The sequence below is a fragment of the Amycolatopsis alba DSM 44262 genome, assembly GCF_000384215.1.
GTDB lineage: Bacteria > Actinomycetota > Actinomycetes > Mycobacteriales > Pseudonocardiaceae > Amycolatopsis > Amycolatopsis alba.
The window spans coordinates 5,407,308-5,463,805 of record NZ_KB913032.1 but is presented as its reverse complement, the minus strand read 5'-3'; the positions used below and the strand labels follow the sequence as shown (position 1 = coordinate 5,463,805).

The 56,498-nt window shown below is 69.7% G+C and carries 54 protein-coding genes (2 of these 54 cut by a window edge); 31 read left to right on the top strand and 23 right to left on the bottom strand.

All coding sequences use genetic code 11. The features are described from left to right. The 5 genes in view from AMYAL_RS0125935 to AMYAL_RS46155 are tightly spaced (at most 11 nt apart) and all read left to right on the top strand, a layout consistent with a single transcriptional unit that may run on beyond the window. Window positions 1–650: the 3' end of a hypothetical protein gene (locus AMYAL_RS0125935; protein ID WP_157358215.1), read on the top strand. Its footprint begins 721 nt before the window's first position; the window shows 650 of its 1,371 coding nt (coding positions 722–1,371); its start codon lies beyond the left edge, outside the window; its stop codon occupies window positions 648–650. 11 nt (window positions 651–661) lie between these two features. Then, window positions 662–889 (top strand): actinodefensin-associated protein B, encoded by a 228-nt coding sequence (gene adfB, locus AMYAL_RS0125930; protein WP_157358214.1) that lies wholly within the window; start codon window positions 662–664, stop codon window positions 887–889. After that, complete coding sequence (locus AMYAL_RS0125925; protein WP_020634181.1) at window positions 876–1,661, top strand: hypothetical protein; 786 nt, start codon at window positions 876–878, stop codon at window positions 1,659–1,661. The genes adfB and AMYAL_RS0125925 overlap by 14 nt, the downstream gene beginning before the upstream one ends. Continuing rightward, window positions 1,648–3,090, top strand: coding sequence for an alpha/beta hydrolase family protein (locus AMYAL_RS0125920; protein ID WP_020634180.1), 1,443 nt, complete (start codon window positions 1,648–1,650; stop codon window positions 3,088–3,090). The genes AMYAL_RS0125925 and AMYAL_RS0125920 overlap by 14 nt, the downstream gene beginning before the upstream one ends. Next, window positions 3,075–4,868, top strand: a complete 1,794-nt coding sequence (locus tag AMYAL_RS46155; RefSeq protein ID WP_020634179.1) for an ABC transporter ATP-binding protein — start codon at window positions 3,075–3,077, stop codon at window positions 4,866–4,868. Before AMYAL_RS0125920 ends, AMYAL_RS46155 begins: the two co-directional genes overlap by 16 nt. Window positions 4,869–5,363: 495 nt before the next feature. On the opposite strand, the gene AMYAL_RS0125910 is transcribed toward AMYAL_RS46155, so the two are convergent. From AMYAL_RS0125910 to AMYAL_RS0125890, 5 genes are all read right to left on the bottom strand, one after another. Continuing rightward, window positions 5,364–6,641, bottom strand: a complete 1,278-nt coding sequence (locus tag AMYAL_RS0125910; protein WP_026467446.1) for a beta-ketoacyl-[acyl-carrier-protein] synthase family protein — start codon at window positions 6,639–6,641, stop codon at window positions 5,364–5,366. Continuing rightward, a complete protein-coding gene (locus tag AMYAL_RS0125905) occupies window positions 6,638–7,057 on the bottom strand; it encodes a cupin domain-containing protein (protein ID WP_020634177.1) in 420 nt (139 codons plus the stop codon). Before AMYAL_RS0125905 ends, AMYAL_RS0125910 begins: the two co-directional genes overlap by 4 nt. After that, on the bottom strand, window positions 7,054–7,389 hold the full coding sequence (locus AMYAL_RS0125900) for a TcmI family type II polyketide cyclase (protein ID WP_020634176.1): 336 nt from the start codon (window positions 7,387–7,389) through the stop codon (window positions 7,054–7,056). The genes AMYAL_RS0125905 and AMYAL_RS0125900 overlap by 4 nt, the downstream gene beginning before the upstream one ends. A gap of 79 nt (window positions 7,390–7,468) precedes the next feature. Next, on the bottom strand, window positions 7,469–8,185 hold the full coding sequence (locus AMYAL_RS0125895; RefSeq protein WP_020634175.1) for an SDR family NAD(P)-dependent oxidoreductase: 717 nt from the start codon (window positions 8,183–8,185) through the stop codon (window positions 7,469–7,471). A gap of 89 nt (window positions 8,186–8,274) precedes the next feature. Next, the gene (locus AMYAL_RS0125890; RefSeq protein WP_245193047.1) at window positions 8,275–8,895 is read right to left on the bottom strand and encodes a PadR family transcriptional regulator; all 621 of its coding nucleotides are present in this window, start codon (window positions 8,893–8,895) and stop codon (window positions 8,275–8,277) included. 147 nt (window positions 8,896–9,042) lie between these two features. Between AMYAL_RS0125890 and AMYAL_RS0125885 the strand changes: the two genes are divergently transcribed. The 17 genes from AMYAL_RS0125885 to AMYAL_RS0125805 all read left to right on the top strand — a co-directional run bounded on the left by AMYAL_RS0125885 (window position 9,043) and on the right by AMYAL_RS0125805 (window position 24,213). Beyond that, on the top strand, window positions 9,043–9,426 hold the full coding sequence (locus AMYAL_RS0125885) for a SchA/CurD-like domain-containing protein (protein WP_020634173.1): 384 nt from the start codon (window positions 9,043–9,045) through the stop codon (window positions 9,424–9,426). A 46-nt stretch (window positions 9,427–9,472) separates the two neighbouring features. Continuing rightward, window positions 9,473–11,077 carry an FAD-dependent monooxygenase gene (locus AMYAL_RS0125880; protein ID WP_039794117.1) on the top strand — a complete coding sequence of 535 codons (1,605 nt, stop codon included), beginning with the start codon at window positions 9,473–9,475 and terminating at the stop codon, window positions 11,075–11,077. After that, the gene (locus AMYAL_RS0125875) at window positions 11,077–12,603 is read left to right on the top strand and encodes a peptide MFS transporter (protein WP_020634171.1); all 1,527 of its coding nucleotides are present in this window, start codon (window positions 11,077–11,079) and stop codon (window positions 12,601–12,603) included. Before AMYAL_RS0125880 ends, AMYAL_RS0125875 begins: the two co-directional genes overlap by 1 nt. Before the next feature lie 34 nt (window positions 12,604–12,637). After that, a complete protein-coding gene (locus AMYAL_RS0125870) occupies window positions 12,638–13,375 on the top strand; it encodes an SDR family NAD(P)-dependent oxidoreductase (protein ID WP_020634170.1) in 738 nt (245 codons plus the stop codon). Next, window positions 13,375–13,755 carry a SchA/CurD-like domain-containing protein gene (locus AMYAL_RS0125865; protein ID WP_020634169.1) on the top strand — a complete coding sequence of 127 codons (381 nt, stop codon included), beginning with the start codon at window positions 13,375–13,377 and terminating at the stop codon, window positions 13,753–13,755. Before AMYAL_RS0125870 ends, AMYAL_RS0125865 begins: the two co-directional genes overlap by 1 nt. A gap of 5 nt (window positions 13,756–13,760) precedes the next feature. Further along, window positions 13,761–14,642 carry an NAD(P)-dependent oxidoreductase gene (locus tag AMYAL_RS0125860; RefSeq protein WP_039795742.1) on the top strand — a complete coding sequence of 294 codons (882 nt, stop codon included), beginning with the start codon at window positions 13,761–13,763 and terminating at the stop codon, window positions 14,640–14,642. 5 nt (window positions 14,643–14,647) lie between these two features. Then, window positions 14,648–15,097, top strand: coding sequence for an anthrone oxygenase family protein (locus AMYAL_RS0125855; protein ID WP_245193045.1), 450 nt, complete (start codon window positions 14,648–14,650; stop codon window positions 15,095–15,097). 83 nt (window positions 15,098–15,180) lie between these two features. Then, entirely contained in the window at window positions 15,181–16,443 is a 1,263-nt protein-coding gene (locus AMYAL_RS0125850; RefSeq protein WP_039795738.1) for a ketosynthase chain-length factor, read from the top strand. After that, window positions 16,440–16,700: an acyl carrier protein gene (locus AMYAL_RS0125845; protein ID WP_020634165.1), complete on the top strand. Its 261-nt coding sequence runs from the start codon at window positions 16,440–16,442 to the stop codon at window positions 16,698–16,700. The genes AMYAL_RS0125850 and AMYAL_RS0125845 overlap by 4 nt, the downstream gene beginning before the upstream one ends. A gap of 1 nt (window position 16,701) precedes the next feature. Next, entirely contained in the window at window positions 16,702–17,157 is a 456-nt protein-coding gene (locus tag AMYAL_RS0125840) for an SRPBCC family protein (protein ID WP_020634164.1), read from the top strand. 15 nt (window positions 17,158–17,172) lie between these two features. Then, the gene (locus tag AMYAL_RS0125835) at window positions 17,173–17,643 is read left to right on the top strand and encodes an anthrone oxygenase family protein (protein ID WP_020634163.1); all 471 of its coding nucleotides are present in this window, start codon (window positions 17,173–17,175) and stop codon (window positions 17,641–17,643) included. A gap of 28 nt (window positions 17,644–17,671) precedes the next feature. Beyond that, window positions 17,672–18,424 (top strand): SDR family NAD(P)-dependent oxidoreductase, encoded by a 753-nt coding sequence (locus AMYAL_RS0125830; protein ID WP_020634162.1) that lies wholly within the window; start codon window positions 17,672–17,674, stop codon window positions 18,422–18,424. Next, window positions 18,424–18,756: an antibiotic biosynthesis monooxygenase family protein gene (locus AMYAL_RS0125825; RefSeq protein WP_020634161.1), complete on the top strand. Its 333-nt coding sequence runs from the start codon at window positions 18,424–18,426 to the stop codon at window positions 18,754–18,756. Before AMYAL_RS0125830 ends, AMYAL_RS0125825 begins: the two co-directional genes overlap by 1 nt. After that, window positions 18,756–19,070, top strand: a complete 315-nt coding sequence (locus AMYAL_RS0125820; protein ID WP_020634160.1) for an antibiotic biosynthesis monooxygenase family protein — start codon at window positions 18,756–18,758, stop codon at window positions 19,068–19,070. The genes AMYAL_RS0125825 and AMYAL_RS0125820 overlap by 1 nt, the downstream gene beginning before the upstream one ends. A gap of 121 nt (window positions 19,071–19,191) precedes the next feature. Continuing rightward, window positions 19,192–20,448 (top strand): FAD-dependent oxidoreductase, encoded by a 1,257-nt coding sequence (locus tag AMYAL_RS0125815; protein ID WP_039794116.1) that lies wholly within the window; start codon window positions 19,192–19,194, stop codon window positions 20,446–20,448. Between the two features lie 694 nt (window positions 20,449–21,142). Continuing rightward, window positions 21,143–23,047: an AfsR/SARP family transcriptional regulator gene (locus AMYAL_RS46150; protein WP_167336155.1), complete on the top strand. Its 1,905-nt coding sequence runs from the start codon at window positions 21,143–21,145 to the stop codon at window positions 23,045–23,047. Next, window positions 23,047–24,213, top strand: coding sequence for a nucleotide disphospho-sugar-binding domain-containing protein (locus AMYAL_RS0125805; protein WP_020634157.1), 1,167 nt, complete (start codon window positions 23,047–23,049; stop codon window positions 24,211–24,213). The genes AMYAL_RS46150 and AMYAL_RS0125805 overlap by 1 nt, the downstream gene beginning before the upstream one ends. Window positions 24,214–24,639: 426 nt before the next feature. Here the strand turns inward: AMYAL_RS0125805 and AMYAL_RS0125800 are convergent, their stop codons facing one another. Genes AMYAL_RS0125800 through AMYAL_RS0125790 form a run of 3 tightly spaced genes read right to left on the bottom strand, consistent with a single transcriptional unit; the run spans window position 24,640 to window position 27,511 of the window. After that, window positions 24,640–26,028, bottom strand: a complete 1,389-nt coding sequence (locus AMYAL_RS0125800; protein ID WP_020634156.1) for an MFS transporter — start codon at window positions 26,026–26,028, stop codon at window positions 24,640–24,642. Continuing rightward, on the bottom strand, window positions 26,025–26,255 hold the full coding sequence (locus AMYAL_RS0125795; protein WP_209447249.1) for a ferredoxin: 231 nt from the start codon (window positions 26,253–26,255) through the stop codon (window positions 26,025–26,027). Before AMYAL_RS0125795 ends, AMYAL_RS0125800 begins: the two co-directional genes overlap by 4 nt. After that, on the bottom strand, window positions 26,252–27,511 hold the full coding sequence (locus AMYAL_RS0125790) for a cytochrome P450 (protein WP_020634154.1): 1,260 nt from the start codon (window positions 27,509–27,511) through the stop codon (window positions 26,252–26,254). The genes AMYAL_RS0125795 and AMYAL_RS0125790 overlap by 4 nt, the downstream gene beginning before the upstream one ends. A 137-nt stretch (window positions 27,512–27,648) precedes the next feature. On the opposite strand from AMYAL_RS0125790, the gene AMYAL_RS0125785 reads away from it, so the two are divergent. The 4 genes from AMYAL_RS0125785 to AMYAL_RS0125770 all read left to right on the top strand — a co-directional run bounded on the left by AMYAL_RS0125785 (window position 27,649) and on the right by AMYAL_RS0125770 (window position 31,350). Beyond that, on the top strand, window positions 27,649–28,692 hold the full coding sequence (locus AMYAL_RS0125785; RefSeq protein ID WP_020634153.1) for a methyltransferase: 1,044 nt from the start codon (window positions 27,649–27,651) through the stop codon (window positions 28,690–28,692). Further along, window positions 28,689–29,738: an aminotransferase class I/II-fold pyridoxal phosphate-dependent enzyme gene (locus AMYAL_RS0125780; protein WP_020634152.1), complete on the top strand. Its 1,050-nt coding sequence runs from the start codon at window positions 28,689–28,691 to the stop codon at window positions 29,736–29,738. Before AMYAL_RS0125785 ends, AMYAL_RS0125780 begins: the two co-directional genes overlap by 4 nt. Before the next feature lie 108 nt (window positions 29,739–29,846). Further along, complete coding sequence (locus tag AMYAL_RS0125775; RefSeq protein WP_020634151.1) at window positions 29,847–30,596, top strand: SDR family NAD(P)-dependent oxidoreductase; 750 nt, start codon at window positions 29,847–29,849, stop codon at window positions 30,594–30,596. A 4-nt stretch (window positions 30,597–30,600) separates the two neighbouring features. Then, window positions 30,601–31,350 carry an SDR family NAD(P)-dependent oxidoreductase gene (locus AMYAL_RS0125770; protein WP_020634150.1) on the top strand — a complete coding sequence of 250 codons (750 nt, stop codon included), beginning with the start codon at window positions 30,601–30,603 and terminating at the stop codon, window positions 31,348–31,350. Window positions 31,351–31,359: 9 nt separating this feature from the next. Here AMYAL_RS0125770 and AMYAL_RS0125765 read toward each other — a convergent pair whose 3' ends face one another. Further along, entirely contained in the window at window positions 31,360–32,544 is a 1,185-nt protein-coding gene (locus AMYAL_RS0125765) for a cytochrome P450 (protein ID WP_020634149.1), read from the bottom strand. After that, complete coding sequence (locus AMYAL_RS0125760; RefSeq protein WP_084702153.1) at window positions 32,541–33,959, bottom strand: right-handed parallel beta-helix repeat-containing protein; 1,419 nt, start codon at window positions 33,957–33,959, stop codon at window positions 32,541–32,543. The genes AMYAL_RS0125765 and AMYAL_RS0125760 overlap by 4 nt, the downstream gene beginning before the upstream one ends. A gap of 163 nt (window positions 33,960–34,122) precedes the next feature. Between AMYAL_RS0125760 and asnB the strand changes: the two genes are divergently transcribed. The 4 genes from asnB to AMYAL_RS0125740 all read left to right on the top strand — a co-directional run bounded on the left by asnB (window position 34,123) and on the right by AMYAL_RS0125740 (window position 39,718). Further along, a complete protein-coding gene (gene asnB / locus AMYAL_RS0125755; protein WP_020634147.1) occupies window positions 34,123–35,979 on the top strand; it encodes an asparagine synthase (glutamine-hydrolyzing) in 1,857 nt (618 codons plus the stop codon). Between the two features lie 168 nt (window positions 35,980–36,147). Next, window positions 36,148–37,716, top strand: a complete 1,569-nt coding sequence (locus tag AMYAL_RS46145) for an MFS transporter (RefSeq protein WP_020634146.1) — start codon at window positions 36,148–36,150, stop codon at window positions 37,714–37,716. A gap of 81 nt (window positions 37,717–37,797) precedes the next feature. Further along, window positions 37,798–38,655, top strand: a complete 858-nt coding sequence (locus AMYAL_RS0125745; protein WP_026467441.1) for an LLM class flavin-dependent oxidoreductase — start codon at window positions 37,798–37,800, stop codon at window positions 38,653–38,655. Between the two features lie 40 nt (window positions 38,656–38,695). Further along, window positions 38,696–39,718, top strand: a complete 1,023-nt coding sequence (locus AMYAL_RS0125740; RefSeq protein ID WP_020634144.1) for a methyltransferase — start codon at window positions 38,696–38,698, stop codon at window positions 39,716–39,718. A 45-nt stretch (window positions 39,719–39,763) separates the two neighbouring features. Here the strand turns inward: AMYAL_RS0125740 and AMYAL_RS0125735 are convergent, their stop codons facing one another. Next, complete coding sequence (locus AMYAL_RS0125735; RefSeq protein ID WP_020634143.1) at window positions 39,764–41,014, bottom strand: FAD-dependent monooxygenase; 1,251 nt, start codon at window positions 41,012–41,014, stop codon at window positions 39,764–39,766. A 489-nt stretch (window positions 41,015–41,503) separates the two neighbouring features. Here AMYAL_RS0125735 and AMYAL_RS0125730 point away from each other — a divergent pair, with 489 nt between their 5' ends. After that, window positions 41,504–43,030 (top strand): right-handed parallel beta-helix repeat-containing protein, encoded by a 1,527-nt coding sequence (locus AMYAL_RS0125730; protein ID WP_020634142.1) that lies wholly within the window; start codon window positions 41,504–41,506, stop codon window positions 43,028–43,030. A gap of 507 nt (window positions 43,031–43,537) precedes the next feature. Here AMYAL_RS0125730 and AMYAL_RS0125725 read toward each other — a convergent pair. From AMYAL_RS0125725 to accD, 12 genes are all read right to left on the bottom strand, one after another. Beyond that, window positions 43,538–44,326 carry an FkbM family methyltransferase gene (locus AMYAL_RS0125725; protein WP_020634141.1) on the bottom strand — a complete coding sequence of 263 codons (789 nt, stop codon included), beginning with the start codon at window positions 44,324–44,326 and terminating at the stop codon, window positions 43,538–43,540. 2 nt (window positions 44,327–44,328) lie between these two features. Further along, window positions 44,329–45,636, bottom strand: a complete 1,308-nt coding sequence (locus AMYAL_RS46140) for a nucleotide disphospho-sugar-binding domain-containing protein (RefSeq protein ID WP_020634140.1) — start codon at window positions 45,634–45,636, stop codon at window positions 44,329–44,331. Between the two features lie 13 nt (window positions 45,637–45,649). Continuing rightward, complete coding sequence (locus AMYAL_RS0125715) at window positions 45,650–46,390, bottom strand: NAD-dependent epimerase/dehydratase family protein (protein WP_020634139.1); 741 nt, start codon at window positions 46,388–46,390, stop codon at window positions 45,650–45,652. After that, a complete protein-coding gene (locus AMYAL_RS0125710) occupies window positions 46,390–47,430 on the bottom strand; it encodes a Gfo/Idh/MocA family protein (protein WP_020634138.1) in 1,041 nt (346 codons plus the stop codon). Before AMYAL_RS0125710 ends, AMYAL_RS0125715 begins: the two co-directional genes overlap by 1 nt. Continuing rightward, window positions 47,427–48,899 (bottom strand): NDP-hexose 2,3-dehydratase family protein, encoded by a 1,473-nt coding sequence (locus tag AMYAL_RS0125705; RefSeq protein WP_020634137.1) that lies wholly within the window; start codon window positions 48,897–48,899, stop codon window positions 47,427–47,429. The genes AMYAL_RS0125710 and AMYAL_RS0125705 overlap by 4 nt, the downstream gene beginning before the upstream one ends. 209 nt (window positions 48,900–49,108) lie before the next feature. Beyond that, window positions 49,109–50,683 (bottom strand): FAD-dependent oxidoreductase, encoded by a 1,575-nt coding sequence (locus tag AMYAL_RS0125700; protein ID WP_020634136.1) that lies wholly within the window; start codon window positions 50,681–50,683, stop codon window positions 49,109–49,111. 137 nt (window positions 50,684–50,820) lie between these two features. Then, entirely contained in the window at window positions 50,821–52,038 is a 1,218-nt protein-coding gene (locus tag AMYAL_RS46135; protein WP_020634135.1) for a nucleotide disphospho-sugar-binding domain-containing protein, read from the bottom strand. A gap of 6 nt (window positions 52,039–52,044) precedes the next feature. After that, entirely contained in the window at window positions 52,045–53,355 is a 1,311-nt protein-coding gene (gene rfbH, locus AMYAL_RS0125690; RefSeq protein WP_020634134.1) for a lipopolysaccharide biosynthesis protein RfbH, read from the bottom strand. Beyond that, entirely contained in the window at window positions 53,352–54,311 is a 960-nt protein-coding gene (locus AMYAL_RS46130; protein WP_020634133.1) for an NAD-dependent epimerase/dehydratase family protein, read from the bottom strand. The genes rfbH and AMYAL_RS46130 overlap by 4 nt, the downstream gene beginning before the upstream one ends. A gap of 56 nt (window positions 54,312–54,367) precedes the next feature. Continuing rightward, window positions 54,368–55,717 (bottom strand): acetyl-CoA carboxylase biotin carboxylase subunit, encoded by a 1,350-nt coding sequence (locus AMYAL_RS0125680; protein WP_020634132.1) that lies wholly within the window; start codon window positions 55,715–55,717, stop codon window positions 54,368–54,370. Then, window positions 55,714–56,274: an acetyl-CoA carboxylase biotin carboxyl carrier protein gene (locus AMYAL_RS0125675; RefSeq protein ID WP_020634131.1), complete on the bottom strand. Its 561-nt coding sequence runs from the start codon at window positions 56,272–56,274 to the stop codon at window positions 55,714–55,716. The genes AMYAL_RS0125680 and AMYAL_RS0125675 overlap by 4 nt, the downstream gene beginning before the upstream one ends. A 31-nt stretch (window positions 56,275–56,305) precedes the next feature. After that, a protein-coding gene (accD, locus tag AMYAL_RS46125; RefSeq protein WP_020634130.1) for an acetyl-CoA carboxylase, carboxyltransferase subunit beta crosses the window boundary here: on the bottom strand, window positions 56,306–56,498 show its 3' portion. The gene runs 1,481 nt beyond the window's last position; 193 of the gene's 1,674 nt are visible here — the last part of the coding sequence; the start codon falls outside the window, past its right edge; the stop codon is at window positions 56,306–56,308.

Sequence of the window (56,498 nt, the reverse complement as noted above, 5' to 3'; positions counted from 1 at the left end):
TCCACATCGCCGGAACCCTGCCGGACAAGGCCGCGGCGGAAGAGCTGCTCGCACTGGGTTCCGTTCATGAGCCGGAAGACACGGACGTCTCCGGCACGCCGCCGTCGCCCATGCCGGTGGGATCGAGCCGCCTGCCCGGCCTGACCGTGCCGGCCGAAGAGCAGTATCAACTCGTACTGCAGGGAAACCTGGCACTTTGGCAGGCACGTCTGGAGTCGCTCGATCCGGTGCTCGGCCGCGCGGCGACCGGGCTGGCCGAACGCGGGGACGGCGGGGCCATGCTCCCGGCACTGGACGTCCGCGTACTCGCCGCCGCGAACGCGGTGCCCAAGAGCAGCCTCGGCGAGATCCGGCACGGAATGTTCCGGACCCATGTACCACTTCGGAAGGCACTGGACCGAAGTGGCGTCCGCAACCCGCGCCGCGTTTCGCCGGGCTATTGGCTACGGCTCGCGGCCGCCGGTTATCTCCACGCGAATCGGGCCAAGCTCATCACGCGGCTCGATCGCGACTCCCCGCTCGCCGATCTCGGCTTGATCGACGCCCGCCGGGTGGCCGAGGTCCTCGGCGACGGGCTCGAACTGACCGAACACGCACTTCGGTTGCTGCGTTTGACGTGGGTCGACCACTGGTTGAGAGGTAGCGCATGAAGGCGATGCGGTTGCGATTGGCACCGGAGGTCACGCGGACGCGCCTGCCGTTCGGCGGCACCGTGCTGGTCAATGGGGTGACGATGGACCTGGCCGAATGCCAGGAACCACAAAGCGCGATCCTCGACCGCCTGCTGGACCGCTCCGCGTCGGACGCCCCGGCGACGCGTGCTTTCGCCGCCGCCCTGCTCGAAGGCGGATGGCTGATCTGGGAGGACTGTCCCGATGGTGTGGCCTGACGTACTGGTGGCGCTGCTCGCCGGGCCACTGCTGGTGGCCGGAGCGGCGAAGGCGACGGCGCCTGCCGTCGCGCTCTACTGGCCCGTTCATCGCGGCCTGCTGGCCGCGCCGCGGGGGCCGAAGTTGGTGGCCGCGGCCGAACTCGTCACCGCCCTGCTCATGATCTGCGTGCCGGGACGGCAGGCGGCGGTTCTCGCGGCCGTCGCGTTCGGCACGCTCGCCGTCGTGGCGTGGGTACTGCGCGAGCGTGGCTGCGCGTGTTTTGGCGTGGCCAGGCTGGCCGAGGTCGGCCGCGGTCACATCGCCGTCAACGTACTGGCGGCGATCGTCGCCGCCGCCGCGGTCGTGGGTGCTCCGGGAGACCAGGCAAGCCTTCGCAGCGTGGTGGCTGTCGCCTCGGCGGTGACCACCGCCGGTACGGTCCTGATGCTCTCCCGGCGTGCCCGCGGGAAAGAGAACGCGGCGGTCCTGCTCGTGTCCGAACGTACCGAGCCGGTGCACGGCGTGCGCCTCTACACCTCGGAAGACTGCCCATCCTGCGGGGCATTGAAAGCCCTGCTGTCCACAATGGATCAAAGTCGCCGCGACGCGGTCGCCGAGACCAGGCTCGGCGCGGGTGAAACCGCTCCCGGCGCGTTGGCCGGGCTGGGGGTTCCCTGCGCACAGGGCACGAATCGGGCAGGCGAGTTCGTCGGGGAACCGGTCATCGGCATCGGCCCGGTGAAGGCGCTGGTCAACTCGATCACGGTGTCCCGTCATGTCGGCCGGTGAGGTTCGCTGGCGTGAGCGATCGCCGGCAGCGGGCGTCTTCGCCGAGTTCGTCTCCCCTGCCGAACCTTCTCTCGCCGAGACCCATCCGGCAGCCGTGCGCTGGCGAAACCTGCGGCTGGATCCCGACCTCGTAGGGGTGTGCCCGGCCGAGGCGCGGCCGACCCGGATCGAGATCCACGGCGAGGCAGGCACGTCGTGGCGACTGCCGGTGGCCGATCCACTCCCCGCTCCTCTCGCGTGGCATCCGGTCCGCCCGCTGGTCGCCGGTCTCGCCCTGAACGGGCGTCGCGCGTATCCGTGGGTGGCGAACCACGAACTCCGCACCTTCCGGGCTTTCGACCACGTGCGGGCCGCGCTCTCCTGTGTCGAGAACTCTTCGCCGCTGGCCTGGTTCAGTGATCTCCTGACGCTGCTCACGCCCGGCCGGACAAGCCCACCGGAGGAGCCGGCGCACGGGCGTCCGATCGCGGTGGAGGCCAGCGGACCCGGCTTCGTCGACTTCCAGCCGGGAATCGGGGAACTCGCGGCCATCGCATCGGTGCGGGTGACGACGCTGAACATCGACACTGCTGTGCTGACGCCGTTGACGGGCCCGCTACTGCTGAACCGCTTCACGCCGCTCCAGGATTGCCTGTACATCGAGTACGCCGACGCGACATCGGCTTCCGAAGAGCTGTCGTGGCGGGAAGCCACCGTATGGCCGGATGCGCCCGGCACGCTGCGTCCGGCACAGCTGCGGCAACGACCGGAGTTCCGCGCAGGAGTACAAGAGTTTCTCCCCACCGGTCCTGCCGAGATCGGCACCGACGTCTTTCCGGGGCAGCACGCCACCGTGCTGTGGCTGAACGACGTACAGCCCGGTGCTCACTTCAGCGCACCGGGCATGACCGGGCACAAGGTGGTGAACCTCGACCTGTCCCTGCGGTGGCCGTCCGACGCCACCGCCGAGTCATTGCGTGCCCAGATCACCGCGGTGGTCGGCGCCGCACTCGAGAGCCTGGACGGGCCGGTGATCGTCGCGGGCCACAGTTTCGGCGCTACTTTGGCGCTCTACGTCCTGGCGCGTTTCCCGGAATTCCGTGCCGCCATCGCCCACAGCGGGTGCTACAACCGCACGCTGACCCCGGCGGGCTTCCAGCACGAAAAGCGGTCCTACTGGGCCGCGCCCGAGGTATACCGAGAGTTCAGCGCCATCGACTTCGCCGACCGGCTGGACCGGCCGGTGCTTCTGGTACACGGAACCGAGGACGCGAATCCGGCCACGCCCGTCGATCAGGCGGTGCAGTTCTACCGGGCACTCGTGGCCGCCGGCGGGCACGCGCGGTTGGTGCTGCTGCCGCACGAAGACCACACTTTCGTCCGTCGCGAGAACCGCGAGTTCCTCGCCGGTGAGCATCGCTCCTGGATCGAACGGTGGAGCCGGTGTTGAGCCGGGCCGACCTGGTCAGATCCGCGTGCTATGCCGTGCGGCTGGCCTGGCAGGCTGACCGCGGCGGCGTCCTCGTCGTACTCGGCGCGCAGCTGGCAACCTCGGCCGGGCTCGGGGCCGCGCTCCTGCTGCTGGGCGAACTCCTCACCGGACTGACCAAGCTCGGCCTCCCCGATTCCGGCACCGACCTCGGCCAGGTGGTCCCGGCGATACTGGTGCTCGTCGTACTCGGGACAGCCGGAGCCTCGCTGGGGACCTGGAGCGGAGCGCGCCAGCAGATTCTCATGGACCGGGTCGACCGGCACGTCATCGGCCAGGTCCTGCACACCGCGGGCCACGCCGAACTACCGCACTTCGAGGATCCGGAATTCCACGATCGCCTGACGCGCGCCATCTACGCCGCGCGGAACGAACCGGCGACGGTGGTCGTCACGCTCGCGGCCGTCCTGCAGGCGATCCTGGCCACGCTGGCCGTCGCCGGGGCGCTCTGGACGATGGCGTGGTGGCTGCTCCCGCTGATGCTGCTGAGCGTGCTCCCGGTGATCAAGACGGCCGCGGACAAACGCAAGGAACTGTACGGCCTCCACCACGACCTCTCAGAGGACCGCAGACGCCGTGAATACCTCGAAATGCTGCTCACCAGCCGGGACGAGGCCAAGGAGATCCGGGCGCTGGACCTGGCAGGCCACCTTCGGGAGCGCTGGGCAAGCGCGTACGAAGCGGAACTGGGCTCGACCGTCCGCCTGATCCGCACTCACCTGCGGCGGCAACTGCTGGCCAAGCTCGTCAGCAGCCTGCTGGTCTGCGGTGTCGTCAGCCTCGTCTGGTGGTTCGTGACCATCGGTTTGCTTCAGCTCGCGACGGCCGCGGCCGGGATCGCCGGTGTGTGGCTGCTCGCCGGTCGGCTGGAGCAGGCAGGGATCATGCTGAACCACGCCGGCGAAGCGCTCGTCTTCCTGAAGGATCTCAGCACTTTCGGCGCACAGATCGCGGTCCGCGAGGCGGACCTGCCCGGCACGAAGGCCGCAGTCCGCACCCTGACGGCCGAGGACCTGCACTTCACCTACCCCGGTGCCGGAAAGCCGGCTCTCCGCGGCGTCGACATCACCTTGCGGCAAGGCGAAGTGGTCGCACTGGTCGGGCCGAACGGCTCGGGAAAGACCACTCTCGCCAAGCTTCTGGCAGGCTTGTACGAGCCCAGCTCGGGCAAGGTGTGCGGCGACGGCCGCCCCGTACGCGATCTCGCCGAACTACGCCGAAACTGCGCGGTGGTGTTCCAAGACTTCGTTCGCTACAAGCTTTCCGTCGCCGACAACATACGCTTCGGCCGAGTCGGCGACCCCGGCGAAGCTCACCTGGTCGCCGAAGCCGCGCACGCCGCCGGTGCGGCGGAGTTCGTCAGCGAGCTGCCCCAGGACTACGAAACCCTTCTCGGACGGGAGTTCACTGGCGGCACCGATCTGTCCGGCGGCCAATGGCAGAAGCTGGCCATCGCCCGCTCGTTCTACCGGAACGCGCCCATCGTGATCCTGGACGAACCGACGGCCGCTCTCGACCCGCAAGCCGAACGGGAGCTTTCCGAACGTATCCGGGAGCTTTTCGCCGGGCGCGCCGTCCTGCTGGTGTCCCACCGTTTCTCGAACGTCCGCTCCGCCGACCGGATCTATGTCATGGACCGCGGTCGCGTTCGCGAACACGGGTCACACGAAACCTTGATGAACGCGGAAGGCATGTACGCCAGCCTGTTCCTCGCCCAAGCGGGCGGATACCGAGAATAGGATTCCTTCGGCTTGGCGCGCTTGGCCGCGTGGGTCGCAAGTCCGTGAAGGCCTCCTTGAGGGACTCTGAGTCTCTCAAGGAGGCCTTCACGGACTTGTTTGCCTACACCCGACCTGCGCAAGGATGGTGGTTGCGCGGGTACATCCGTTGATCAAGGTCGTGCCGGTCATGCCCTGTGGCGGACAACCTGACGGGGGAAGATTCCGGACGTTGGACGACCGGAATCTTCCCCCGTCGACCACACCGCCATCCCGCACAAGCTCCACTCAGCGGCAAGGCGAAACAAGGCCCGTCTGTGGAGGATTCGGGACGTTCAACGTCCCGAATCCTCCACACTCGACCGCCAGCCGCAGTGGATAAGCAAATACTGGTCCCTCAAGGAGGCCTTCACGGACTTGCGAACACACCTGCGGGAGGGTGGCAGGTGCGTTGGACGAGCAACCCTCGCTCGCCCACACGGCATCGCTACTGTGTTCCCGGAGCCGAGTGAACGCCTAAGCCATTTCTGTCCGTCGGCTGTTCGGCCCGCTCAAGACGACGGCCGTCTGGAAACCGCCGAAGCCGCTCCCCACGCTGAGCACGACGTCGGTGCGCTGCTCGCGGGCCACGAGCGGGACGTAGTCCAGATCGAGGTCCGGGTCCGGTTCCTTCAGGTTGGCGGTCGGCGGCACCACCTGGTTGTCGATCGCCAGCAGGCAGGCGACGACCTCGAGGGCGCCGATCGCGCCCAGCGAGTGCCCGATCATCGATTTGATCGAGCTGACCGGGACGTCGAACGCGTGCGACCCCAGGCTCCGTTTGAACGCCGACGTCTCGTGCCGGTCGTTCTGTTTGGTCGCCGAGCCGTGCGCGTTCACGTAGTCGATCTCGCCGGGGTCTCGTTTCGCGTACCGGAGCGCGGCGTTGATCGCCTCCGACATCTCGCGGCCGTCCGGTTTGAGCCCGGTCATGTGGAAAGCGTTGGTGCGATTGGCGAATCCGTCGATGACGCCGTAGATCTTCGCCCCGCGGCCGCGTGCCGCCTCTTCGCTTTCGAGCGTGACGATCGCCGCGCCCTCGCCGAGCACGAAGCCGTCACGCCGGGCGTCGAACGGCCGGGAGGCGTGCTCGGGGTCGTCCAGATTCGGGGTGGTGGCCCGGATCGCGTCGAACGAGGCCACCGTGATCGGGGAGATCGGCGCTTCGGTGGCGCCGGCGAAGACCACGTCGGCTTCTCCCCGCTGCACCAGCATGGCGCCGTTCCACACCGCGTCCAGCCCCGACGTGCATCCGGTCGAGATCACCGAGGAGGGGCCTTCCGCGCCGACCGCCCAGGCCACCTCGACCCCGAGTGTGCTCGGCACCATGTACCCGTACAACTGGGGTACCGCGTACTCGTGGTCGAGCAGCCACTGCTTGCCGTCGTCGGACAGCACCCGGTACTCGTTCTCGAGCCCCACGGTGCAGCCGACCGCGCTGCCGACGGTGACGCCGACACGTTCGGGCGGGATCGCGCCGGAGTCGAATCCGCTGTCCCGCATGGCTTCCTCCGCGCAGACCACGGCGAACTGGGCGGCCCGGTCCATCCGGCGCACTTCGCGCGGGGTCAGCCCGTTCGCCAGCGGGTCGAAGTCGACCTCGGCGGCGACCTGGGACCGGAACGGCGACGGGTCGAAGTGGGAGATCCGCCTGGTCGCCGTCCGGCCCTCGCTGAGCAGGTCCCAGTACGCCTTCCGGCCGATCGCCCCCGGCGCCACCACGCCGATCCCGGTCACCACCGCCCTCCGGTTCATCGAGCCCCGCCGACCACGGGCTGCGACTCGTGCGGGGCGGGCGGCTCTTCGGTGTCCACGTGGCCCAGTTCCGGTCTCGGCGCGAGCGGGGAGAGGTGGAAGACGTAGTGGGCCTGCTCGGCGCCGTCGTTCACCAGCCGGTGACGCGCGCCGATCGGCACCAGGAGGGAGTCGCCCGCGGCCAGCTCGATCGGCTCGCCGTCCAGGTAGAGCGTGCCCGTGCCGCGGACGAGGTGCAGGAACTCCTCGGAATGCGGGTGGTAGTGCTCGGACACGTACTCACCGGGCTCGAGCCACAGCACCCCGCCGAAGCCGGACGTGCTGGCCACCGTCCGCGGGCTCAGCGTGACCCGCATTTCCCCGCCTCGCCGCCGGTTCGCGGCGACCTCGGTGAAGTGTACTTTGTGGACGGTCACAGTTCCCTCCCGTTCTCGGCCGACCAGACGTAGAACTGCCGGGCCATCGCGTCTTTCGGTTCTTTCCAGTTCGGGTCGTACGGCGACACCAGCGGCAGCAGCTTGGTGTGGATGTCCTGGTACTCGGTGCCGGGCCGGGCGCGGTACAGCCGCGGGGCGATGTCTTCGTCGGCTTCGACGAGGTGGAAGTACAGGTCGTGGAAGCTGAACAGCGTCCGGCGGGAGACGCCGACCTGATGCGGCAGCCCGGTGGCGTCCGACTCCTCGAACACCTCCGCGATCCGGCCGGGGTCCGGTGTCTCGAGTCGCGCCACGATCAGGGTCCGGTGCACGGCGTCCTCCTAGAAGCGGCCTGGGAACTGACGTGATCCGATCTGACACACGGGAGCTGGAATCCGGCTCGAACCTGGCTCACCAGCCGATCAGCCGGTCACCTCGGCGGAAGGTGCCGGTGGGCCCGTCGTCGGGCAGCGTCACCGCGTCGGCGATGGCCACGGCGGACTCCTCGGCCGTCCTGGTCGCCGACGGCATCATCCTGGTCTTGGTCTGACCGGGGTTGACGGCGTTCACCAGCACGCCGGTGCCTTCGGTGTGCGCGGCGAGCATCTGGGTGAGGCCGTTGAGCGCGGCTTTCGACACCGAGTACGCCGGGCAGCCGATGAACAGGCCCGCGGTGAAGGAACCGGTCGCGCTGGAGACGAACACCAGGCGGCCCCAGCCCCGGTCGATCATGACGGGCAGGAAGGCCTGGGCGACCCGCCAGGAGCCGATGAGGTTCACCGACAGGGTGCGCTCGACCAGTTCCGGCGTGACGGTCAGCGGGTCGGCGCCGGTGTCGAGCATCACGCCCGCGTTGGAGACCAGGACGTCCACCTCGGGCAGGGCACGCGCGGCGGCGGCCACGGACACCGGGTCGGTGACGTCCAGCTGGAGGTACCGGACGTCCTCGCCCAGCGCGGCCGCGGTTTCCCGCGCCTGCGCTTCGTCACGGGCGCTTACGACGACCTCGAAACCCCGCCGGTGCAGTTCGGCGGCCACCGCCGCGCCGAGGCCCCGGTTGGCGCCGGTGACCAGGGCGGTGCGGACCTTCGGGCGGCGTTCGTTCAGGGCGGTGCTCGTGCCGTTCATGGGGGCTCCGGATCGCGTCGGCGAAGCTGACGCGTCCGATGCTGGACAGAGCGGCTGGATCGCGGGTCGGCCCCTGGTCGAAGCCGGGGTCAGGCGCCGCCGTCGACCCCGACCTGCTGGGCGGCTTCCAGCTTTTCGATCATCCCGCGCAGCCAGGAGATCTCGGCGCTCGCCATGGTCCGCTGGTAGTCCGTGTCGACGAGGTGGATCGGGTCCAGTGAGCCGCCGAAGTCGGCGAGCCGGGCGTTGACCTCGGCCTCGAACTCGGCGAGGTTCCGCTCGCAGGTCTCGAGCCGCTCGTTCAGCGCGGCCATCGCGTCGGATCGCGAGATCGACGCGATGAACGCCAGCGCGGCCGGGAACTCCGGGTACTCCACGGCGGGGATGCGCAGCATGTCACGCACCCATTCCTTGGACAGCTGGACGCCGCGCTCGGTGGTGCGGAAGACGGTGCGTTCCGGCCGGTTCTCGTGCTTGGTCGTCTCGTGCACGGTGATCAGCCCGTGCCGCTCCAGCCTGCGCATCGTCTGGTAGATGGCGTTCCGCTGGCTGACGTTGATGACGCGGTCCTTCTCCCATTCGAGAATCCGCTGACGCAGCCCGTACGGATGCTTGGGCTCGACGGCGAGCAGAAGCAGGACGGCCATGGCCAGCGGGGAGCGGCGGACCGTCGCCGTGTCTGTTTCCTCGTCCTTCGAGTGTTCGATCACCACCTGATTATAATCATAACAGAAACATTACATCGGACACCGATCCTCCTGGCCGCTCCGGAAATGCCGAGACAGCCGCTTGAGTCTCTCTCCAGCCTCCTGTCACACGGTTTGGGCTCCGCCCCGGACAGCTCACGAGGAGTCCCGATGCCCTTCGCCGCGATCAGCTACGACGTCAAGAACGGGTTCGAGGACGAGCTCGTCGAGGTGTTCGCCGACTTCCGCAGGCCGGACACCTCGAAGGTGCCGTCCGCGGCCCCGGACGGCACACCGAGCCGCATCCTGAGCACCGCCGTGTTCATCCGCGACGGACTGCTGGTGCGCTTCATCGAGTACGAAGGCGACCTCACCGCGATCGCGAAGTTCATGGCCGCCCAGCCCGGTGTCCGCGAGGTCGAACGCAAGCTCAAGCCGTACCTGCGGACGCCCCGTGACACGGACACCGAAGAGGGTTTCGTGCGCACCTTCACGGCCAGCCTGCTCCGCAGTGTCACCCAGCTTTCCCTGCCGAAGGCCGCCGCTTCTTCCTGAACCCACGGCGACACTCCCCGTCCAAGGTCGAACGAAGGAACCAACCATGCAGGAAATCGCTGTACCAGTGCTGATCGTCGGCGCCGGGCCGGTCGGCCTCTCCGCCGCGGCGTTCCTCGGGCGGCACGGGGTGAAAGCGCTCGTCGTCGAGCGGCGAGACGGCACCTCGACCCTGCCGAGGGCGCCCGGCCTCCAGGCCCGCACGATGGAACTGTTCCGCGCGGCGGGCTTCGTCTCGAAGATCCGCGCGCTGGAGATGGGTGACTCGCATCCCTACTTCGAGGGCGGCATCATCCAGACCAGGACGTTCGCCGAAATCGACGACGCGGTGACCCTCGAAGCGCCCTCGCTGGACGGGGAGCACATCAGCCCGGAACGGGTGATGGGCTGCGGGCAGGACCGGTACGAGCGGGTGCTCGCGGGGCTGGTCACCGGCACCGGCGGCACCCTGAAGCACAGCACCAGCCTGGTCTCGTTCAGCCAGGACGCGACCGGGGTGACCGCGGAGCTCGAAGAGAACGGGCAGCCGCTGCGGGTCCGGGCGCGGTATCTGATCGGCGCGGACGGCGCGAACAGCACCACCCGCGGCCTGCTCGGTGTCGAGCGGACCGGGATGGGCACCGTATTCGACGCGATGTCGATCTACTTCCGGGCCCCGGAGCTGGAAACCATGCTGGCCCACCGGAAGTTCATCCTCTGCTACGCGACCGCGGCCCCCGGCACCCTGATGGGACTGTCCCGGCTGCACGGTTGCGACCCCTGGCTGGCGGCGCCGCTGTACTTCCCGGACAAGGGCGAGACGCGCGCGGACTTCACCGACGACCGCTGCCGCGAAATCATCCGCACCGCGTCGGGCAGGCCCGAGATGGACGTCGAGATCATGGCCAAGGTGCCGTGGCGGGGCGCGCAGCTGGTCGCCGAGACCTTCCGCGCCGACCGGATCTTCCTCGCGGGCGACGCCGCGCACGTGCACCCGCCCGCCGGCGGTTTCGGTGCCAACACCGGGATCCACGACGCGCACAACCTCGCGTGGAAGCTGGCGGCGGTGCTGGCCGGGACGGCGGAAGAGCCGCTGCTCGACTCCTACGACGCCGAGCGGCGGCTGGTCGGTGACGCGATGGCGAGCCAGGCCATGGTCCGCAACCGGATCCGCCACGGGCACGCCGACGAAGAGACCGCCGCGAAGATGGTCGACGACGTCATCGTCACCCTCGGCTACCGGTACCGCTCGGCCGCGATCACCGGTGTGCCCGAAGACGCGCCGGTGCTCGCGCCCGAACTCGAACTGACCGGCAGCCCCGGCACCCGTGCGCCGCATTGCTGGCTCGACCGCGACGGCGAACGACTGTCCACGATCGACCTCTACTTCGACGATTTCGTGCTGCTGACGGGTTCCCGTGACAGCGGCTGGCTGGAAGCGGCGGACCGGGCGGGCAAACTGCTCGGCGTGCCGGTGCGCGGCCACGTCCTCGCCGAGGGCGGCGACCTTCGCCCGGAGCAGGGCACTTTCGGTGCCGCGCATGGGGTTCCGGAGCACGGGGCCGTCCTGGTCCGCCCCGACGCCTTCGTGGCGTGGCGCACCGCTGACAGCCCCGCCACCGCCGAAGACGCGTTGCGCGCGGCGCTCGCCGCCGCGACGGGGAGGCCGTGATGGTGTCCCCGGCCGAACCGGAACCCGGTGACCGGCCGGTCACCTTGTTCCGGATGCCGGCCTGGTACTCCAGGTTGTTCTCCGCGGATCTGCTGGAGCGCTTCGGTTTCTACGGTCTGCAAGCGGTTCTGGTGTTGTACGCGGCCGCACCGGTGAGCACGGGCGGGCTGGCCCTCGGCGTCGACGCGGCCGCGCTGTTCGGCGCTTGGATCGCGTTCACCTACATGCTGTCGCTGGCGGGCGGCTGGCTCGGCGACCGGGTGCTCGGCGCCCGGCGGGCGATGCTCACCGGATGCGCGCTGAGCGCCGCGGGGTTCGTCGCGCTGGGCGCGGGACTGCCGGCCGCGGCCGGGCTCGGGCTGCTGGCGGTCGGCAACGCCGTGTTCAAACCGAACCACCAGGCCATGGTCAACCTGATGTTCGGAGACGGCCGGGGCCGGGAGTCCGGTATCTCGCTGATGTTCGTCGCGACCCAGGTCTCCTCCCTGCTCGCCCCGCTGGTCTGTGGCTGGCTCGGCGAACGGGTCTCCTGGTCGGCCGCGTTCCTGCTGTGCGCCGCGGCGATGGCGCTGACCGGCGCGAGGATCGCCACCGCGGCGAACCGGTTCGGGAGCGTCGGCCTCGCCCCGCGCGCCGGGCTCACCCCGGCCGAACGGGGACGGGTGCTCCGCCGGACCGGGCTGGTACTCGGCCTCGCGGCCGTCGCCACGGTGTGCGCCGCGATCGCGGACGTGCTGAGCGTCCGCACCCTCGTCGGCGCGGCGGCGGTACTGCTGCTGGTCGCGACCGTCACGGGTTTCCGTTCGCTGCACCGGAATCCGGCACTCACCGGCGCGGACCGGCGACGGCTCACCGCGTTCCTCACGGTGTTCTGCGGGGCCGCCCTGTTCTGGATGATCTTCGCCTACTCCGGCTCGCTGCTCACCCTGTTCGCCCGCGATCACGTGCGCCGCGACTTCGCCGGTTTCCTCGTCCCGGCGAGCTGGCTGCAGTCGGTGATCCCGCTGTTCACACTGGTGTTCGCCCCCGTGATCGCGCGGCTGCTGCCCCGGCTCGGACGGCGGCACAACGTCGCGGTGAAGTTCGCGATCGGGCTCTGCCTGATCGGCGCCGGTTTCCTGACCATGGCGATCGCCGCGGGCCAGACCGCGGGCGGCGCCAAGGTCTCCCCGCTCTGGCTGGTCGGCGCGTACCTGGTCTCGGCGCTGGGCGAGCTGGTGATCGCGGCGGTCAGCATCGCGGCGACCGCGGATGTCCTGCCGCGTTCGTTCACCGCCAGGATGCTCGGCCTCTACTGGCTTTTCGCCGGTCTCGGCAGTGCGATCGGCGCCGCCCTGCTCCGCCTCCTGCAACTGATCCCGGAGCAGTACTACTACCTCGGCCTCGGCACGGCCGGTGTCCTCACCGGACTGTTGTTCCTGCGAAGCCGCCGCCGCCTGACCACGGCGCTGCGCCACGACCCCGGCGAGTACGAGGTCCCGCGGCCGATCGAGTCTCCCGCTGCTTCGCGCACATTGCAGGACTGACCCCCGCTACCGAACCTCGCGAAAGGACCGACGGATGCACCAAGGACTGGACGGCAAGAAGGTACTGGCGACCGGCGGCACGAAGGGCATCGGCCGCGCGACCGTGCTCGCGTTCGCGGCGGCTGGCGCCTCCGTGGTCACCTGCTACCGCGAAGACGAGGAGGCCGCCGCCTCGCTGGAAAAGGAACTGGAGCGGCTCGGCGGGACGCACCGCGTGGTGCGGGCCGACGTCACGAACGAGACCGGCGCGGCGGCCCTCGCGGCCGCGGCGGCCGAGACGCTGGGCACGGTCGACGTGCTGGTGAACAACGTCGGCGTGGACGGCGTTGTGTCCTTCGCCGAGCTCACCCCCTCCGAATGGCAGCGGGTGATGGATCACAACGTGAACAGCGTCTACCACGTGACCCACGCTGTCACGGGCGCGCTGGCCGACGGCGCTTCGGTGATCACCGTCGGCTCCTCGGTGGCGCTGCGCGGACGGGCGAACGGTGTCCACTACACCACCTCGAAGGCCGCGCTGATCGGTTTCACCCGTGCGCTGTGCAAGGAACTGGGCCCGCGCGGGATCCGCGTCAACGCCGTCGCACCGGGGCTCACCGAGACCGAGCCCGGCGCCGGGCTGCCGCCGGAGGCCGTCGGCCGCATCGTCGGGATGACCGCGCTCGGCCGGATCTGCCAGCCCGACGACGTCGCCGGGGCGGTCCTGTTCCTCGCCGGGGACACGTCGGCCTACATCAGCGGGATCACTCTCAACGTGGACGGAGGAGTCTGATGCCTTACGCGGCCATCTGCTACCGGGTCAAACCGGGCAACGAGGACCGGATCGCGGAGATCTTCGCCGGGTTCCAGCGGATGTCGACGCCACAGGCGCCTGCCGGGAACGGTGACGAAGGCGCCCGTCTGCTCGGCACGGCGGTGTTCGTGCAGGAAGACGTCGTCGTGCGGATCGTGCACTACGAAGGTGACTTCGCCGCGGTGGGCAGGCATGTCGGCGCGCAACGCGGCGTGCACCTCATCGAGGAGGCGCTCGCGCCGTACCTCGTGGAACAGCGCGAGACCGTGACCGAAGAGGGCTTCGCCCGGTACTTCGCCGACGCGACCATGCGCTGTGTTTCCCAGCTTTCGGTCGCCGACCACCCGAACGCACGGTGACCGCCGTGACCACCAGGGTGGCCGCGATCGGCCTCGGGGAAATGGGTTCGGGGATGGTCCGCGCGCTCCTCGCCGCGCGGTACGAGGTCGTGGTCTTCAACCGCACCGCCTCCCGCGCCGAAGCGCTCCGCGCGGCCGGGGCAGAAGTCGCCACCACGGCGGCCGAAGCCGTCAAGGACGCGTCGCTGGTCCTGGTCAGCCTCGCCGACGAGGACGCCGTGACCCAGGTGCTGCTCGGCGATCTCGCCGGTGCGCTCACCGCCCGGCACACGGTGCTCGACACCTCCACGGTGTCCCCGCGATTTTCGGTACAGGCCACCGCGAAACTCGCCGAAAGCGGCGTGCGCCGGATCGAAAGCTGCGTCATGGGCAACCCGGAAATGGCGCGGGAGGGCCGGTTGCGGGTGTTCGCGGCCGGGGAGGAACCTCCCGGCGAAGACGTCTCCGCGGTGTTCGACGCGCTCGGCCAGCAGGTGAGCTGGCTCGGCGAGACCGGCCGCGCGAGCACCCTCAAACTCGCCTTCAACCTCCTTCTCGGCGTGCAGACGGCGGGACTGGCCGAAGCACTGGAGTTCGCCGAATCCGCCGGGATCGACCGCACGCTGATGCTGGACGTCTTCTCGGCCAGCGGCTGGTATTCGCCGGTCCTGGGGTTCCGCGCGCGCTTCATGCGGGAACGCGACTACAAGCCGGCGGCCTTCCGCAGCGTGCTGATGCACAAGGACCTCCGGCTCGGCTGCGAGGACGCGGCAAAGCGCGGAGTGCCCATGCCGGTCACCGTCGCGGCCGCGGACCGGTACGGCACGGTGGTCGACGCCGGCTTCGGCGACGACGACGCGGCCGTGATCGCCGAAGGATTCCACGGCGACACCCCGCCTTCGCGGTGACGACCGTGCCGACGTGGGAACGCTGGCTGGCAGGCACGGTGACGGTGACCAGCGGCGCGATCGCCGGGGTGCTGTTCGCCGTCGCGCTCGCCGTGCTGCCCGCGCTGTTCGCGATGCCGCCATCCCAGTACGTCTACAGCCATCAGCTGATCGGCAAGCGGTGGGATCCGACGATGCCGGTGCTCGTGCTCGGGTCGACGGTGCTCGACGTCGTGCTCGCCTTTCTCGTACCGGACCGGGCCTGGCTCTTCGGGGCGGGCGCGATCGCCTTGACCGCGGTGTCGGTGGTCTCGCATTTCTGCAACGTGCCGATCAACCGGGTGGTCAAACGGCTCGACCCGGCGGAGATCCCCGACGGCTGGGCCGATCCGCGGCCGCTGTGGCGCCGCTGGCATCTGGTCCGCACCGGGATCGCCGTGCTCGCCGCCGGGCTGAACACGGCCGCGCTGGCCTGAGCGGACCTGTCGAGCACCGTTCGAGAACCACTTCAGTGACCGCGCTGAAGATCGGAACCCAGGCAGAACGAAAGGTGGGGATCATGACCGATTCGGCTGGTGCCGATCGACCGGTCGTCACGGGGATCGGCGTGGTGGCACCGACCGGGATCGGGACGGCGGAGCATTGGCGGGCCACCCTCGACGGCCGCTCCGGCATCGGCTACATCGACCGCTTCGATCCCGCGAGTTATCCGGTCCGGCACGCGGGACGGCTCCGCGGGTTCGCCGCCGAGGATCACCTGCCGGGCCGGTTGCTGGTGGAAACCGACCTCTGGACGCAGACCGGGCTGGTGGCCAGCCACGAGGCGCTGGCCGACGCGGCGCTCGACCCGGCCACCGTCCCCGAGTTCGAGATGGCCGTGCTGACGTCCAGTTCGTCCGGCGGGGTCGAGTTCGGCCAGCGCGAGATGGCGAGCCTGTGGCAGAACGGCCCGCGGATCAGCGCCTACCAGTCCATCGCGTGGTTCTACGCGGCCACGACCGGGCAGCTCGCGATCCGGCACGGCATGCGGGGCGCCTGCGGGGTGATCTGCGCCGAACAGGCGGGCGGGCTCGACACCCTCGGCCATGCCAGGAAATTCACCGCCGGGGACACCAAAGTGGTGGTCGCGGGCGGTACCGACGCACCGTTGTGCCCGTACTCCCTGGTCGCCCAGCTGAGCAACGGCAGGCTGTCCACCGAGCCCGACCCGCGCCGCGCCTATCTGCCGTTCGACGAGGCGGCTTCGGGCTACCTGCCGGGTGAAGGCGGCGCGATCCTCATCGTCGAGGGCAACCGCGCCCACCGCGAACGCGGGGCCGCGCACTCCTACGGCGAGGTGGCGGGCTACGCGGCGGGAATGGACCCGCGACCGGGATCGCCGAGGCCGCCCGCGCTCGCCAGGGTGATCCGCGCCGCGCTCGCCGACGCCGGTCTCGGACCGGGCGACGTCGACGTCGTCTTCGCGGACGCGGCGGGCTCACCGGCCGACGATCTGCTGGAGGCGCGGGCGATCACCGAGGTGTTCGGCGCCCGCGCGGTCCCGGTCACCGCGCCGAAGACGCTGGTCGGGCGGCTCTACGGCGGCGGGGCCGCGCTGGACGTGGCGACCGCGCTGCTGGCGCTGCGCGACGGCGTCATCCCGCATACCGCCGGCACCACCCGGCTGGCTCCCGGCTGCGACATCGACCTGGTGCGCTCGGCCCCGAGGGAGGCGGCACTGACCAGCGCGCTGGTGCTCGCACGCGGCTACGGCGGCTTCACCTCGGCCCTCGTCCTCCGGAAGACCGAACCCGACGGAACCAACCAGGGAGCCCATCGATGAACCAGCTCACCATCGAAGACCTGCGCGAAATCCTGCGCAGCAGCGTCGGGGTCGACGAAGGAGTCGATCTGGACGCCGACATCCACGACGTCGAGTTCGCCGAACTCGGTTACGACTCACTGGCCATTTTGGAGCTGGCGGGTCAGCTCCAGCGCCGCTACGGGGTCACGATCTCCGACGACGTCGCCCTCGACATGCGCACTCCGGCCGAAGCCCTGCGCACCATCAACCGCCAGCTGGAAAGGACGGCCCACTGAGATGTCCGGTCACGTGGACAACGAGATCCTCATCAACGCCCCGCTGGAGCTGGTGTGGGAGCGCACCAACGACATCGAGTCCTGGACCGAGCTCTTCAGCGAGTACTCGGCCGCCGAGATCCTCTCCGAACGGGACGGCACCATCGTGTTCCGGCTGGCGCTGCACCCCGACGAGAACGGCAAGGTGTGGGACTGGGTCTCGGCGCGGACGCCGGATCACGAGACCTACACCGTCCGTTCGCAGCGGGTGCAGACCGGGCCGTTCAAGTACATGTGGATCTACTGGGAGTACAGCGAAACCCCGGACGGCACCCGGATGCGCTGGGTGCAGGACTTCGAGATGAAGCCCGCCGCGCCGATCGACGACGAGGGCATGCGGCGGCGGCTCGACCACAACACCGGCATCCAGCAGAAGCTGATCAGGGACCGGCTCGAACAGCTCGCCGCGGTCCGTTAGCCACCGGGGGACGCCGTGCTCGGGTTGCTGCTTCCCTTGGTACTGCTGGCGAACGGCCTGGCGGCCGGGGTGCTCGTCGGCACGCAGCTCGGCGGCTGGCCGCTGCTGCGCGGTCTCCCGCCGGACCGGTACGTCCAGGCGCACGCCTTCTTCGCCACCCGCTACGACCCGTTCATGCCCGTGTGTTTCGTCGTCACCTTCGCCGGGGACCTGGCGCTGGTGTTCGCCGACGACGGGCCGCGCCGGGTGGCGTTCGGCGTCGCCGCGCTGCTGACCGTCACCGCCATGGTCATCTCGCTGGTGAAGAACGTGCCGGTGAACAAGTGGCTCCGCACCCTCGACCCGGACAACCTGCCCGCCGACTTCGCTCGGCTGGACCCTCGAAAGCATTGGGGCGCTTGGAATCGCGTCCGCGGCACGCTCTCCGTGCTCGCGTTCGCGCTGAACTGCGCCGCGCTCGGTTTCCTGCTGAGCACACGGATCTGACCCGACGAAGAAGACGAGGAGCATTCCGATGGATCTTGGGCTGAGGGGCAAGAAGGCGCTCGTGACCGGTGGGAGCCGGGGTGTCGGCCGCGGCATCGCGCTCGAATACGCCCGGCACGGCATGGACGTCATCACCTGCCACCGCACCGATTCCGAAGCTTCGGCCTCCCTGCAACGGGAACTCGAAGAGATCGGCGGCAAGCACCACGTGGTCAGGGCCGACCTGACCGACGCGGGCGAAATCGACCGGCTGTTCGAGGTCGTGCGCTCGCAGTACGGCACGCTGGACGTGGTCGTGAACAACGCCGGGGCGATCAGCCACATCCCCTACGCCGAGCTCCCGCTCGACGAGTGGCACCGGGTGCTCGCGACCAACCTGACCGCGGTGCACCTGGTGACCCAGCGGGCGATCGAACTGCTCGACGCCGGCGGTTCGGTGATCAGCATCGGCTCCAAGTCCATCGACGCCGGGATCCCGCTGCGCGCGCACTACACCGCGACCAAGGCCGCGCTGCAGGGTTTAAGCAGGTCGCTGGCCAAGGAGTTCGGCGGCCGCGGTGTCCGCTTCAACGTGCTCGCCCTCGGCGTGATCGCCACCGAGGCGATGGACGCGCTGCCCGAGGAAACCCGCGAAACCATGGTGCGGCGCTACTCCGAGAAGACCGCCCTGCGGCGGCTGGGCACCCCGGCCGAGGTCGCCGGTGCCGCGCTCTGGCTGGCCAGCGATCTCGCCCGGTACGTCACCGGTTCGGTGCTCAGCGTGGACGGGGGTATTTCCTGATGGCCACCGACACGGTCTTCCGGGTGATGTTGCGGATGCTGATCAAACCGGGCATGGGGCCCGACTTCGAGCGGGTCTGGTCGGAGGTCGGCGACTCGGTGGTCACCCATCCGGCGAATCTCGGCCAATGGCTGTCGCGCTCGGACGAAGAAGACCCCGAGAACGGCGGCAGCGTCTACTACATCGTCAGCGACTGGGTGAGCGAACCGGCGTTCCGCGAGTTCGAGACGAGCGACCGGCACCTGACCCACCGGCAGAAGCTCCACCCGTACCGCTCCGGCGGCTCGATGGTCACCATGCGGGTGGTCGCCCACCTCCCTGGTGGCGGCTGATGCCGGGCAAGGTGCGGGTCCTGCTGTTCCACCGCACCGCCGACGGCGAGGGCCTGCGGGCCGCCTATCGCCGGACCAGTGAGGAGCTGAGCGGGACCCCCGGACTGCTCGGCAACGAACTGCTCGGCTCGGTGCACGACAGCGCCGAATTCATCGTCATCAGCGACTGGGCCGACCAGGAAGCCTTCGACGCCTGGGAAACCGGCGCGTCCCACCGGGACAGCACCGCGCCGCTGCGGCCGTACCGGGACATGGCGCTGGCCCGCCCGTTCGGCGTCTACCGGGTGCTCGACGGCTTCGGCGAGCCGTGTTGAGCGCCTTGCGCCGCTGGGTTTCCTTGCCGCTTCGAGGTTTGGCGGCCCTCGGCGCCGGCGCCGGCTGCGTCGTGGCTCCCGCGACGGAAGCCGCGCACGGCGACAAGAGAGAGGAAACGGCATGTCCTCAGGACGTCACGGGCCACGGGTGGTCATCATCGGCGGAGGCGTCGGCGGGCTGATCCTGGCGCAGGGCCTGCACGCGGCGGGCTTGCCCGTCACGGTGCACGAACGCGACGAGTCGCCGCGGGTACGGACCCAGGGCTACCGGCTGCGGATCAGCCCGGACGGCGAGCGGGCGATGCGCGAATGCCTGCCGCCGCGGGTGCTCGAACTGCTGCTGGCCACCTCGAACGAACGCCACGGGCACGGCCTGCTGGCCTTCGACGAGCAGTTGCACCCGCAGTGGGCACCGGAGTTCGACGATCCGCGGGGCCCTGGGCCGGACAAGATCGACGCCGTCGATCGGGTCACCCTGCGGCGGGTCCTGCTCGCCGGGCTCGGCGACGTGGTGCGGTTCGGCCGTCGGCTCACCAGGGTCGAGGAGGACGCGGACGGCGTCACCGCCCACTTCGCTTCCGGTGAATCCGCGACCGGGGACGTCCTCGTCGCGGCGGACGGGGCGAACTCGGTGGTCCGGAACCAGCTTTGCCCGGCGGAGCGCCCCAGGGACCTGGGCGTGCGGACGGTCTTCGCCCGTCTGCCGATGGAGGGGGTGCACCGGGCGGGTCTGCCCGAAGGGCTTCGCGGCGCGTTCAGCTATGTGATCGGCTCCGACGGGCACCACCTCGGCCTGATGCCGATGGTCTTCCGTGAGCCGCCGTCACGGGCGGCGGCCCGGCTCTGGCCGGGGCTGGACCTGCCGCCGGGCGAGGACTACTACATGGCTGTGCTCAACGTGCATCGCGACGAACTGGCGATGCCGGACCCGGAGTTCTTCGCGCTGGACGGCCGGGCGCTGGCGGGCTTCGCCGCCGTCCGGATGCGTGACTGGCACCCCGGCCTGCGCGGCCTGTTCGGCCTCGGCGACCCCAGGGACACCTTCGCGGTCTCGCTGCGGGCAGACCTTCCGGTCCGCCCCTGGGGCACGGACCGGATCGTGGCGCTCGGCGACGCGGCGCACACGATGCCGCCGTCCGGCGGTGTCGGGGCGAACAGCGCCGCCTGGGACGCGGCCTTGCTCACCCGGTTGTTCCGTCAGGTCGCCGACGGCGGCACCACCCTGCCCGCCGCGTTCGGCCGGTATCGCGAGGCCGTGACCGAGCACGCGACCGAGGCCGTTTCGCTGTCGCTCAAAATCGCTCAATGGTCCATTCGCAAGATCGACATCGAGGCGCCCGCCGCAGGCTTCGAGAAGTCCGCGAATCATTCCCGATGAGAATCGGGATTTCATCCGGCGAATAAATCAGCGGCCGCAACCGGACCCCGGAAAGCCGAAAAAGAAATAGAAAAAAGGGTTCCCGCCGATCATCCCGTTCCACCGGGAATGTTCGGCGGGAATCTCTTTGCCGCCCCGCGGGCGCGCGCCGCCGGGCCCATGATCGACCGGCCTCGCGAGTGTGACGTCCACCAAGGCCAGGTCACAGGCCTCCTTGCCCGGCCAGCGGGATACGCGAGGCCGCCAAGGTTCGAAATAGTGACATTAAGTCTAATCATCAAGACCCTAATGTCTGACAATTGGCCGCTCTTTTCACCGGTCAGCCGCTTGCTGCTCCTTTGGGCAACGGCCGGAACCGCCCTCGGCGGGGATAATTCACCATATCGAACTACACCAAGACAGCGGGCGTCATCCTCGACGACCCGGCTCCCGTCCAACCCGCGGCACAACCCGGACCGGTCGCTCACGGCTCCCGTGACGGCTTACCAAATGTCCGTAATGCACCATTCTTCCCAGAAGATCGCATACATTTTTACGGATTTCAACTGAATTCAGACACCGTCCGAAATGCGGCTCTCGGCACGATATCACGGTCCGTGTTTCTTTTATCGCCCATCTGGCCGTAGACCCTGACTGGTCATTTTGAAACTATTAGCGCGAGTAATCTTACTTGTCGAGCCTTGGGGGGCCCACCGTGAGAATCAGTGTGCTCGGTCCGTTGGAAGTCGTCCACCTCAACGCCATTATCACCCCGACAGCGGCAAAACTGCGCCAGGTGCTCGCCCTGCTCGCACTGCATTCCGGCCGGGTGGTGCGCAACGAACAGATCCTGGAAGAGCTCTGGGAGGACAACCCTCCGGTCAGCGTCACGACCACCATGCAGACTTACATCTACCAGCTGCGCAAGCTGCTCCGCCTCCAGCGCACCGGGCTGCCGACGTCGGAGGAATACGACACCAGGCCGCTGCCCAGTCTGCAGACCTCGCCGGGCGGGTACAGCCTCAACTACGAACCCGAATGCCTTGACGCGTACCGCTTCGAACAGCTGGTGAACCAAGGACGGCTGGAATGTTCGGCGGGCCGCTGGACCGATGCCGCCGCCACCCTCACCCACGCCGGCCTGCTGTGGCGCGGCCCTGCGCTGGCGGACGTCAACGTGGGACCGGTGCTGCACGCCGAGATCCTGCGGCTGGACGAATTCCGCCGCAACGCGCTGGAACTCCGGCTGGAGGCGGATCTCCGGCTCGGGCGGCATCACGAACTGATCGGCGAACTCGCCAGACTGGTCGGCCAGGAGCCGACCAACGAGAGCCTGCAATCGAAACTGATCATCGCGCTGCACCGGGCGGGACGGCGGGCGGAGGCCCTCCGCGTCTACCAGCAACTGCGCACCGCCTTGAATCAGGAACTCGGACTCGACCCGTCGGAGGAACTGCAGCGGCTGCACCGTGCCGTGCTCGACGCCGACGGTTCGCTGGACCTGCCGCTGGACGACGAGGTGCGTCGGGTGACGCTCGTCGAGCCGCAGTGCCAGCTGCCGCCGAGACGCAACAATCTCCTGAGCCGGGACGAACCGCGATCGGTGGCACTGGCCGCGTTGTGCGCCGGTGAAGCGAGCGGCCCCGCGACGATCGTGGTGACCGGACCGCCCGCTTCGGGCAAATCCGCCTTCGCCGTCGATGTCGCGCATTCGGTGCGCCATCACTACCCCGATGGCCAGCTCTACGCCCGGCTCATCGACGACGACGGCAATCCTTTGGACAAGAACGAAATCCTCGGTCATTTCCTCCGCGCGCTCGACAATCAGCACCCCGATCTGCCCTCCGGCACCCACGACCGGATGCTCCGCTTCCGCTCGCTCACGTCGGACCGGCGGTTGCTGACCGTCTTCGAGGACGTGACGAATCTGGACCAGCTCGCCGGGCTGACGCCGTCCGGGGACGGCTGCGCGGTGATCGTGATCAGCAGGCGACGGCTCGCCCCGTCGCCTTCGGCCACGGTGATCGAGCTGTCGCCGCTGGACCTCGAGCAAAGCGGGGTGATGCTCGCCGGCTGTCTCGGCCGCGACAAGGAAGGCACGCCCGCGGCCGACAGCGAATTGCTGCGGTTGTGCGACGGGCTGCCCGGTGCGCTGGCGACCGTGGCGAACCGGCTGAAAGTACGTCCACATTGGACACCCGCCCGAGCCGTCCGCTGGATCAAGGCGGAACTGGCGAGGGACGGTGGCGCCACCAGCGATCCGCTCGGCCTTCGAGCCGGGGTCTGGCAGAGCTATCTGTGCCTGACGCCGCCGGGCAGGGCCGCGTTCCGGATAGTGACCGAAGCCGCGGCGGGCACGGTGTCCACCGCCGAACTCGCGGCCCGCCTCTCCGCCCCGGAGTACATCGCGGAGACGATCCTCGACGAACTCGCCGAGCTGTGCCTGGTGACCATCCAGGAGGACGACTCGAGCACTTGCCATTGCCTGCCTTGCATCCGCGCCGTGGGGCACCAGCTCATCGAGGAGCACACCCGGCTTTCCGAGATGCTCACCGAGGGCACGTTCGACATCCCGGCACAGGAGTCCTTCCGGCTTCAATACGCGCAGCGAGCCCTCTGATGCGCGTACTTCTGACCGCTTGGGCCTGGCCTTCCCATCTGTACGCGCTGGTACCGATGGCGTGGGCGTTGCGTTCGGCGGGCCACGAGGTACTGCTGGCCAGCCAGCCCGCCGCCGAGGCACTGGTGACCGGGACCGGACTGCCGGGTGCGACCGTAGGGACCGACGTGGCCGCGGCCGACATGGTCCGCCGCTACGTCCTTCCCTCTGCAAAGGACACCGACGTCCCGTGGGGAGGCGCGGCGCGCGGCGGGAACGGGCCGCGGGCGATGGAGATGTTCCTCGCCCACGCGGAGTCCATGACCGGCGGGCTGCTGGAGCTGGCCGGGCGGTGGCGACCGGATCTCGTGGTGTACGAACCGACCGCGCTGGCCGGGCCGATCTGCGCGGCGGCGGCGGGCGTGCCCGCGATCCGCCACCTCTACGGCACCGATCTGATGCTGCGCGCCCGCACCGTCCTGCCCTCGGCGCTGGCGCCGCTGGCGGAACGGCACGGTGTCACCGGATTCGACCCCTTCGGGGCGTGCACCATCGACCCGGCCCCGGCTTCACTGCAACTGCCGTCGGACCATCGGCGCCTCCCGGTCCGGTACCTCCCGTTCAACGGCCCCGGCCCGCTCCCGGCCCCGCCGCCGCGCGATCGGCGGCCGACGGTGTGCGTCAGCTGGGGGCACACGATGGCGAAGCTGCACCCCCGGCTCTTCCTCGCGGGCCGGATCGTCGAAGTACTGCGGAAGCTGGACGTGCACGTCGTACTGGCGTGCTCGTCGGCACAGCTCGACCTGCTCGGCCCGGTGCCGGACGATGTCTCGCTGTACGTCGACGCGCCGCTGGACGGCCTGCTCGCGCACTGCGACCTGCTCGTTTCGCACGGCGGGGCGGCGAGCATCCTCACCGCGCTGTCGAACGGTGTCCCGATGCTGCTCGTACCGCAGCTGCCGGATCACACCGCGCACGCGGGCCGCGTGCTGGCGAAGGGGGCGGGCGAGGTGCTCACCCGCGACGAAGCGACCGAAGAGGCCGTCGCGGCCCAGGTCGGGCGTCTGCTTTTTGAGCCGGGCTTCCGGGCCGCGGCGCTGGCACTGCAAGAGGAGATGCGCGCCCAGCCGTCACCGGCCGCGGTGGTCGCCGAACTGGAGCGGGTGGCTTCGGCCCCCGCGATCTGAACCAGGGCCCGCCCCGCCCGCCACCCCCAGAGCGGAAAGGGCCGGCCCCGCCAGGGCCCCGGTGCGTCACCCGCACCGGGGCCCTTTTCACGTCGCCCTCTCCGGAGGCTCAAGTCCGTGAAGGCCTCCTTGAGGACCAGTATTTGCTTACCCGTTGGTGCGGTTGGCGGTCGGGTGTGGAGGATTTGGGACGTTCAACGTCCTGAATCCTCCACGCTCGGTCTCGTTGATCCGGCCGTTGAGTGTCCCGGATCTTCCGTTGATCAAGGTCGGTGACCGGAATACACCCGCGCAAATACCGGGCCTCCTTGAGGGACTTGAATCCACGCAGTGGCGCGCAGCGTCCCCGTTGAGGGTGGCGGCGGGGGCATGGATGGACCGCAAGGAGGCCTTCACGGACAAGGGAAATAGCGCGGGTAGTGGAGGTCAGTCCCGGACGGCGAAGGAGACCACAAGGGCGAGCGCGGTCGCGATGGCCGCCATCCACAGCGCGGCCGCGAAACCGGCCGTCGGCGAGTCACCGGGCGACGGCATCCGGCCGGACAGCTGCGAAGCGAGCGCGATGCCGATCGACCCGCCGAGACCGAGACACGCGGAGTTGATCCCCGGCAGCACCCCGGCCTTGCCCGGCGGGGCCAGTACGACACTGAGCCCGTTGAGCGCGGTCAGCGCCACCGAATTGACCGCGGCGAGCAGGATCACCAGGCCGAGCACCACCCACTGCGAGCGGTGGGCCAGCGCGATGGCCACGATCAGCGGCGGCACCCCGGACAGCGACAGCCGCAGGATCCGGAGCCAGCCCACCCTCGGAGCGAGCGCGCCGGCGAGCGGTGACGCCAGCACGGTCACCGCGCACGGCGGCACCATGAACAGCAGGGTCATCATCGTCGCCGAATGGCCGTAGCCACCGGCCGGGAAGATCGCGAGCAGCGGGACCGTGTAGTTGATGACGCTGAGCACGCCGGTCAGCAGCAGGACCGACGTCAGCAGCATCGGCCAGATCCGCCGCGAGAGCAGGTACCGCGCCGGTATCAGGGCGTTCTCCCGGCGTGCCTCGATCCGGACGAACACGAGGAACAGCGCCACCCCGAGCCCGGCGAACAGGAGCAGCCAGCGCACCGGGCCGTCGGCCATCCCCGCCGCCGCCTGGATCGAGGCCAGGCTCAGGCACAGCACCGCCGCACCCCACCAGTCCATTTTGCCGTCCCGCGACGGTTCCGAACGCGGCACCGAACGGAAGGCGGCGTACAGGGCGAGCGCGCCGAACGCGGTCATGAAGCCGAAGACCGCGCGGAAGCCGCCGTGGTCGGTCAGCCAGCCGCCGATCAGCGAGTCGATGCCTGCCACCCCGCCGTACGCCGCGGTGATGACGCCCATCGCCCGGCCGAACCGCTCCGGGGGCATCGTCTCCCACAGCACCCGCAGGGCCAGCGGGAACGCGGCGCCCGACGCGCTCTGCAGGACACGCGCCACCATGAGCACCTCGACGTTCGGGGTGACCGCGGCGAGCGCCAGCCCCGCGCAGGTCACCACCAGCGAGCCGATCAGCAGCCGCCGTCTGCTGGAGTAGTCCCCGTAGCTGGCCACCACCACCGCGACCAGGCCGCCCAGCAGGAAGCACAGCGAATGGGCGAACCCCACCGAAGAAGCGGGGGCCTCCAGCCGGACCGCGATGTCGCCGAGCGCGGCCGTCGGCATCGCGCCGGACATCTGGCCGAGGATCGCGGCGAGCACCAGCGCGACATAGACGCCGCGGGCGCCCGGAGGGCTCGCCGAGGCACCGGCGGGCGCGGGTCGGGCCGTCTCCTGTGTCATCGTCGGTCCTCCGCACCGGAATCCTCGATCCGGATCGCCCGCGTCGGACAGCCCTGGGCCGCCCGGCGCACCTCGGTGGCCAGTTCGGCGGGCGGGGTCCGGTCGACGACCTTGACCCGGCCCTCCTCGTCCTGGTCGAACACTTCGGGCACCCGGTACACGCAAAGACTGCTCACCACGCAGACGTCCCGGTCCGCCGAGACACGCAGTGAGTCCTCGCCGGTCACCACTCGACCGGGATTTCGGCGAAGGCCTCCAGGAACCCGCCGAACTTGCGCGGCAGGTCGGCCGCGGGCACGGCGAGCCGCAGGCCGGGGAACCGGCGCAGCAGCCCCTCGGTCGCCACCTGCAGTTCCATCCTCGCCAGCGCCGCGCCCACGCAGTAGTGGATGCCGGAGCCGAAGGTGAGGTGATGGTTGTTGGTGCGCCGGATGTCGAGGGTCAGCGGGTCGGGGAACGCCGTTTCGTCCACGTTCGCCTCGGTGGACAGCAGGACGGTCGACCCCTTGGGCACCACCGAGCCGTCGACGAGTTCGATGTCTTCGAGCGCGTACCGGAGCGAGCCCAGCGAGGAGCCCATCAGTTCGTAGCGCAGCAGTTCTTCCACCGCCGACGGGATCAGCGAGTAGTCGGCGCGCAGGTCCGCGACGACGTCGGGCCGGTGCAGCAGCACGGCCATGCTGGAGCCGATCTGGCTGGCGGTGGTGATGTAGCCGGCGATCAGCAAGGTGCGGATCCAGTGGTGCAGCTGGTAGTCCGACAGCCGGTTCTGATCGCCGTCGCTGATCTGGATCAGCGCGCTGGTCAGATCCTCGCCGGGGGTTTCGCGGCGCAGCCGGATGAACTTGTCGATATAGCTCCACAGGTCCTCGCGGCAGCGGGCCACCTCGGCGTCCGGCAGTTTGCTGATCGACAGGAAACCGTCGACCAGCCCGCGGAAGACCTCCATGTCCTCCTCGGGGATGCCGAGCAGATGACAGATCACGCGGATCGGCAGCGGGAAGGCGATCGCCTCGTTGAGTTCGGCCGAGGACGCGCCTTCGGCCATCCGGTCGAGGAGTTCGCCGGTGATCGTCACCGCGAGCGGCCGGAGCGCCTCGATGTGCCGGGCGCTGAAGGCCCGCGTCACCAGGCCTCGCTCGGCGCTGTAGCGGGGCGGGTCCGAATCGATCTCCGGATCGCTGAACAGGTTGTTGTTCAAGGAGATCCGCGATGTCGGGTACCACGCGGTGTTACGGCTCAGCCGCACGTCCGCGAACAGCGCCTTCACGTCCCGGTACCGGGTCACCAGGAGAGCGGGATCGCCGCTGGGCAACGTGATCTCGACGATCGGCCGCTCGCGGAGGTCACGCCATTTCTCCGGGATCTCCAGCGGCGGAGTCCACTCGAAGGGGTAGGAAACAGGGCACGAACCGGACACCTGGCACCTCTCTCGGGTCAGCCGTGCGCCGACGGCGAACTGGGCGTTCTTCTCTTGCCACACCGTTCAACCACCCGCTGGTGTGACGCTGGAAAGGCGGTCAGCGCGCCGCGCACGGGACACGACCCAGCCCCGTCCCAGCGATTTTCGACCAGGACTCGCCACGGTGATCGGGACCCGGAACCAGGAGAGGAACGCCGATGACGAAGACCAGCACCCGGCCCGTTCAGGACGACCTCGGCGGGCACACCGACGGTTCGGCCGACATTCTCCGGCTGGGCAACGCTTTCTGTGACGCCCAGGCCTTGCTGACGGCGGTCGAACTGAACGTCTTCGGCAGCCTCACGGCGGGCCCGGCGACCGAGGAGGAACTGCGGGAGCGCCTCGCCCTGCACGGCAGGGGCCTGCGTGACTTCCTCCAGCTGCTGGTGGCGCTCGGCCTGCTCGAGACCGCGGACGGGCGCTACCGCAACACCGAAGCGGGCACCCGGCACCTGGTACCGGGGGAACCCGGCTACATCGGGGACTTCCTCGGTGGCGCCAAACACTTCCTGTACCCGGTGTGGGGTGGCCTCGGCGACGCGGTGCGCACCGGCAAACCCCAAGCGGGCGGCGACTTCGAGGTGATGCTCAACAACCCGGAGATGATCGCGCCCTACGTCCGGATGATGGACGGCCTGATGCAGGTGCTGGGCGCCAAGGTGATCAAGGCGGCCGGATTCGCCGGGCGCCGCACCGTGGTCGACGCGGGCGGCGGGCGGGGCAACCTCGCGAGCCAGCTCGCCGAAGCGCATCCCGAGCTGGAGATCACCGTCTTCGACCGCGAGCAGATCGAGCCGTTCTTCGACGAGTACCGCGCCGAGATCGGCGGGTCCGGCTCCGTGCGCTTCCAGGCGGGCGACTTCTTCCGCGACCGGATCCCGGCGGCGGACGTGGTGGTGCTGAGCCACATCCTGCACGACTGGTCGCCGGAAGAGCGCGCGCGGATCGTGGAGAACGCCTACCGGGCGGTGAACCCCGGCGGCACGCTGGTGGTCGTCGACCGGATGCTGCCCGACGACTTCGGTCACGTCGAGAACCTGGTCGCCAGCCTGAACATGCGCCTGGTGACACCGGGCGGATCCGAGTACACCATCGCCGAACTGACCGGGCTCGCCGAGGCGGCGGGATTCCGGAAGGGCGCCGTGGTCGCGCTGGACGAGAACGAGACACTCGTCGAACTGCACAAGGCCGCGAACCGATGACCAAGGTGACCGCGGCCGGAGCCACCGAGTGGCAGGGCGGGGATCTGCGCGCGCTCGGCGCGCGGGCTTATCTGGACCTCGGCACCTGCATCAACCGGTACGGCCCGCCGACCAGCGTCGGCTCGGCGCTGCGCGCGGTGGACATCCGTTCGCTGCGGGCACATCCCTACGACGCCGAGGAACTGTTCGTCTCGGCCTACGCCGAGTACCTCGGGGCCGACGGCGGCGAGCTGGTGGCCGGGCGGGGCATCACGGAGTTCATCCGGTTGCTGTCGGCCCATTTCCCGACGCGGAGCACGGCGGTGGTCACCCCCGACTACACCGACAGCATCCGGTGGATCACCAACCATGTCGGCCCGGACGCCGGGGTACCGGAGACCGCGGAGACCAGGGCGGCCCGCGTCGCCTACGCGATGCGGCACTACGAATGTGTCCTGCTGTCCAATCCCAACAACCCGCTGGGCCTGTACGTGCCGTCGGAGGAGCTGGCCGCGATCTGCCGGGACAACCCCCGCTCCACACTGATCGTCGACGAGGCGTACATCGACTTCGCCGACGGCGGCTCGCAGCGTTCGATGATCTGGTCCGGGCTGGGCAACGTCGTCGTGTTGCTCTCCCCCAACAAGCTGTTCGGCATCGCGGGAACCAGGACCGGGGTGATGTGGACTCCCGACGCCGGATTGCGCGCGGCGATCCGGGCCCGGCAGCTGAACTGGTCGATCTCCTGCCTGGACGCGCTCGTCGCCGCCGAGGCGTTGCGCAACCTCGGCTGGGTGGCGCACAGCCGGAGCCGCTTGAGTGCCACCGCGAACCGGATGGAGGCCCTGCTGCGCACGCGGTATCCGGGGGTGGTCACCGGTGTCCCGGTGCACTACCGGTTCGTGTACACGGAGGACGCCGAGCGGGAACACGAGCGGCTGCTCCGGCACGGGGTGGTGGTCCGGGTCTTTTCCGGCGCGCAGCCGGGCCGGGTGAGCGGGCTGCGGATCACCGCGCCCACCGAAGCCGAGTACCCGGTGCTGGCCGCCGCGCTGCGCGGCGACTGACGGGCCTGCCGAACTGCCGAACTATAGCCATAGTATGGCTATATCGATTAGGGTCAAGGCACCGGGCCGGCCTCCGGCCCGGCACGACCAAGACTGCGGAGTGACGTTATGGATCTGGGACTGCGGGACAAGCGGGTGCTGATCACGGGCGCGACCAGAGGGATCGGCAAGGCGACGGCCCGGCTGTTCGCCGAAGAGGGCGCGCGGGTCGCCATCACCTATCACACCGGCAAGGAAGCGGCCGACGAACTGGTGACCGGACTCGGCGGGCCGGACCGGGCGCTCGCGGTCCGGCACGACCTCGGCGACCCGGTCTCGATCAAGGCCGCCGTCGAAGAGGTGGAACGGCACTGGGGCGGCATCGACGTCGTGGTGTGCAACGCCCAGACCTTCACCTGGATCAACCCGGAGGACCTCACCGAGTTCGAGAACTTCCAAGAGGGCTGGTACACCAAGCTGCGCGAGAACAGCGAAGGGCACATCCGCACCGTCCAGCACGCGCTGGGCGGCATGCGTGCCCGCGGCTGGGGCCGGGTCGTCCTGCTGTCCTCGGTGACGGCCACCCACGGGATGTACGGCTCGGAGATCTACAGCGCCGCGAAGTCCGCGCTGAACGGGTTCGTCCGCGGGCTGATGTGGACGAAGGGCGGCGTGCTCAGCAACGTGGTGGCGCCCGGCGGCACGCTGACAGAGAGCTTCGACGGCGTCGACCCGGCGATCGTCGAACAGGCGGCGGCCACCACCCCGAGCGGGCATCTGAGCAAACCGGAGGACGTCGGCAGGCTCATCGTCTTCCTCTGCTCCGAGGCCAACGGCAACATCAGCGGCGAAGTGATCAACGTGGCAGGCGGCCGCTGAGCCCATGGACCTGGAACTGCGGGGCAAACGCGCGCTGATCACCGGCGGAACCAAGGGGATCGGCAAGGCCGTCGTGCTCGCGCTCGCCAAGGACGGCGTCGACGTCGTCACCTGCGCGCGCGGACGGGACAGCGTGGTGGCACTGCGGGCCGAACTCGACGCCCTCGGTGGCGAGCACCTCGTCTGCGAGGCCGACCTCACCGCGGACGGCGAGGCCGAACGGCTCGCCGGACGCTGTGCCGAGCGGTTCGGCGGGCTGGATCTGGTGGTGCACAACGCCGCGACGGTCGGCCGGGCCGCTTACCCGAAGCTCGGCCTGGCCGAGTGGGAGGCCACCCTCGCCGCCAACGTCACCGCCGTGCACCGGCTGACCACCGCGGTGCTCCCGCTGCTCGGCCGCGGGTCGTCGGTCGTCGCGATCAGTTCCAGGTCCGCGGAGCTCGGCCTGGCCGGGCGCGTGCACTACACCGCGTCGAAGGCGGCCCTGCACGGCTGGAACCGTTCACTGGCACAGGAATACGGCCCCGCGGGCATCCGGTTCAACCTGCTGACGCTGGGCATGGTCCACACCGAGGTCTACGACGATCTCGCCGAGGCGGACCGCGCCGCGCTGCTGGCCCGGTTCGAGCCCGTCATCGCGCTGGGCAGGCCGGCCACCCCGGACGAGGTGGCCGACGCGGTGCGCTGGCTGGCCAGCGACCTCTCCGGTTACGTCACCGGCAGCGCCGTCACGGTCGACGGCGCGCTCTGCTGAGCGGAAGGCCTACCAGCAGACCGGGAGGCTTTCCGCGCTTCGCGCCAACAGGCCGGGCGACCAGCGCACGTCGGCGACGGGCACGGCGAGCGCCAGTCCCGGAAACCTGGTGACCAGCGCGCGCAGCACCACGCGAAGCTGCAAGAGCGCCAGCTGCGCGCCGAGACACCGGTGCAGCCCGTAACCGAAGCCGAGGTGCGGATTCGGCCGCCGGGTCAGTTCGAGCTCGTCCGGCCGGTCGAAGACCTCGCCGTCGCGGTTGGCCGCGGTCAGCGCCACCACCACGTAGTCCCCCGCGCGCAGAAGCACCCCGCCGAGCTCGACGTCCTCGGTCACCCGGCGCGGGAACGCCGTGCTGATGCCGAGCGGGCTGTACCGCATCAGTTCTTCGACGGCGTTTTCGATCAGCGCCGGATCGGCGACGAGCTGCTCGTACCGCCCCGGCGTGGTGAGCAGCTGGTAGCAGAAGTTGCCGAGCTGCATGGTGGTGGCGTCGTGGCCGGCGATCACCACGGTGGCGCACAACGCGACGGCTTCCTCGTCGCTCACCCCGCCCCGCACCAGATCGGCCACGAGCCCGGTACCCGGCGATCGGCGCCGTTCGCGCACGAGGTCACCGAGCACCGCCCACAACCGCAGCCCCGCGGCCTTGGTCTGCTCGGCGGTCTGCGTCGCCAGCGCGGTCGCCAGCAGGGAGCCGGTCAGCCCGACGAAGTCTTCGCGGCCTTCCTCGGGGACACCGAGCAGCTCGGCCATCACGAGCGCGGGCAGCGGCGCCGCGACCGCGGAGACCAGGTCCCCCGGCGGCCCCTGGGCGCTCAGCCGGTCCAGCAGGCCTGCCACGAAGCCTTCCGTCACCGTTTCGAGCCGCCGTACGCCGGGCCGGGTGAACGCTGCGGCCACCAGGCCACGCAGCCTGCTGTGCTCCGGCTCGTCGTGGTTCAGGATCAGGTTGGCCCGCTGCGGCATCGGCACCACCCGCGGTTCGTCCGCGCCGAGCGAGTCCGCACGGGAGAACCGCCGGTCCCCGAGCACCGTCCGGACGTCCTCGTAGCTGCTCACGAGCCAGGCGGGCTCGCCGAAGGGCAGCCGTACCCGGACCGGTCCCTCGTCTCGCAGCCCGCGAAAACGGGTGTCCGGGTCGAGCGCGGTGGCGTCGGCGAGCGGGAAGGCGAGTTCGGGCGCGCCGGTCATCGCGCCGTGAACCGGTCACGACGGGCACCCGCGTCGACCGGCGTCGCGGAGAAGGCGCCCGTCTGCGGCCGTCCGGTGATGGACAGGAACACGTTGTGGCGGTACGTGCTCTTCGGATCGTCGATCCGCGAACCGCCGGGGCGGCCGGAGAACAGGTTGCCGACGAACGACGCGCCGAAGTCGCCGACGTTGTTCACCATCACCTCGGCGACGCCGGTGCGCACCACGTTGCCGTACACCGAAAGCGAGCCGGGGTCGCCGCACATCATGGTGAAGACACCGGTGCGGTCGCCGTTCGGATACCGGCCGAGCGAGTTGTCGTCGAGGCTGACGTTGTACCGGAACACGGTGCGGTCCGCGGTGGCGTCGGGGTCGTTGCAGACGATCAGCAGGCCGCCGTCGCTGCGGCGGCTGAGGTTGTGCTCGTACACCGTCCCCAGCGACGCGGACTCGACCATGAAGGACTGCGACGGCAGCGTTTCCCCGCCTTTCCCGTCCGAGACGGTGTTGTAGCGGATCCTGGTGCCGTTCGAGTTGTAGGCGAACATGCCGGTGGTGTACTTCGTCCCGCCGATCGCGTAGCCGTCGAGCACGTTGTCCTCGACCAGCGCGTTCAGTCCATTGTAGACACCGATACCGTCGCCGTGGATGGTGCGCAGCGTGTTGCCGGTGATCCGCAGCCTCGTGATGGGCACGTACGCGGAACCCGTGCCGCTGGGGTATTCGGGACGGCGTTGCCAGTCCGAAGAGGTGCCGATGGCGGTCCGCCCGGTCCTGGTGACGGTGTTGCCGTCGACGAGGACGTCGTCGAAGCCGGTCGGCCGCCCGGTACCCGCGGCCTTGAAGAGGATCCCGCCGCTCGGATCGGGGTCACTGGGATTCTGACACTGACAGCCGTTGACGTCGTGGACGTCGACGTCCCGCACGACGTAGTGCCGTCCGACGCCGTAGTCGGTCAGCCGGGCGTAGACACCGAACCGGATCTCGTGCGCGCCGGGCGCCGGCCCGAGGTTCGACAGCGCGAGATCCTCGATCTCCCAGCCTTCGACGTCGTCCAGCAGGACGGCCGCGAGCGCGCCGTGCGCGTCGATGGCGGGTTTGGCACCCGAGCCGTAGGACCCGACGGTGATCGGCTTCCCCGGCGTGCCGGAGCCTTTCGGCGCGAACATGCCGTCGCACCGGGTGCCCGCACGGAACACGACGCGGTCACCCGGCGCGTAGGTCCGCGCGCTCGCTTTCGCCACCGACGCCCACGGCGCCGCGGCGCGCGTGCCGGAGGCCTCGTCCGATCCTCGCTGACAGTCGACGAAATACGTCGCGGGGCGGGGTTCGGCTGCGGACGGCGTGGCGGTCGACACGATCACCAGCAGGGCGGCCGCCAGCGCCCCCACCGAACGTGCTCCCAGTGCTGTCATCGCGTTTTCTCCCGTTCCCCACCGAGGTCCGTACCGGGAGCAGCCTGGGCGGGACCGCTCGAACCGGGCTCGAACGCCGGCTTCCAGATGGCGTCGAGCCCTGTTCGAGCCTCACTGGCAAGCCTGCGTCGAAGTGGCTTCGATCGGACGAGAGGGCGAGCACATGTGCGGAATCACCGGTTGGATCGACTACAACCGTGACCTGGCCACGGAACGGCCGACCGTGGAACTGATGACCGAGGCGATCGCGAGCCGCGGCGTCGACGACCACGGGCTCTGGCTGCGCGGCCACGCCTGCCTCGGGCACACCCGCACGGCGGTGATCGACCCGGCGGGCGGCGCGCAGCCGATGATCGCCGACGAAGACGGCAGCCCCTCCGCGGTCTTGGCCTACAGCGGCGAGATCTTCAACTTCCAGCAGCTGCGCACCGAACTGCGCGAGCGGGGGCACAAGTTCCGCACCCGCAGCGACACCGAGGTGGTGCTGCGGTCGTATCTGGAGTGGGGGGTGCGCTGCGCGGAACGCCTCGAGGGCATGTTCGCGTTCGCCGTCTGGGACCTGCGGACCGAGGAGCTGGTGCTGATCCGCGACCGGATGGGCATCAAACCGCTGTTCTACGCGAAGATCCCCGGCGGGTTCATCTTCGGCTCCGAGCCGAAGGCGCTGCTCGCGCACCCCGCCATCCGGCCGACGGTGGACCTGGACGGGCTGCGGGAGATCTTCTCCACGGCCAAACGCCCCGGCGCCGCGGTGTTCCGTGACATGCAGGAACTTCGCGCGGGACACACGCTCACGGTGAGCCGCAAGGGCCTGTACGAGCAGACCTACTGGAAGCTCGAAGCCAAGCCGCACGAGGAAGACCTCGGCGGCACCATCGCGCACGTGCGCTCGCTGCTGTCCGACATCGTGCTGCGCGAACTGGTCGCGGACGTGCCGCTGTGCGTCGGGCTGTCCGGCGGGCTCGACTCCAGCGCGATCACCGCGCTGGCCGCCCAGTGGATGTGGAAACTCGGCGGCGACCGGGTGCGCACGGTGACCCACGCTTTCGAGGGCTACGAAGAGAACTTCCGGCCGGACGACGTCCGGGACACCCCGGACGGCCCGTTCGCCGCCGAGATGGCGGCGCTGGTCCGGTCCGATCACACCGACCTGACGATCCGGACCGCCGACCTGATGGACCCGGAGACCCGGCGCGCGGTGCTGCTGGCGCAGGACATGCCGTCCACGCTCGGCGACATGGACACGTCGCACTACCTGATGCTCAAGTCGGTGCGCGACCACTCCACGGTGATGCTCACCGGCGAGGTCGGCGACGAGGTGTTCTGCGGCTTCCGCTGGATGTTCGACCCGGACTTCACCAATTCCGGCACCTTTCCCTGGGTGGCCAACGAAAACAAGATGCGCAGCACCGGCCACGGCCGTGGCCTGTTCGACCAGGGACTGTTCAGCCGGAAGCTGGACATGGCGACCTACTACGCCGACAACTACCAGCAGACCATCGACGAAACCCCCCACCAGGAAGGGGAAAACGGCCTGGAGCACAAGATGCGCGAGATCTGCTACGCGCACTTCACCCGGTGGCTGCCGATGCTGCTCGCCCGCGGCGACAGGCTGGCGATGGCGCACGGGCTCGAGACCCGTATCCCGTACTGCGACCACCGGCTGGTCGAATACCTCTACAACACCCCGTGGGCGTTCAAGACTTTCGACGGCCGGGAGAAGAGCCTCCTGCGGGCGGCCGTCGGCGACCTGCTGCCCAAGTCCATTGTGGAGCGCCGGAAGAGCCCGTGGCCGGTGACGCAGGATCCGGCGTACACCGAGGCACTGCACCGCGAATTCGCCGGCGTGCTGGCGGACCCGTCTTCACCGGTGCTGCCCCTGCTCGACCTGAAGGCCTCGAAGGAGACAGCGGCGAACCCGACCGGTTCCGCCCACGAATGGCAGAGCCGGATCAACGTGGAAACGGCGCTGCAGTTCAACGCCTGGCTCCGGCACTACCAGGTCGACCTCGCCATCTGAACGCGACTTCGCACCGGTCACGGCACCTTCGCGTGCCTGGCCGGACGACACGTGTGATCAGACGGACGACACACGTGACCGGAGGGACGACACACGTGCCGTCCGTCTGATCACGCGTGCCGTCCGTCCCGGCACGCGAAACCGTCTGACTCCCGGAGAGGGTTTCCCATGACGACCATCCCGGCGCCCTCCGTGCCGCGCCATGCCGGCCTGGCCATGTTCGTGCTCGCCTTCGCCTCGTTCATGGATCTGCTCGACGTCGGCATCGTCACCGTGGTGGTGCCGGTGATCCAGCGCGACCTGGGGGCGACCTACGCGCAGAGCCAGTGGTTCGTCGTCGCCTACGTCCTCGCCTTCGCGGTCGTGCTGGTGGTCGGCGGCAGGCTCGGGGACAGCTATGGCCGTCGCCGGATCTTTCTGACCGGCGTCACCGGTTTCACCGTGTTGTCGGCCTGCTGCGCCGCCGCGCCGAACGCCGAGCTCTTCATCGCCGCCCGGCTGGCGCAGGGCACTTTCGGCGCGTTGATGACGCCTCAGGTGTTCGCGATGATGCAACTGCTGTTCCGGCCGGAAAGACGCGGGACCGGCTTCATGATCTACGGCGCGGTGATCAACCTGGCCCAGGTCGGCGCGCCACTGCTCGGCGGGCTGCTGGCGACCCAGGATCTCTTCGGCCTTGGCTGGCGGGCGATCTTCCTGATCAACGTGCCGGTCGGGGCCGCGATCGTGGTCGCGACCCTGGCGCTCGTCGGCGAGTCCCGGTCTCCGCACCGGCCGCGGTTCGACCCGATCGGCATCGCGCTGGTCGCGGTGGTCACCGCGCTGGTGATCGTCCCGCTGCAGCAGGGCAGGGAAGCGAACTGGCCGTGGTGGCTGCTCGCGATGCCCGTCGCGGCGGTGCCGTTGCTGCTGGTGCTGATCGACCACGAGCGCAGGCGCGGCGGGGACGCGGTCCTGCCGACGGGCCTGTTCCGGCTGCGCTCGTTCTCCGCCGCCGGTCTGCTCGCGACGCTGGTCATGTCCACCATCATCTCGGTGAACCTGATCCTCGTCTGGTTCACCCAGCTCGCGCTCGGCTGGACCCCGATGCGGACCGCGGTCAGCCTCGTCGGGTTCGCGCTGGCGCTGGTGACCGTCGGCACCTGGGGCGCCAAACGGGTAGCGGGCTTCGGCCGGGGCACGGTCGCCGCAGGTTCGGTGCTGCTCGCGCTCGGCATCGCCGTGCTGAGTTCGCTGGTGAGCGTCACCGGGGCCGCCCTGTCCCCGGTGGCGGTCTCCGCGGCGCTGTTCGTCGCCGGGTCCGGGATGGCCTTGGTCGTCGGCACGCTGGTGAACATCCAGCTCCGCGACGTCCCGGAAGGGGACGCGGGCGCGGCGGGCGGCATCCTGTCCGCGGTCTTCCAGCTCGCGGGCGCCGTCGGCGTCGGCGTGGCGGCGACCGTCTTCTTCGCGCTCGTGGCACACGGCGGAAGCCAGGCCGCGGCCGTACCTCCCGGCACCCCGGCCGCCGCGTTCACCTCCTGCGCCCGCGACCAAGCCGCCGGGACGAATCCGTTCTCCCAGCCGGATTCCTGCCGTTCCGCGGAGCTGACCCGGCCGGACGTCACCGCCGCGCTGGCCGACACGAAGCGGCGCTCCTTCGCCGAAGCCACCACCACGACCCTGTGGATCCAGGTGGGCGTCCTGCTCCTGGCGGCCGTCCTTTCCCGGCTCCTGCCACCGAAACGGGCAGGCTGAGTTTCGCTCCAGCGCCACCCGACCGGGCCTCGGCAGGCTCGGCACGACCAGGCAAGAACCCGAATGGGGAAGGCAAAGCGCATGGACATCGGAGTAGGGCTACCCAGTACGGTGCCGGGCGCCGTCGGCACCGAGCTGATCGGCTTCGCCCAGCGTGCCGAAGAACTGGGATTCAGTACGTTGGCGGTCCTCGACAGGCTCGTCTACGACAGCTACGACAGCCTCGTCGCGCTGGCGGCGGCCGCCGCGGTGACCGAGCGGATCACCCTCGCCAGCACCATCCTGCTCGCCGCCTACCGGCCGAGTGTGGCGGAACTGGCCAAGCAGCTCGCCAGCATCGACCGCCTCAGCGGTGGCAGGCTGGTGCTCGGCGTGGCGGCAGGCGGTCGCGAAGACGACTTCACCGCGACAGGGGTGCCGTACCGGCGCCGTGGCGCCCTGCTGGACGGGTTGCTCGACGACCTGGTCCAGGTGTGGTCGGGCGGCGGCCAGGTGCCCGGCATCGGCCCGAAGCCGTCGGGCGGCCGGATCCCGATCTGGATCGGCGGGCATTCCGAGGCGGCGCTCGCCCGCGCGGCCAAACACGGCATCGGCTGGATCTCCCCCGGCGGCAGCGCCGCCGCCTACCCCGACCTCGTCGAGCGGGCCACCACCGCGTTCGCCGCCGCCGGCCGCGACGACAAACCGAAGATGGCCGCCATGACCTATGTCGGCCTCGGCGAGGACAACGCCACCCGCGGCGCGCAGTACCTGCGCGACTACTACTCCTACATCGGGCCGAAGGCCGAATTCCTGGCCAAAAGCCTGATCTCCGACGAGGGCAGGCTCCGCGAAACGATCGACAACTACGCCGCGGCAGGCTGCGACGAACTGCTGCTGTTTCCCACCACCGCGGACCCCGGCCAGCTCGACCAGCTGGCCAAGGTCGCCTTCGCCTGATCCCGAAACCCCGACCCGACCGAGCCCGAGGAGCCGGCATATGCCCAGCACCAGCACCGCCCCCGCGACGTCCACTTTGGACACCGCGGAGCAGATCATCCGCCTTGGCAACCGATTCTCCGACGCCAAGGCCTTGCTCACCGCCGTCGACCTCGACGTCTTCGGGGTCCTGCGGGAGAACCCCGGCACCGCCGAAGAGATCCGAGAGCGGCTGGACGTCGCCGGGCGAGGCCTGCCCGACATGCTGCACCTGCTCACCGCGCTCGGCCTGCTCGACCACATCGACGGCCGGTTCCACAACAGCCCGTCGGCGGCGAAGTACCTCATCCGCGGCACCGACGACTACATCGGCGGCTTCCTGCAGCGGTCCAACCGGAACCTGTACCCGGCCTGGGGCAAGCTGTCCGAGGCGCTGCGCACCGGACGGCCGCAGGCGGTGGGCAACTTCGACCTGGTGGTCGCCGATCCTCGCCTGCTGCGCCAGTTCATCGGGATGATGGACGGGCTGACCCAGGTACTCGGCCCCCAGCTCGTCGCCGCGTACGACTTCGCCCCGCACGGCACGGTCCTCGACGTCGGCGGCTGCCGGGGGAACCTGCTGTCCAAGGTGCTCGGCGCCAATCCGGGGCTCACCGGAACGGTCTTCGATCTCCCCCAGATGGAGCCGTTCTTCGACGAGCTGATGACCGAGACGGGACTGACCGGCCGGGCCGCCTTCCACGGCGGGAACTTCTTCGAGGACCCGCTGCCCCGCGCGAACCTGGTCAACCTCGGGCACGTCCTGCACGACTGGGATCCCGTGCAGCGCAAGGAACTGGTGGCGAAGGCCTATGCCGCGGTCAACCCCGGTGGCACCCTGCTCATCTACGACCGCATGCTGGACGACGAGCCCGAGCACGTCGAGAACCTGGTGATCAGCCTCGACATGCTGCTGGTCACCGACGGCGGTTCCGAGTACACCGTGACCGAGGTGAAGGAGCACGCCGCGGCCGCGGGCTGCCGGGACATCACCGAGCAGCCGCTGGGCGCATACGACACGCTCGTCATCTGCCGCAAACCCTGACACCGACGGCCTGCCGGGGGCGCTCCGGCAGGCCGCGGGACGGGGTCACCGCAGCAGCCTGCCGAGCACCTCGCCCAGCACGAGTTCCGGCGATTCCGGCGCGGTGTCGGTGAGCCAGCCGACATAGCCGTCCGGGCGGATCAGCACGGCGCCGTCGTCGCCGATCGGGTACCGCTCGGGTGCCCGGCCATGGACGTCGCCGAAATCGGCGTCCGCCGAGCCGCGGCCGAGCCGGTAGGCCCGCAACGGAAGGCACAAGCGGCTCGCGATCCGGGCCGCCGCCGCGGTCCAGCCTGCTCCACGGCTCGTGGTCAGCAGGACGAACGAGCCGTCGAACAGGTCGTGGGTGGACAGCGTGGCGCCTGCTCGTTCCAGCCACAGGTGCGGGGCCCGCTCGCCTGGACGGGCCCGCACACCGAGCCGGTCGGCGAACACCGGACCGGACGGCGCACCCTCGGGGTACCGCTGCCCCAGCGTCAGCACCTGCTCCTCGGCTTCGTTCATGGCGGGAGGTGTCCACAGCGGCCACCGCGACAACCGCTTCTCCACTTCGACGGCGATGGGGCGGCGTTCGGCCTCGTAGCTGTCGAGCAGGCCGGGCTCGGCCCAGCCGTGGATCACCCCGGCCAGCTTCCAGGCCAGGTTGTGGGCCTCCTGGACCGCGAGGCCGGCACCGAGCGCGCCGTCCTCCGGCCACCGGTGCGCACTGTCACCGACCAGGAACACCCGGCCGACCCGGAAGGAATCGGCCATACCGGACGGATACGGCCACGGATCGGCCTGCCACTCGTCCGTCCGGAGCTCCAGCCGGATGGCCAGACCGGCCGCGACAAGGCCGCCTGCCCCTTCCGCCGCGATCACGTAGTCCGCGCGCACGACGTCACGCCGTCCGCCGGCACGGTCCAGCAGTACCGCGTCGGCGCCGTCGGCGTCGGTGGCGATCGACACCAGCTCGGTGCCGAACCGGACGTCCGCGCCCCGCCGCCTGGCCGCTTCGAGCAGGACCGGCTCGACCACGTGCCGCTCCCCCTCGTGATACCCGCACGGGCCGAGATCCGGCCACCACCCGCGGGCGGGCGGCGAGTCGCCGCGGATCACTTCTTCGAGACCCAGCGCCCGGTAGATCTCCATGGTCCGCTGGTCGACACCGTCCCCGCCCCCCGTCGACCGCACCCCCGGCCACCGTTCCACCAGGACCGGGCGCACCCCTTGCCGGGCCAGGAACAACGACGAAGCGAGACCGGCGAGGCCCCCGCCGACAATCAGGACCTTCACCCGCTGCGGCTCATTCGGCATCGATACCCACCTAGCTGACTGCTTCGACGAAGTTGGCGTGAGTGTCGGCTCTGCGGCTCACCGGTCCGGAATGGACAGGAAGCCGAAGCGACTGTCGCATCCGGAACCGGGCGCGGGGCCGCTACCCGCGGCAGTCCATTGGAGACACCGGGTGACCCCGTTCCACGCTCCCACTGCGACACCTCACACGGTCATATTCGGTTTAGTTATTAAGGCGTTAGTTATCTTATGATCATACCCGCTGTAATGGACCGTGCGTCCAGCGACACGAGCGACCAGTCACGTTAGACATAGTTATAAGTTAGTTATTGCACTAATGGATGCCGCCGGATCGGCGTGCCTAGACTCTGCGTGACAAGCCGGGTGTCGAACTCAGTGGAGTGCACCCGTTCGCACAAATCGGACTCATTCATATAACCGAGAGTGACGGCGTGCCTGGGGGCAGCCGGAGGACATCACAGACGCAGGAACGACCAAGGGGGTTCATCCATGCTCGGAAAACGTCCCGCCGCGACCAAGGTCCTGGCGATCGCGGCCTCACTGCTCCTGGGCGCGGGCCTGGCGGCCACCCCGGCCGCGGCGGACCCGCCCAAGGTCCCGCGCACCTTCTACGTGGACTGCGCACGCGGTCTCGACGTGGGCCCCGGCACCAGTCCGGACCAGGCCTGGAAGCTGTCGAAGGCCAACACCATGAAGTACCTGGCCGGAGACACGATCCTGTTCAAATCCGGCGTCACCTGCACCGGCACCTTCGCGCCGACAGGCTCCGGCACGGCGGGCCGCCCGATCAAGGTCGGCAGTTTCGGCTCCGGCACCAAACCCCGCATCGACGGCAAGGGCGCGGCCAGCGCGATCTTCCTCCACAACGTCGCGGGCTGGGAACTGCGCGACCTCGACGTCACGAACACCGGCCCGGCCCCGGCCGCGAATCAGCAGCGCGCGGGCATCTACGTCCTGCTCGAGGACTACGGCGTCGGCAGCCACTATCTGGTGTCCAATGTGGACGTTCATGACGTCAACGGCTGCGACTGCCGGTTCCCGCCGAGCGGCGGGGTGGTGTTCTACGCCGCGGGCTCCAAGACACCGACGCGGTTCGACGACGTCAACGTGAACAAGAACACCGTCACGCACGTCGACCGGATCGGTGTCGGCATGCTGTCCACCTGGCTCAGCGCACCGCTGGTGCCGATGACGAAGGTGCGGTTCACCGAGAACACGGTGCGCGACATCGGCGGCGAGGGCATGGTGGTGTTCAACGGTTCGGGCGCGGTCGTCGAGCACAACATCATCAACGGCTTCAACGAAAGGTCCACTCAGGACAGTGCGGGCGCGTACGGCTGGAACGCCGAGGGCACCCGGATCCGGTACAACGACGTGTCGAACGGCAAGGGCCAGGCGATGGCGTTCAGCCTGGACGACGCGAACATCGACACGATCATCGAGTACAACTTCTCGCACGACAACAAGGGCGGCTTCCTGCTGCAGTGCTCGGGTAACGAACTGAAGAACGCCAACGGGATCGCCCGGTACAACCTCAGCCAGAACGACGCGGCAGGCACCGCCGAGCCATACACCAGCACGGTGACCATCGCCTGCGGCGACGCCTCGAACACCCAGGTCTACAACAACGTGTTCTACGCGCAGAACAGCCCCCGGCTGGTCACGAACGTCAGCACCAGCGCGATCGGCGTCCATTTCACCAACAACATCTTCTACGGCCAGCCGTCGAGCTCCTCGATCAACGACACCACCGGCCAGTACGTGAACAACGTGTTCTACCAGGTTTCCGGGGTGCCGGCAGGCAGCACCACCTCGATCATCGGCGACCCGCGGCTGGTGTCCCCCGGTACGGCGACGTCGATGTCGACGACGAGCGGCTACCGGCTCCGGGAGGCGTCGCCCGCGATCCAGCACGGCGCGCCCGTGGCGGACAACGGCGGCAAGGACTTCTTCGGCAACCCGATCACCGACAAACTGAACATCGGCGCCTACGAAGGAGCCGGAGTCACCCCCTGACCCCAGAAGTCCGTGAAGGCCTCCTGAGGGACTTGAATCCACGCAGTGGCGCGCAGCGTCTCCGTTGAGGGTGGCGGCGGGGGCATGGATGGACCTCAAGGAGGCCTTCACGGACCTTGTTCACCTGTGCCTGACCTGCGCGAGGGTGGTAGTTGCGTGGGTGTATTCCGGTCACAGACCTTGATCAACGGAGGATCCGGGACACTCATCGTCCCCGATCCTCCGTTGATCAAGGTCGTGCCTGCCATGCCTGTGGCAGACAACCCGACGGGGGAAGATTCCGGACGTTCAACGGCCGGAATCCTCCCCCGTCGACCAGAGCCCGCCTGTGAAGGATTGAGACGCTCACTATCCCAAATCCCTCATCAACGAGACCGAGCGTGGAAGATCCAGGACGTTCAACGTCCCAAATCCTCCACACCCGACCACCAACCGCACCAATGAGTAAGCAAATACTGGTCCCTCAACGAGGCCTTCACGGACTTGGCGCCGCACCCGTGGCCGGTGTCAGTTCCGGGTCGCGAGCACGATGTAGACGCTGCCGCCTGCGAAGGCCGGGGCCTGGCGGACGCGGACGTCGTAGCCGCGGCCTGCCAGTTTTGCCACCACCGCGCCGAGCCTGCCCTCCCCGTCGTGCACCTCGGCCAGCACCCGCCGGATCCGCGGCCACTGCTCCTCCCGCACCCCTTCGAGCACCTCGAGTTCGGCCCGTTCGACGTCGATCTTGAGCAGGCCGACCCGCTCGATTTCGTGGTCGTCCAGCACCGAGCCGAGGGTGACCACCTCGACCGTCTCGATCCTCCGGACGTTGTGCATCTCCCGCACCAGCGGTCGCGCCTGCTCGTCGAAGTCGGCGTTGTCCAGGTACACCTCGAGGTTGAGGTCTTCGTCGGCCTTGTCGGTGTGCAGGGTCGACTTCGAGCTGACGTAGGGGTGGTACACGAATTCCTGCTCGCCGTTCTTCGCCGCGACGGCGAGCTTCAGCGCCGTGCCGTTGGGCACATGCTCGGCGAAGTTCCTTTCCAGACAAGAGAAAGTGACGGCGGCGGGCTCGAAGGCGATGATCCGGGACGCCGGGGCGTGCTCGGTGAAGCACAGCGATGCCAGGCCGATGTGCGCTCCGACGTCGAGGACGACCTCGTCGGCCCGCACCCCCGCGATCGCCTCGGCGTAGGGGGTGTCCCCGTCGATCTCGGCCCAGAGGATCCGCGCCTCGGCTTCGTCGGCGCAGCTCACCCGCACCCCGTTCGGCAGTTCGTGGGTCCCGATCGCGTCCTGTGCTCGTTCGGCGGTCATCCTCAGCTCTTTCCCGAAGTAGTCGTCGTCCGGCGTTCCGCCAGTTCTTCCAGCACCCCGACCACCTCACTCGGCGACGGCCGGTCCTGCAGCTCCCGGCACACCCTGGCGGTGTTCCGGCGATACGCGGGATCGGCCAGGATCTCGAGTGCGGCCTTCCGGATGTCGTTCTCGTTCGCCACGTGCCCGGCGATGCTCCGGCCCGCGCCCGCGGCTTCGATCCGCCGCGCGATCACGTGCTGGTCGAAACCGTGCGGGATGGCCAGTTGCGGGACGCCGCCCGCGAGCGACGTCATCGCGGAGCCCGCCCCGCCGTGGTGCACGACGAGGTCGCACCGCGGCAGCACCAGATGCAGCGGCACGTTCTCCAGCGGCCGCACGTTCGGCGGCAGCGGACCGAGGTCCCGCAGATCCGTGGCGTTGGCGGCGACCACCACCTCGGCCGCGGTGTCGGTCAGTGCCCGGACCACCGCGGGGACCGCGAGCGCCCGGTCACCGAAGATCTGCCGGGACGAGTTCCCCCAGATGACGCAGATCCGCGGTCTGTCGCGATCCGGTTCCGAAAGCCACTCCGGCAGCTCCCCCGGCCCGTTGTAGGGCAGGTAGCGGATCGGGAGGCGGACGGCGGAAACGAGGCCCGGCTCGGTGCTCACCGGACAGGGGTCCAGCACGTACCCCGGACCGGGAGCGGCCTCGGGAACGCCGTGCCGGGCGAGCGCGTCGGTCAGCGGGCGGTTCAGGACGTACTCGTCGTCGAACTGGACGAGGTCGTGGATCCCGGCCGTCTCGTCCAGCCCGGCGAAGGCGAGCACCATCTCCTCCGGGCCGACAGGACCCCAGAGATGGTTGACCGACGGCACGCCCTGCACCCGGCCAGCCAGTGGCCCCTCGAAGCTGATCGGATCGTGCACGACCAGGTCGGGCCGCCAGCTCCTGGCGAACGCGACCACGTTGTCCACGCTGCGCTCGGCCGCGGCCACGCTCGCCGAGCGCAGCCGGTCCGTGACCGCCGTCAGGTCGATCTCGTCGAGGTCGCGCACTTCGGCCCCGGTCTCCGGATGCGGTGGCGGCGTCGGATACGGCCACTTCCCGCGCCGGGCCTGGACGGCGTTCACCCAGCGGGCGTGCACGAGCTGCTCCGTCCCGCTCAAGATCGGCACCGGCACCAGCCCCGCCGCCGCCACATGCTGGATTTCCGAAGCGGCGCAAGCGACCCTGACCTCGTGACCCGCCGCCTGGAGCGCCCAGCCGAGCGGCACCATCGGGAAATAGTGGCTGCGCCAGCCCGACACCGTGAACAGCACACGCATTCGACACTCCCGCCTAGTAACAAGGGACATAGCGATCGAGCAGGTGTTCGGCGTAACGGTCGCGGGAGATCCGCGAGTGGATCTGCGGCACCAGGCTGCACAGCTTTTCCGTCGAGACCACCGTCCTGGCGGGCGGACCGGGGATGACCAGCCGCCGGGCGCTCGTGCCGAGCCTGTCCTCGATCCCCTGCACGATGTGCTCCACGCGGTGGGGCGTGCCGGACGCGACGTTGACGACCTCGCCGGTGATCTCCTTCTCCAGCAGGTGGTCCAGCGCGCATCTCAGGTCCGCTATGTCGATCAGGTCGCGGTGCGCGCCCTGGCGCAGCCGGACGGTGCCGGATCTGATCTGGTGGATGAGGTTCGGCAGCAGCTGGTGCGCGCGCTGGCCGTCACCCACGAGATGACTCAGCCGGAGCACCAGCCACGAGACCGACGAGTCCATGACATACCGTTCCAGCGCGTGTTTATGCCTGCCGTAAGGCGATTCCGGGACCACCGGCCAGTGCTCGGCGGCGGGTGTCGCGGTCGTGCCGTACATGGCCTGCGACGCCGTCGACAGGAAGACGATCACCATGCCCTGGCGGCGGCAGCGTCGCAGGACTTCGGTGACCAGCGCGGCTTCGCGGTCGAACTCCGCCTTTCCCGCGGCCTGGGTGCTGGACACCCCCGCGGCCAGCAACGTCACACGGGGATGCCGGGAAGCGAGCGTGGCGAGGCCGCGCGCGACGAAACCGTCGCCGACGATCTCCATCACGAAGCCCGTGCCGCGGGGACCCGCTGGGCCTCGGCGCCGATCCGCGCGAGCAGTTCGGCCAGGCCGAGCGCCGAAGCGGCCTGAACCGCCCGTTCGGGATCCACACCCGTTCTTCGGGCGTCGAGCACGGCTCCGGCGAAGGCCGAGAGCGAATTCCTGAACTGGTGATCGGCGGGCAGCACGATCTCCTCGACCCGGTCCTGTTCCTCGATGCGCACGACCGGGGACAGCCAGTCGGGCGGGGTGAAGGCACGGTCGACGCTGATCCGGCCGCTGCCGCCCCACAACAGGTACCGGGCGCCGTAGCCGTGTTCGAAGCCGAAGCTCAGCGTCGCGGTGCGGCCGTCGTCCGACCGCAGCAGCACGGACCCGCCCACGTCGACGCCGTACCCGGCGTCCCACCGCAGGACAGCGCCCGCCACTTCGAGTTCGTCACCGAGGAAGAACCGCGCCGCGCTGATCGGGTACACGCCCACGTCCAGCAACGCGCCACCGCCCAGCTCCGCGCGATGGCGGATGTCGGCGGCCGGCAGCGGAGGGATGCAGAACGCGCTGTGGAACTCTTTCAGCGGACCGATCCGGCCCGCCCCCACCAGGTCTCGCACCGTGGCGTGCTGGGCGTGGTGCGGGTAGGTCAGGTTCTGCCGGATCACCAGTCCCCGGCGCGCGGCGGCGTCGAGCAGCTCCGAGGTTTCGGCGACGCTGGTCGCCATCGGCTTCTCCACCAGCACGTGTTTGCCCGCGGCCAGCGCGGCCAGTGCCCAGCGGTGGTGCAGGGCGGCGGGCAGCGGCAGGTAGACGGCGTCGACGTCGGAACGGGCCAGCACCGCGTCGTAGTCCGCCGCCGCGGCACAGCCGAACTCCCCAGCCAGCCGCGCGGCTTTCCCCTTGTCCCGGCTGGCGATCGCGGTGAGGACGACGTCCGGGGCGGCGGCGACAGCGGGCAGTGTCCGGCGCCTCGCGACGGAAGCGGCCCCGAGCACACCGAGCCGGATCGGACCGTCGTCGTGCCCGGTCGAGACCTTTCGCGTGCTCATCCGTTGCCGCCGGCCACGCCGCAGGACAGGCTGTGCAGGCAGGCGACCAGGCTGCGGGCCTGGACGTTGACGTAGTGGCTGTGCCGGATCAGCGCGGTGAGCTGGTGCACGGTCAGCCACCGGAAGTCCCGCCGCACCTCCTCGTGCTCGCCGTCGCCGACCTCGATCACGAGATAGCGGTTCTGCGCCTTGAAGAAGCGGCCGCCCTCTTCGGACAGGATCGTGTCGTACCGCACGGCACCCTCCGGCGCTTCGAGTACGTCGTCGAGATAGGCCGGACGCGCGTCCGGTGGGAGATGCCCGTAGTTCTCCGGGGAACACTGGACGGTCGGCGCGAGTTCGATCACGTCCAGGTAGCCCGGCTCCACCCTGGCGTTGACCAGTACGTGCAGCACGCCGGAGATCCGCTTGACCAGGAAGGCGACCAGACCGGTGCTTCGCGGCGAGATCATCGGCTGGGACCAGCCGTCGACTTCGCGGCTTTCGGCGCTCACGTCCACCGCGATGATGTCGAAGAAGGCTTCGCTCTCGTGCGTGATGGCATGGCTGGTCCGCCGCCAGCCTGTCGTCTCGTCGAGCGGGATCAGCTTCGTCGCGACGTCGTTGCCCACCCTGGACTCGGTGATCCAGCTGAGGACGTCACCGGAGCTGTGCAGGCTGCCGTTGTCCTCCGAGAACGAGCGGATGACCGAGGACCGGAAGTCGTCCCCGCCGAAGCTGAACAGCGACGCGATGCCCGCGGCGGAGAACGGCAGGCAGGACAGCACCGTGCGGGCGTCCATGTTGATCAGGTCGTATTCCGACAGCAGGCTGTGCAGCTGGCCGATCGTGACCCAGCAGAATCCGTCGATCACTTCGACGTCCGTGGTGACCTCGACGATCATGTTCCGGTTGCGCTTGCGGTAGAACCACGAGCCCTGCTCCGACTGCAGCACGTCGGCCAGCACCCGATGTCCCGCCGTGTCACGGAAGTAGTGCAGATAGGGCACCGGTCGTCCTTTGTGGACCTGGCTGTAGTTGCTCCTGGTCGCCTGGACGGTCGGGGAAAGCTGGACCCCGTCCGCGTTGCCCGGTTCCATTTTCGACTGCATCAGGCAGTGCAGCACACCGTCGATCTCCTTGACGAGAATGCCGAGGATGCCGACCTCCGGCTGGTTGAGGATGGGCTGCGACCATTCCTTCACCGGGCCGTCGGAAACGGCGACGGACAGCCCTTCGACGCTGAAGAACTTGCCGCTCTCGTGGGCCAGGTTCCCGGTGTCCGGCGCCACCGACCATTTCCGCAGCTGCTCGAACGCGATGCGCCGGACGTCGAACGCCTCCTTCAGTTTGCGCACGGTGAGCCAGCGGTGCAGCCGCTCCATGCGGAGGACGCCGTTCAAGGTGAGCGCGGACTCTGCGATACGGACGGAAACCGCGCGTTCGAACGTGCGCAGGCGGGTTCCCGTCCCCGAAGTCATGTGCACCATCGCCACATCCTCATCAGTTCGGCTCGACGCCACGAGACAACCGGTGCTGCCCTGAGCCGAGAGTCTCCTGTTCGCCTCGATCGCTCCTGGAGCCCGGCTGGAACCCCGCCCCGCCTGGAAGTCCACAAAGGACTCGATGCCGCGGACGCGAAGCGGCCCCGCGGGCGGATCACTCGAATCCGCCAACGGGGCCGCCTTTTCCTTCAGATTCAGCTGGTCCGCAGGACCGTGCGGAACGCCTCGGCCAGTGCTTCCGACGCCTGGTCGGTCGCCGGGCTCAGCCAGGCGACGTAACCGTCGGGACGGATCAGCGCGGCACCACCCGAACCGACCGGGTAGTGCTTGTCCCAGGCGTTCTCCACGTCGGCGAGGTCGGCGCCGATCCGGAAAGCCTGGACCGGCACGGAAAGCTTGTCCGAGATCCGGGCGGCGGCCTCGGTCCACTCCTCGCCGTCCGTGCCGGTGAACAGGACGAACCCGCGGCCGAACAGGTCGTGCGTCGACAGCCGCTCGCCGTCGCGCTCCACCCACAGGTGCGGCGCGCGCACGCCCGGCTCCGCCACCTTGCTCAGCGTGTCGCCGAACACGGTGTCGTGCTGGGCGCCGATGACCGCCGAGGACCAGTAACGCTGGCCGAACGCCCAGAGCTGGTCGTCGGTGGTGTCGTCCTCGACCTCGGCGCTGTTGCGCTTCATCTGCCTGTTGACCACGAGGTCGGACAGTTCGACGGCGACCGTGTGCCGCTCGACGTGGTAGCTGTCGAGCAGTTCGTCGCCTGCCCAGCCGTGCACCACACCGGCGATCTTCCACGCCAGGTTGTAGCCGTCCTGGACCCCGGTGTTGGCGCCCATCGCCCCGGCGGGCGGCCACACGTGCGCGGCGTCGCCCGCGAGGAAGACCCGGCCGCGGCGGTACTCGTCGGCGATGCCGATGGCCTGCTCCCAGGCGGCCACGTCTTCGATTTCGACGGCCAGGTCGTCCCGGCCGATCGCGGCCCGGACGTCCGCGATGCACCGCTCGGTGGTGAAGTCGGCGATCGACTGACCTGCCGCCGGGTCGTAACCGACGCTCATCCCCCAGCGGTTCGGCTGGGCCGTGGTCACCAGGCCCGCCCCGACCTTCTCGTTCACGATGATCCAGAACAGCGCCGGCTTCGGCACGAACTCCGACAGGTCGGCGTGGAAGACGATGCTCACCGAGTGCTGGATCACGCCGGGGCCGGTGCGGTGGATGCCGAGCTGCTCACGGATCGGGCTGCGGTGACCGTCCGCGGCGACGACGTAGTCGGCCAGCACGGTCTCCTCGGCGCCGGTCACGCGGTCGCGGATGACCGCGGTCGCGCCGTTGTCGTCGGTGACGATCGAGACCAGCTCGGTGTTGAAGCGGTGCTGCGCGCCCAGGTCACGAGCGGCCGAGATCAGGATCGGCTCCACCGCGTTCTGGTCGGCCTGGCAGAACTCGCCGGGGCTGAGGTGCGGCCAGATCCGCGGCGCGTCGTCGTTGAACAGCCAGTGCCATTCGCTTGCCAGCGTGTCGCAACGGGCGACGCCCCAGTCGTCCTCGAACGGCTTGCCCGCTTCCTTGATGGCCCCTTCCAGGCCCAGCGCGCGATAGATCTCCATGGTCCGCTGGTTGATCCCGCGGGCCCGGCCCTGGATCGAGGCGCCGGGGTGCCTGTCGACCAGCAGGGTGCGGACCCCCTGCTCGGCCAGGAACAAGGTGGTGGCCAGCCCGACCAGGCCGCCGCCCACGACCAGAACCGGTACGCGTTCCTCGTCTGCCATTACTTCTCACCCTCTGAGTTGTTCGTGTTGTCGTCGATCGGACGCGGTTCCCGTCTGGCGGCGTCGACACGACGGAGGTGCGACGACCGGCCGAAAGGCCCGATAGCCATCAAAGTACTAGTCTGATTATGACTATGTCAACTCGGAAGGTCGGCCAGGACTCGCCCCGCGCCCGCCCGGCGTGCCGTCACCAGCCTTTCCAGCCTGGTGACGACGTCGGCGGGGGTCAGGCCGGCTTCGTTCTCATCCCGCACCCGGCGAGCCGCGGCCGCGTAGGACGGATCGCCGAGGATGGTCGTGATCGCCTCTCGGATACCGTCGATGTCCGCCTGCGCCGCCCGCGTGTCGATGGACAGGCCCGCCCCCGCCTCCTGGATCCGGCTCGCGCAGTCGAAGTGGTCGAACACCTGCGGCAGCACGAGTTGCGGGACACCGAGCGCCGCCGCGGTGAGCGCGGCGCCGCTGCCGCCGAGCGCGATGAAGAGGTCACAGGTGGGCAGGAACAGATCCAGCGGCATGAGTTCGACGACCCGCCACCGCTCCGGCAGCTCGCCGGCGAGGCCGACGTCGGATTTGCTGAGCGCGACGACCACCTCGACGTCCTCGAGCCCGGTCAGCGCTTCGACCACCCGCACCAGCGGCCGGGGCCCGCAGATCGAGAGCAGCGTCTTGCCGAAACAGATGCAGACACGTTTGCGCTCCGTCGGCCGCATCGCCCAGTCGGCCATGATCCCGGCTCCGTTGAACGGCACGTACCGCATCCGCAGGCCGGGACTCGCCTCCGGCGACTGCAGGCTCGGCGGGCACGGATCGACGACGAGATCCGAGCCGGGCAGCCCCGCCAGACCGAGACGTCCGCACAGCGGGGCGAGATTCCACCTCGCCCGGTCGTGGTACACCGCGCCTGTCGCGTCGACGCCGTAGCGGTGGGTCGCGACGGGGACGTCGAGCACCCCGCCGAGCACCCTGCCGATCAGCGCCGTCGAGTCGGGCAACAGCAGATCCGGCTGCCAGGCGCGGGCGAAGCGCTCGTAGTCCGCCAGCGCGTCGGTGGCGTAGACCGAATGCAGATCCGCGAGCATCTCCACCAGGAACCGGCCGTACACCGTCGTCTCCCGGTGCTTCCATTCCTCGACGGGGAACCGGTCGCCGGGGTCGACATAGAGATCCCGGTTGAAGTTCTCCGAAGAGCCGAGGCCGACGTAGCTGAACCCGGCCGCGTGGGCCGACGCGGCGATGTCCGGGGTACCGGCGAACAGCACCTCGTGCCCGGCCGCCCGCAGGGCCCAGGCCAGCGGCGTCATGGCCATGATGTGCGTCGCCGCGGACGGCGACGGCAGTGCGAGGACTCTCATCCGTGGCTACCTCCGCGTGCCGGTGACGAACTCGCCGATCGAAGCGACCATGTAATCGATCATTTCGCCGGTCACCCCCGGATAGACGCCGATCCAGAACGACTGCTCGGTGATCACGTCGCTGTTCCTCAGGTCCCCGGAGATCCGGTACGGCTGATCGATGTAGGCGGGTTGCCGGGTGAGGTTCCCCGCGAACAGCAGGCGGGTGCCGATCTTGCGGGACTCCAGGAAGTGCACGAGATCGCGGCGGGCGAAGGGCGCCGCCGGGTCGACCGTGATGACGAACCCGAACCAGCTCGGGTCGCTTTTGGGGGTCGGCTCCGGCAGGACGAGCCAGGGCAGGCCGTCGAGTCCCTCCCGCAACCGCCGCCAGTTCCGCTTGCGGGCCGCCACGAAGTCGCTCAGCTTGCGCAGCTGGCTCAGTCCCAGCCCGGCCTGGATGTCGGTCGTCTTCAGGTTGAAGCCCACGTGGGAGAAGATGTACTTGTGGTCGTAGCCGTGCGGCAGATCGCCCATCCGGTGGTCGAACCGCTTCAGGCACCGGTTGTCCTCGCCCGGCGGGCACCAGCAGTCCCGTCCCCAGTCGCGAAGGGACTCGACGACCCTGGCCAGCACCAGATTGTCGGTGAGCAGGCAGCCGCCCTCGCCCATCGTCAGGTGGTGCGCGGGGTAGAAGCTGACCGTGGTCATGTCGCCGAAGGTGCCGGTGTAGCGGTCCTCGTAGGTCGACCAGACGGCGTCGCAGTTGTCCTCGACGAGGAACAGGTCGTGCTCGGTCGCGAGCTGCGCGATCTCGGCGACTTCGAACGGGTTCCCGAGCGCGTGCGCCAGCATGATCGCCCTGGTGCGCGGGCCGATGGCCGCCGCGACCCGGTCCGCCGTCGTGTTGTAGGTGGCCAGGTCGACGTCCACGAAGACCGGGATGAGGCCGTTCTGCAGGACGGGGTTGACCGTGGTCGGGAACCCGGCGGCGACGGTGATGACCTCGTCCCCCGGCTTCAGCCGCCGGTCGCCCAGTTTCGGTGAGGTCAGCGCGCTCATCGCGAGCAGGTTCGCGGACGACCCGGAGTTCGTCAGATGTGCCTTGCGCAGCTTCAGCGCACGGGCGAACTCGCGCTCGAAGCGCAGCGCGGTGGCGCCGGAGGCGATGTGCAGTTCCAGTGCCTCCGCCACCATGGCCGCACGGTCGTCCTCGTCGAGTACGGCGCCGGAGGCCAGGATCGGGGTGACACCGGGCACGAACGCCCCGTCCGTGCGGCGGCTGCGATGCAGCTTTCGGGTCTGTTCCAGGATGGACTGCGTTGCCGGGTCGTTCATGCGTGCCGTCTCCGTTCGATGCTGGTGTCCTGCCACAACGTGCGCAGCGCGTCGGTCAGGGACCTGCGCGGTGCCCAGCCGAGCACCTGTCCGGCGACTTCCCTCACGATCCGCCGTTCCTCGAATCCCTTCGTCCGCCGGGAACCCCCGGTGGCCAGGGTGACCACGCGCGCGGTCACCCCGCTGACGTCGATCAGCCGCCGCACCAGATCGCCGACCGGGGTGAGCTCGCCCCGGCCGATGTTGATCAGACCGGCGGCTTCCGGCGTGCGCAGTGCCGCGAGGACGGCGTCGCCGATGTCGCGCACGTCGAGGAAATCGCCCCGGCCGCGGAGGACCGGAAGCTCGACCAGGGCGGGCCCGTCCGCGTCGGCGAGCCGGCGGGCCACCGACCCCAGCAGGCTCTCCGACGGCATCCCCGGACCGATGGCCGTGCTGAGGCGCAGCACGACCGCGCGGCCGTCCCTGGCGAGCACCGCCTCCGTGGCGCGCAGTTTGCCGCGGCCGTAAGGGCTGGTGGGCGCGGCAGGCGTGCCCTCACGCAGATCGACGGCCCCGGCGGGATTCCCGTATTCGTAGACCGTGCCGAGCTGGATCAGCCGCGGCGAGACCTCGAACAGGGCGAGCGCGTCGAGCAGGACGTCCACCAGCGCGGTGTTCGTCTCGGTCATTTCCTCATCGGAACCGCGCCAGACCACGCCCGCGGCGTTGACCACCGCGGTCGCCCGCTCTTCGGCGAGCAGCCCCGCCAGCCCCGCCGCTCCGCCGGCCACGACGTCGAACCGCCGGAACCGGTGGCCCGGAACCGGCGGCGGGCGACGGGCCACCGCGGTGACCTCACATCCGGCCGCCGTCAGGGCGGAGCACAGGTTCCGGCCGAGGAAGCCGGTCCCGCCGAGCACGACCACCCGCTCCGGCGCCCTCCCGCGCCCGAGCCGCGGCGTGCTGTTCGACATGTTCGGACCGTAGGCACGCCCGGACGATTTTCGTTGTAGCCGCGGTGGAAGCGGGGTCACGCCGCGGCGAAGTCGTCCAGCAGGCGGGTGTGGTGGGTGGCCCCGGCGAAGCGGGGATCGGCCAGTACCGCGTCGAGGTAGGCCGCGGTGGTGTGGACCCCGTGGCCGCGGACCCGCAATTCGGCGAGAGCGTTGCGCATGCGGGTGATCGCCGAAGACCGGTCGGGCGCCCAGACGATCACCTTGGCCAGCAACGAGTCGTAGTCCGGCGGGATGCGGTAACCACCGCACGCGTGGGTGTCCACGCGGACGAACGCCCCGCCGGGCGGCACGAACTCCTCCACCAGCCCCGGTGTCGGCAGGAAACCGCGCGCCGGGTCCTCCGCGTTGATCCGGCATTCGATGGCCACCCCGCGAAGTTCCACATCGGACTGCCCGAACCGGAGCCGTTCCCCCGACGCGATCCGGAACTGCTCCTGCACCAGGTCCACCCCGGTGACCATCTCCGACACCGGATGCTCGACCTGGATACGGCAGTTCACCTCCATGAAGTAGAACTCGCCGTCTTCGCCGACGAGGAACTCGAAGGTGCCCGCGCCGACGTAACCGGTCGCCAGCGCGCCGCGCACGGCCGCCTCGCGGATGCGCCGGGCCAGGCCTTCCGGCAGCCGGGGCGCGGGTGACTCCTCGATGAGCTTCTGGTGACGGCGCTGCACCGAGCAGTCGCGTTCGCCGAGATGCACGCAGTTGCCGTACGCGTCCGCGAGTACCTGCACCTCGACGTGCCGGGCACCGTCGAGGTAGCGCTCCAGGTAGACCCGGCCGTCGTTGAACAGCACCCGCGCGGTGGCGGTGGTCTCCTCGAAGGCGGGGACGAGGGCGCTTTCCTCGGTGACGATCCGCATCCCGCGGCCGCCACCGCCCGCGACGGCCTTGATGATCAGCGGGTAACCGATCTCGTCGGCGACGCGCCGGGCCGTCTCGACGTCGCGCACCGGTTCGACGGCGCCCGGCAGCAGCGGCAGCCCGGCCGCTGTCATGGCGGCACGCGCCGTGGACTTGTCCCCCAGCCGCCGCATCACCTCGGGCGGCGGGCCGATGAAGATCAGCCCTTCGGCCGCGCAGGCCTCGGCGAAGTCGGCATCCTCGGACAGGAAACCGTAGCCGGGGTGGACCGCCTCGGCGCCGCTGAGCAACGCCGCCTGGATGGTGACGGCGGCGTCGAGATAGCTGCGGCGCGACGGCGCCGGTCCGATGTGGACGACCCGGTCCGCGAGGACACCGACCCCGGCGCCGAGGTCCGCCGTCGAACAACCGGCCACCACCCGCACCCCCAGATCACGTGCGGCACGCGCGATCCGGACCGCGATTTCGCCTCGGTTGGCGATGAACACGCTGGAGATCATGACGCTCCTGAACTTCCGGGCTCGAGGGTGAGCAGCGGGGTGCCGAACTCGACCGGCTCGCCGTCGCCGACGAGGATCTCCCCGACGGTGCCCGCGCGGTCGGTCTCGACCGGGATCATCAGCTTCATCGCTTCGACGATCCCGATCTGCTGCCCCGCGGTGACCGGGGCGCCCTCGGTGACGAACGGCTCCGCGCCGGGTGACGCCGACCGGTAGAACACCCCGACGGTGGGCGCCGGAACGACGTGCCCGGCCGGGGCGGCGGCCGGCTCGGGGACGGACTCGGCGGGCTCGGCGGGCGCGACCGGCGTGCGGGCCTGGGACGCGGGCTCGCGCCACGACAGGTCGATCGACACCGAGCCCGCCCGCACGTGCAGCGCCGTCGGCGGGCGACCGCCCCGCTCCAGCAGGTCGGTCGCGACCTTGGTCGCCTCGCGCAGCAACGGCACGATGTCGCGCGGGCCGTCGGCGTCGTCCCGGCGGGTGAACGGGTCGATCACGCTGCCGGTGTCGAGTTCCGCGTTGTGCAGGTAGTCGTGGCGCAGCTCTTCGGTCACGGTCTTCCTCCTCTTACGGGCAGTGAACGGGTCAGTGATCGGCGAACGCGCGGAACCGCTCGTAGCGACGCCGCGAGCGGACGTCCGGGTCCAGCGCGCGCAGCCGTCGCAGGACGGCGGTGAGCGCGGTGCGGAGCGAGCGGGCGGCGGCGGCGTGATCGGCCTGGGTGCCGCCGTCCGGCTCGGGGATGACGCCGTCGACGATGCCGAGACCGAGCAGCTGC

Coding starts and splice junctions, on each gene's coding strand:
- AMYAL_RS0125745 (WP_026467441.1), top strand. CDS start 37,798: ATGGACATCGGAGTAGGGCTACCCAGTACGGTGCCGGGCGCCGTCGGC.
- rfbH (WP_020634134.1), bottom strand. CDS start 53,355: ATGAACGACCCGGCAACGCAGTCCATCCTGGAACAGACCCGAAAGCTG.
- AMYAL_RS0125770 (WP_020634150.1), top strand. CDS start 30,601: ATGGACCTGGAACTGCGGGGCAAACGCGCGCTGATCACCGGCGGAACC.
- AMYAL_RS0125875 (WP_020634171.1), top strand. CDS start 11,077: ATGGTGTCCCCGGCCGAACCGGAACCCGGTGACCGGCCGGTCACCTTG.
- AMYAL_RS0125825 (WP_020634161.1), top strand. CDS start 18,424: ATGGCCACCGACACGGTCTTCCGGGTGATGTTGCGGATGCTGATCAAA.
- AMYAL_RS0125785 (WP_020634153.1), top strand. CDS start 27,649: ATGACGAAGACCAGCACCCGGCCCGTTCAGGACGACCTCGGCGGGCAC.
- AMYAL_RS0125765 (WP_020634149.1), bottom strand. CDS start 32,544: ATGACCGGCGCGCCCGAACTCGCCTTCCCGCTCGCCGACGCCACCGCG.
- AMYAL_RS46130 (WP_020634133.1), bottom strand. CDS start 54,311: ATGTCGAACAGCACGCCGCGGCTCGGGCGCGGGAGGGCGCCGGAGCGG.
- AMYAL_RS0125865 (WP_020634169.1), top strand. CDS start 13,375: ATGCCTTACGCGGCCATCTGCTACCGGGTCAAACCGGGCAACGAGGAC.
- AMYAL_RS0125870 (WP_020634170.1), top strand. CDS start 12,638: ATGCACCAAGGACTGGACGGCAAGAAGGTACTGGCGACCGGCGGCACG.
- AMYAL_RS0125920 (WP_020634180.1), top strand. CDS start 1,648: ATGTCGGCCGGTGAGGTTCGCTGGCGTGAGCGATCGCCGGCAGCGGGC.
- AMYAL_RS0125840 (WP_020634164.1), top strand. CDS start 16,702: ATGTCCGGTCACGTGGACAACGAGATCCTCATCAACGCCCCGCTGGAG.
- AMYAL_RS0125780 (WP_020634152.1), top strand. CDS start 28,689: ATGACCAAGGTGACCGCGGCCGGAGCCACCGAGTGGCAGGGCGGGGAT.
- AMYAL_RS0125740 (WP_020634144.1), top strand. CDS start 38,696: ATGCCCAGCACCAGCACCGCCCCCGCGACGTCCACTTTGGACACCGCG.
- AMYAL_RS0125910 (WP_026467446.1), bottom strand. CDS start 6,641: ATGAACCGGAGGGCGGTGGTGACCGGGATCGGCGTGGTGGCGCCGGGG.
- AMYAL_RS0125820 (WP_020634160.1), top strand. CDS start 18,756: ATGCCGGGCAAGGTGCGGGTCCTGCTGTTCCACCGCACCGCCGACGGC.
- AMYAL_RS0125700 (WP_020634136.1), bottom strand. CDS start 50,683: ATGGCAGACGAGGAACGCGTACCGGTTCTGGTCGTGGGCGGCGGCCTG.
- AMYAL_RS46135 (WP_020634135.1), bottom strand. CDS start 52,038: ATGAGAGTCCTCGCACTGCCGTCGCCGTCCGCGGCGACGCACATCATG.
- AMYAL_RS0125775 (WP_020634151.1), top strand. CDS start 29,847: ATGGATCTGGGACTGCGGGACAAGCGGGTGCTGATCACGGGCGCGACC.
- AMYAL_RS0125735 (WP_020634143.1), bottom strand. CDS start 41,014: ATGCCGAATGAGCCGCAGCGGGTGAAGGTCCTGATTGTCGGCGGGGGC.
- AMYAL_RS0125925 (WP_020634181.1), top strand. CDS start 876: ATGGTGTGGCCTGACGTACTGGTGGCGCTGCTCGCCGGGCCACTGCTG.
- AMYAL_RS0125800 (WP_020634156.1), bottom strand. CDS start 26,028: ATGACACAGGAGACGGCCCGACCCGCGCCCGCCGGTGCCTCGGCGAGC.
- AMYAL_RS0125830 (WP_020634162.1), top strand. CDS start 17,672: ATGGATCTTGGGCTGAGGGGCAAGAAGGCGCTCGTGACCGGTGGGAGC.
- AMYAL_RS0125805 (WP_020634157.1), top strand. CDS start 23,047: ATGCGCGTACTTCTGACCGCTTGGGCCTGGCCTTCCCATCTGTACGCG.
- AMYAL_RS0125730 (WP_020634142.1), top strand. CDS start 41,504: ATGCTCGGAAAACGTCCCGCCGCGACCAAGGTCCTGGCGATCGCGGCC.
- AMYAL_RS0125680 (WP_020634132.1), bottom strand. CDS start 55,717: ATGATCTCCAGCGTGTTCATCGCCAACCGAGGCGAAATCGCGGTCCGG.
- AMYAL_RS0125880 (WP_039794117.1), top strand. CDS start 9,473: ATGCAGGAAATCGCTGTACCAGTGCTGATCGTCGGCGCCGGGCCGGTC.
- AMYAL_RS0125725 (WP_020634141.1), bottom strand. CDS start 44,326: ATGACCGCCGAACGAGCACAGGACGCGATCGGGACCCACGAACTGCCG.
- AMYAL_RS0125850 (WP_039795738.1), top strand. CDS start 15,181: ATGACCGATTCGGCTGGTGCCGATCGACCGGTCGTCACGGGGATCGGC.
- AMYAL_RS0125715 (WP_020634139.1), bottom strand. CDS start 46,390: ATGGAGATCGTCGGCGACGGTTTCGTCGCGCGCGGCCTCGCCACGCTC.
- AMYAL_RS0125760 (WP_084702153.1), bottom strand. CDS start 33,959: ATGACAGCACTGGGAGCACGTTCGGTGGGGGCGCTGGCGGCCGCCCTG.
- AMYAL_RS0125885 (WP_020634173.1), top strand. CDS start 9,043: ATGCCCTTCGCCGCGATCAGCTACGACGTCAAGAACGGGTTCGAGGAC.
- AMYAL_RS0125895 (WP_020634175.1), bottom strand. CDS start 8,185: ATGAACGGCACGAGCACCGCCCTGAACGAACGCCGCCCGAAGGTCCGC.
- AMYAL_RS0125710 (WP_020634138.1), bottom strand. CDS start 47,430: ATGAGCACGCGAAAGGTCTCGACCGGGCACGACGACGGTCCGATCCGG.
- AMYAL_RS0125845 (WP_020634165.1), top strand. CDS start 16,440: ATGAACCAGCTCACCATCGAAGACCTGCGCGAAATCCTGCGCAGCAGC.
- AMYAL_RS46145 (WP_020634146.1), top strand. CDS start 36,148: ATGACGACCATCCCGGCGCCCTCCGTGCCGCGCCATGCCGGCCTGGCC.
- AMYAL_RS0125815 (WP_039794116.1), top strand. CDS start 19,192: ATGTCCTCAGGACGTCACGGGCCACGGGTGGTCATCATCGGCGGAGGC.
- AMYAL_RS0125705 (WP_020634137.1), bottom strand. CDS start 48,899: ATGGTGCACATGACTTCGGGGACGGGAACCCGCCTGCGCACGTTCGAA.
- AMYAL_RS46140 (WP_020634140.1), bottom strand. CDS start 45,636: ATGCGTGTGCTGTTCACGGTGTCGGGCTGGCGCAGCCACTATTTCCCG.
- asnB (WP_020634147.1), top strand. CDS start 34,123: ATGTGCGGAATCACCGGTTGGATCGACTACAACCGTGACCTGGCCACG.